Genomic DNA, 53,015 nt, shown 5'->3' with positions numbered 1-53,015 from the left:
CGCCTTGTCGTCGGGCCCGACCACGACGACCTCGTCGTTCGGCCCGTACCAGACCGGAATCCGGTGGCCCCACCACAACTGGCGCGAAATGCACCAGTCGTGAAGGTTGTCGACCCAGCCGAAGTACCGCGACTCCATCTCCTTGGGATGAATCGCGACCTTGCCCTCGCGGACCGCGTCACCCGCCGCCTTCGCCAGCGGGCCGACCTTGACCCACCACTGCATCGACAGCCGCGGCTCGATGGTGGTCTTGCAGCGCGAGCAGTGCCCGACGGAGTGCGTGTACGGACGCTTCTCGGCGACGATCCGGCCCTCGGCGCGCAGCGCACCGACGATCGCCGAACGGGCCTCGAAGCGGTCCAGCCCCTGGAACGGGCCGTGCGCCGTGATGATGCCGCGCTCGTCGAGAACGGCCAGGTTGGCCAGGCCGTGCCGACGGCCGATCTCGAAGTCGTTGGGGTCGTGCGCCGGGGTGACCTTGACCGCACCCGTACCGAACTCCGGGTCGACGTGCTCGTCCGCGACGACGGGGATACGGCGGCCGGTCAGCGGCAACTCGATCTCGGTGCCGACGAGGTGCGCGTAGCGCTCGTCCTCCGGGTGGACGGCGACGGCGGTGTCGCCGAGCATCGTCTCGGCGCGGGTCGTGGCGACCACGATCGACGAATCGCCCTCGCCGTACCGGATCGAAACGAGCTCGCCCTCGTCGTCCTGGTACTCCACCTCGATGTCCGAGATGGCGGTCAGGCAGCGCGGGCACCAGTTGATGATGCGCTCGGCGCGGTAGATCAGCTCGTCGTCGTAGAGCCGCTTGAAGATGGTCTGGACGGCCTTGGACAGCCCCTCGTCCATGGTGAACCGCTCACGCGACCAGGCGACACCGTCGCCGAGGCGCCGCATCTGGCCGGAGATCTGCCCGCCGGACTCGCCCTTCCACTGCCAGACCCGCTCGACGAACGCCTCACGCCCGAGGTCGTGCCGCGAGAGGCCCTCCTTGGCGAGCTCCCGCTCGACGACGTTCTGCGTGGCGATACCGGCGTGGTCCATGCCCGGCTGCCAGAGGGTCTCGTAGCCCTGCATCCGCTTCCGGCGCGTGAGGGCGTCGATCAGGGTGTGCTCGAAGGCGTGCCCCAGGTGCAGGCTGCCGGTCACGTTCGGCGGCGGAATGACGACCGTGTACGGCGACTTCTCGCTCTTCTCGTCCGCCTCGAAGTAGCCCCGTTCTACCCAGCGCTCGTACAGCGGCCCCTCTACATCGGCCGGCGTGTACTGAGTCGGCAGTTCGGGGGCGCTGTGGTTGCTCTGCTGAGTGTTCTCGGTCACGACGGACAGTGTACGGGCGCGTATGTCGCAGCTTCGAATCGGTTTCGCCCCCGGCGCACCGGCTGTCAGCGGCGTCGTACAGGATGTTCGCAGCGCATAAAAATCAGATGCGGGCAGCACGCGACGGTCGGCTGCCATCAGTTGTTACGAGGGGAACCGCTCCATGAGCTACAACCAGCCGCCGCCCGGTCCGTACGGTCAGCAACCGCAGCAGCCCGGCCCGTACGGCCAGCCGCAGCAGCCGCAGGCTCCGCAGCCCGGCTACGGCTACCCGCAGCAGGGCGGCCAGGTGCCCCCGCAGCAGGGCGGCTACGGCTACCCGCAGCAGCCGCAGGCCCCCCAGCCCGGCTACGGCTACCCCCAGCAGGGCGCCCAGCCCGGCTACGGCCAGCAGCAGACCCCCTACGGCGCCATCCCCCAGGGCCCGCCGGAGGGCGGCGGCAACGGCAAGAAGATCGGCATCATCGTCGGCGCGGTGGCCGTGGTGGCGGCGATCGGCGTGGGGGCCTACTTCGTGTTCGGGTCGGGTGGTGGCGGTGACGTGAAGCCGTACACCATCTCGCTGCCGGACAAGCTGCTGAACGGGGAGTACTCCAAGGAAAACACCCTCCCCAGCAAGCCCGTCGACGTCTCCGACAACAAAAAGGCCAAGGCCATGGGGCTGACCAATGGCAAGATCGTGACGGCGACGTACAAAAAGCCCGACGGTCAGACACTGCGGGTCGAGGGCGACTACGGAAAGGTCGCCGATCCGGAGGGCGCCGTCAACCAGATGTTCGCCGAGACCGAAGCGCGGATGAAGAAGAACCTGACGTCCAGCGGCACGACGTTCAAAACCGTCGACGAAGCGGAGTCGTACTCACCGGATGACTTCGACGGCGCAACGCTGCAGTGCGCGAAGTACCAGCTCTCGGGCATGGAGAAGGGTGTGCAAATGTCCCTCGACATGACCCTGTGCGCCTGGGGCGACACCAGCGCCGTCGGTACGGCCGTGTTCATGCCGGCGACCGGCCCCACCGGGGTCACCGGCAAGGCGCCCGAGGGCGAGGAAGCGGCCGAGAAGACCGCCAAGATCCGCGAGGAAGTCCGCAAGGAGTAGGCCCGCGGCGGCGCTCGGCCGCCGACGCCAAAGGCCCTCGACGATTCGTCGGGGGCCTTTCGCCTGTCCCGCACCCGAAATGAGAGATCCGGCAGACCGTTAACCGAAACCTCACGCACACGAGGAACGTGCGTTCGTGCGCTGGTAGCTTGATCGGCGACCGACTGAAAAGCTGATTCCTGCTCAGGGGGACTCTCCTGCGCAAGACCATGCGCCGTATAGCGGCAACGACCGGAGTGCTGGTGGCGGGTACCGCCCTTCCGCTGGTCGTCACCACGCCGGCCCAGGCCGACGCCACGGACTGTGCGGTCTACATGGCAAGCAAGGGCTACAAGGTGGGACCGTCGGTGAAGAAGGCCTGCTACCTCGCGGAAAACACGGTGAACGGCACAGCTTTTTGCGAGACGTCGCTGAAGGTGATGGGCGTCAGGGCGCATCACGCTGAGGAAGCCTGCCGCCGCGGAGCACGCTGACACACTCCAGTAACACCGCCAACCGCCCGGCAGCTCACCAGCTGCCGGGCGGTTGTGTATCTGCTACCAGGGCGCCTACGCGCTCTTCTCGTGCGGCTCGCCCGACTCCCCGCGACTCCGCGGCACCAGCGTCGGGTTCACGTTCGAGTGAACGACATCCGCGGTGATGACGACCCGGGCGACGTCCTTGCGGGAGGGGACCTCGTACATCGCGGAGGAGAGGACCTCTTCCATGATGGCGCGCAGGCCGCGGGCGCCGGTGCCGCGCAGGATGGCCTGGTCGGCGATGGCCTCGAGGGCGGGGCGGTCGAAGTCCAGCTCCACACCGTCGAGTTCGAAGAGGCGCTTGTACTGCTTGACCAGGGCGTTGCGCGGCTCGACCAGGATCTGCAGCAGGGCCTCGCGGTCGAGGTTGTGGACGGAGGTGAGCACCGGGAGGCGGCCGATGAACTCGGGGATCATCCCGAACTTCACCAGGTCCTCCGGCATGACCTCCTGGAGCTGGTCCTTGGACTCGATCTCGCGCTTGGAGCGGATCGTGGCACCGAAGCCGATGCCCTTGGCGCCGGACCGGGACTCGATGATCTTCTCCAGGCCGGCGAAGGCGCCGCCGACGATGAAGAGGACGTTCGTGGTGTCGATCTGGATGAATTCCTGGTGGGGGTGCTTCCGGCCGCCCTGGGGCGGGACGGAGGCCGTGGTGCCTTCCAGGATCTTGAGCAGCGCCTGCTGGACGCCCTCGCCGGAGACGTCGCGCGTGATCGAGGGGTTTTCGCTCTTGCGGGCGACCTTGTCGATCTCGTCGATGTAGATGATGCCGGTCTCGGCCTTCTTGATGTCGAAGTCCGCGGCCTGAATGAGCTTGAGGAGGATGTTCTCGACGTCCTCGCCGACATAGCCGGCCTCGGTCAGCGCCGTGGCGTCGGCGAAGGCGAAGGGGACGTTGAGCATCCGGGCGAGCGTCTGCGCGAGCAGGGTCTTGCCGGAGCCGGTGGGGCCGAGCAGCAGGATGTTGGACTTGGCGAGCTCGATGCCCTCATCGCCGCGGCCGCCGCCGTTCTCGCCCGCCTGCACCCGCTTGTAGTGGTTGTAGACGGCGACCGAGAGCGCCTTCTTCGCGGGGTCCTGGCCGACCACATAGCCATTGAGGAACTCGTAGATCTCCCGGGGCTTGGGGAGCTCCTCCCAACGCACCTCGGAGGTCTCGGCGAGCTCCTCCTCGATGATTTCGTTGCAGAGGTCGATGCACTCGTCGCAGATGTACACACCAGGTCCCGCGATGAGCTTCTTCACCTGCTTCTGGCTCTTTCCGCAGAATGAGCACTTGAGCAGGTCGCCGCCGTCACCGATGCGTGCCACGAGGTGCTTCCCCTTCGCCTGGGATCCGCATTGCTCCACGGACCCGGGTGCTTGCCTATCGACGGTACCTTGCCGGGCCCCCCGTACGGGCCCCCCTTGGACCGACTCGGTTCACTCGGTCCCGGTCCGGCCCAAGGGGGCGACTCTCCGACGCACTGCGCGAAGAGCGCTAGCCGATCGAGACGGACGACTTCCGCGTCGAGACGATCTGGTCGACCAGACCGTACGCCAGGGACTCCTCGGCGGTCAGAATCTTGTCGCGTTCGATATCGTCGCGGATCTTCTCGATGGGCGTGCTGGAGTGCTTGGCCAGCAGGTCCTCGAGCTGGGAGCGCATCCGCAGGATCTCGTTGGCGGCGATCTCCAGGTCGGAGACCTGACCGCGGCCGGTCTCGCTGTAGGGCTGGTGGATCAGCACGCGGGCGTTCGGCAGCGCCATCCGCTTGCCGGGCGTGCCGGCGGCCAGCAGGACCGCGGCGGCCGAGGCCGCCTGGCCCATGCAGACCGTCTGGATGTCCGGCTTCACGAACTGCATGGTGTCGTAGATGGCCGTGAGCGCGGTGAAGGAGCCGCCGGGCGAGTTGATGTAGATCGAGATGTCCCGGTCCGGGTCCATCGACTCCAGGCACAGCAGCTGCGCCATGACGTCATTGGCCGAGGCGTCGTCGATCTGCACGCCGAGGAAGATCACCCGCTCCTCGAAGAGCTTCGCGTACGGGTCGTACTCGCGCACGCCCTGCGAGGTGCGCTCGACGAAGCGCGGGACGATGTAGCGGGACTCGGCGCGCGGGCCGGAGAACTCGGCCTCCGCGCCCTGGTAGAGGGCGCTGCCGGGGAAGTTGTTCATCGTGGTGTTCACCATCCTGGTGGCGATCAAGTGGGCTGGGGTGGCTGTGGGGCGAGTGGTACGGGGCTCAGGCCCCGGTGCCGCCCCCGCCCGGAACGCCGGAAGCAGAGATCATCACGTCGTCGATGAGGCCGTACTCCTTGGCCTCGTCGGCGGAGAACCAGCGGTCGCGGTCCGAGTCGTGGGTGATGCGCTCGACGGTCTGACCGGTGTGGAAGGCGGTCAGCTCGGCCATCCGCTTCTTGGTGTGCAGCAGCCGCTCGGCATGGATCTTGATGTCCGAGGCGGAGCCGGCGAGGCCCGCCGAGGGCTGGTGGATGAGGATCTCGGCGTTCGGCAGCGCGAAGCGCTTGCCCGGGGTGCCGGCGCTCAGCAGGAACTGGCCCATGGAGGCGGCGAGGCCCATCGCGATCGTCACCACGTCGTTCTTGATGTACTGCATGGTGTCGTAGATCGCCAAGCCGGCCGAGATCGAGCCGCCCGGGGAGTTGATGTAGAGGAAGATGTCCTTGTCCGGGTCCGCGGCCAGGAGAAGCAGCTGCGCGGTGATCTTGTTGGCGATGTCGTCGTCGACCGGCTGGCCGAGGAAGATGATCCGCTCGCCGAGCAGCCGGTTGTAGACCTGGTCGCCGAGGCCACCGAAGGTCGGCTCAGCGGCGGCGGAAGGCATCGGGATCGTCACGTGTCCACCTGCTCGTTGTCGGACGGTTCGCGACCGTCTCAGCGTCGTCTGCCGGGGCGCGGGGATCAGCGCCGTATCGTGCACCCGGCGCGGTTTCAGGGACTCCCCTGCCCTCGTATCTACGGACCCTAACGCGCAGGTCGGACAACGCCATCCCGCATTGAGAACTGTTCGCTGTGAGCGCAGGCTCACCGGTCCGGTATGACTTCGGTAGGAGTCCGGTACGGCTACGGGCCCGAACACGCGGACGTGCGTGTTCGGGCCCGTAGTCGGAATTACCGTGCGACGGCGGAAGCTCAGGCCTCGGGCTTCTCGTCGGCGGCGGGCTCGGTGCCCTCGGCCTCGGCGACGACGGTCTCGGCGACCTCGGCCTCGTCCTCGTCCTCCAGGTCGATGACCTCGCCGTTGCTGTCCTTGACCGTGGCGGCCTCGACGACGACCGCGAGGGCCTTGCCGCGGGCGACCTCACCGACGAGCATCGGCACCTGGCCGCCCTCGACGACCGCCTGGGCGAACTGGTCGGGGGACATGCCGGAGGACTGCGCGCGGCGCATGAGGTGCTCGGTGAGCTCCTCCTGGCTGACGTTCAGCTTCTCCTTGTTGACCAGCTCGTCGAGGAGGAACTGGGTCTTGATGCCCTTCTCCGCCTGCTCCTTGGTCTCGGCGTCGAACTCTTCCTCGGTCTTGCCCTGGATCTCCAGGTACTTGGCGAGGTCGAGACCCATCTGGGCGAGCTGGTGGTTGACCAGGTTGTGCTTGCGGGTCTGGATCTCGTCCGCGAGCAGCTTCTCCGGCATCGGCACCTCGACGAGCTTGAGCAGCTCGTCCAGGACCTTCTCCTGCGCCTGGGTGGCCTGGTCGTACTTCTTCATCTGCTCGAGGCGCTTGCGGCTGTCCGCCTTGAGCTCCTCGAGGGTGTCGAACTCGCTGGCCAGCTGCGCGAACTCGTCGTCCAGCTCGGGCAGTTCGCGGGACTTGACCTCGGTGACCTCGACCTTGACCTCGGCCTCCTTGCCCTCGGCGGAGCCGCCCTTGAGCTCGGAGGTGAAGGTGGCCTCGCCACCGGCCTCCAGGCCCGTGACGGCGTCGTCGATGCCGTCGAGGAGCTCGTCGGAGCCCACGGTGTAGGTGACGCCCTGGGCGACGCCGTCCTCGAGGACCTCGCCGTCCACCTTGGCCTCGAGGTTCAGCGTCAGGACGTCGCCGTCCTGGGCGGCGCGCTCGACCGGGGAGGTCGAGGCGAAGCGCTCGCGCAGCTGCTCGACGGACTTGTCGACGTCCTCGTCGGACACCGTGACGGCGTCGACCTCGACCTCGATGCCGGAGTAGTCCGGGATCTCGAGGGCGGGGCGGATGTCGACCTCGGCGGTGAAGGCCAGCAGCTCGCCGTCCTTCAGCTCGGTGATGTCGACGTCGGGCTGGCCGAGGACGTTCAGCTCACCCTCGTTGACCGCCTCGGTGTAGAACTTCGGGAGCGCGTCGTTGACGGCCTCCTCCAGCACGGCACCGCGGCCGAACCGCTGGTCGATGACGCGGGCCGGGATCTTGCCCTGGCGGAAGCCCTTCACCGTGACCTGCTGGTTGATCTTCTTGTACGCCGCGTCGAGGCTGTCCTTGAGCTCCTCGAAGGGCACCTCGACAGTGAGCCGAACCCGGGTCGGGTTCAGGGTCTCCACGGCGCTCTTCACGGTTCGGTCTCCTTGGGGCTGACTTCTGGGGTTTTGCTTGAGATCTTCCGGGCCCGCTCATTCGGGGTCCGTCCGATCGCGCCCGGATACAAGAGACACACGGGCACGCAGCTTGCATAGTAACCGCAGGGAGGATGACGCCCACAACGCGATCTTGGACGGCTCGCCGACAGGCGGGCGCCGGCCCGCCGCCGCGGAGGCCTCAGGAGAGGTGAGTGAGGGGGCCGAAGGTTCTGACCGAAGGTTCGGCTGAATAATGCTGGTCGGGGTGGCCGGATTCGAACCGACGACCTTCCGCTCCCAAAGCGGACGCGCTACCAAGCTGCGCCACACCCCGTCGGTGCGAGACGTAGGGTACATGGCTGCAGGCCGTACGGCTGCCAGTTATTCGGGACAGCCGATCTCGTCCGCATGCGGCGGAGATGTGGTGTGCGGCGGACCGCCCTGACCCGCTACGATGCACAGCGTGCCGCGGTCCGGTGACCGGTGGCGCTTGCGGGCGTAGCTCAATGGTAGAGCCCCAGTCTTCCAAACTGGCTACGCGGGTTCGATTCCCGTCGCCCGCTCGGAAAAAGAACCCCGGGCCCGGTGGCCTGGGGTTCTTTGCATTCCGCGACCCGGGTCCGCGGCCTAAGCTGGCCGGCATGGAGATCTGGATCAATCCCGCGTGTTCCAAGTGCCGTTCCGCGGTGAGCATCCTCGACGAGGAGGGCGCGCAGTACACCGTGCGCCGCTATCTGGAGGAGCCGCCGACCGCGGACGAGCTCCGCGCCGTACTGGAGCGGCTGGGCCTGGAGCCGTGGGACATCACGCGGACCCAGGAGGCCGAGGCCAAGGAGCTGGGAATCGCGTCCTGGGAGCGTACGGAAGCCGGGCGTGGACGGTGGATCGAGGCGCTGGCCGCACATCCGCGGCTGATTCAGCGGCCGATCATCACCGCGGACGACGGATCGGCCCTGGTGGGCCGTAGCGAGGAAGCCGTACGTGACGCGCTGGCGCGGACCGAGGGCGGGCGCACCACCTAGGCGGGCCGCCTAGAAGGTGATGTGGTTGATCGTGTCCGCGAGGGAGTTGATGAACCGGTTGATCGACGGCGCCATCCCCGTGGAGGCGAGGAAGAAGCCGAAGAGTATGGCGACGATCGCCGGACCCGCCTTGATCGACTTCTGTCTGACCAGTACGACAAGGATGATTCCCAACAGCAGCACCACTGACAGTGAAAGAGCCACAACAGATCACACCCTTGGTCGGAACGCCTCACCGGCCCGGAAGCATGCCGCGCACACCCCCTGGCCCCATCGTGCCATCAACTCCTTTCCCAGCGCAGGCGGGTGACGAATCATCGGCCAATGGTTTGCCCGATTCCGTCCCCTGGCAGGGGCGGGTCTCCGCCAGGGGGCGGACAGGCGGCAGAGGAGCGGTGGCCGGATGGTGGCCGGGTGGCCGGAATTCCATGGGCCGTGGCACAGGACCGGCCACCGGTAATTCGGGCTGATCATTTTTCCGGGACCGATCGCGGCACCCGGCCGATAAGCGGTGCGGTGAATTCGCAATTCGTGGCGTCCGTCACGACGGCCCGTCAAGCGGTGCGGGCATATCACCAAGGAAGCGGACATTCCTGCCGGGCCGTCCGCTGGGTATATCAACCGTTTTGGGATGCCTAGTCGGGACAAAACCGGGCACCGCGGCGGAGGGCTGCGGGGAATCTCACGGGTGATTGCGGGGTTTATCCGGAGCGTATATGCGGCCGCACCTGGGGAAATACCGAATAATGTTGGCGCGGTTTTACGCATTCGCCGTGCGCCGCTATCGTGCCTGGGATGTTTCCCGCTGCCCCCACACCGCGACGCGAGCTCCCTCCGGCCACGGAGGCTGCCGCGGCGGAGGACAGACCGGCACAGGCGCCGCCGCCCAAGGCCACGCCCAAGGCCGGCCGGGACGCGTTCTTCGACAACGCGAAGTACCTGGCCATCGTGCTGGTGGCGATGGGGCACGCCTGGGAGCCGCTGACCGACGGCAGCCGCGCCGCCGAGGCGCTCTACATGACCGTCTACACGTTCCACATGCCGGCGTTCATCATCATCTCCGGCTACTTCTCGCGCAGCTTCGACATGCGCAAGGACCGGCTGCAGCGGCTGGTGACCGGCGTGCTGGTCCCGTACATCCTCTTCGAGACGGCGTACGCCTTCTTCAAGCGCTGGGCGGACGACGATCCCGGGCATCCGATCAGCCTGCTGGATCCGTGGTTCCTGACGTGGTTCCTGATCGCGCTGTTCATCTGGCGGCTGACCACTCCGCTGTGGAAGATCGTGCGCTGGCCGATTCCGCTCGCGGTGGCCATTGCCGTGGCCGCGTCGGTGTCGCCGGACATCGGTGACGATCTGGATCTTCAGCGGGTCCTGCAGTTCCTGCCGTTCTTCGTGCTGGGGCTGAATCTGCGTCCGGAGCACTTCAAGCTGGTGCAGCGGCGGGCGGTGCGGATCGCGTCGGTGCCGATCTTTGCGGCCGCGCTGCTGATGGCCTACTGGGCGGCGCCCCGGATGACCTCGGCCTGGTTCTACCACCGGGACAGCGCGCAGGAGCTGGGCACCACCTGGTGGATCGGCGCCGTCATGACGCTGGCCCTGTTCGGCTGCTCGCTGGTGACGACGGCCTGCTTCTACTCCTGGGTGCCCCGGCGGACCATGTGGTTCACGGTGCTGGGCGCGGGCACGCTGTACGGCTATCTGCTGCACGGCTTCCTGGCCAAGGGCTCGCGGTTCTGGGGCTGGTTCGACGACTACAAGTGGCTGCACACACCGCTCGGCGAGATCGCGGTCACCGTGGTCGCGGCGGCGGTCGTGACGGCGCTGTGCACGCCGCCGGTGCAGCGGGCGTTCCGGTGGGCGATGGAGCCGAAGATGGCCTGGGCGTTCAAGAAGGATCCCGCCGATACGGGCGCGGGGGCGGGCCGGCGCGTAGGCGCCCATCCGCCGTACGGACCGGCGCCTAGAAGCACTCCACCAGGGCCACCGTCTGCGTCCAGTCCCCCTCCCGCAGCGCCTTCGCCGGGAGGACGAAGCGGAGATAGCCGCCGTCGGCGCACATGTCGTAGTGGCCGATGGTGATCAGGTGGCGGTAGGGCTCGTCGGCCGAAAGGTCCTTGAGCGGGAAGGTGCAGCCCTCCAGGTGGGGCCAGCCGAAAGCCTGGTCGGGCGAGAAACGGACGTCCTCGTACGTGTACAGGCCCTGTTCCTTCTCGCAGTACGCCCGCCATGCCTCGCCGAAGCGGTCCGACAGCGACCAGCCGGGCGACGACCGGTAATACGTCAGCCAGTCGTCCGTCTCGGGCTCCTCGGAATAGTCCAGGGTGTCCAGGACCGGGTCGTAGTCGACCGAGAAGGGGGACGGGAGGGTCACCGCCGGCACCGCGTACAGGTCCACGCGGGGGAACAGCGAGGCCGGTGCGGGGGCTTCGACCTCCGTCGCGCGTGCGGGATCGGCCGGGACGATCCGGCAGCGGCGCGGGTCCTCGAGGGGAGTGTCCTGGGCGGCCTCGGGCATCTCCCCGCGCTGCGGGCGGTCCTCGAAGCAGAAGACGTTCAGCAGGCCGGCCCCGGTGGGCGGCCGCTCGTCGCCGAGCCAGGGGCCGAGCGCATCGACGTCCAGCACGGCGAAAAGGCTCAGCGGCGCGCCCTCGCACTCCGGCCACGGCGTACCCGGGTCCAGGAGGGCCGGGCCGCCCCAGCGGGTGTGCCCGGCGGGGGCGATGCCGTCCTTGACCGGGCGCAGCCCGAAGCCCGGTCTGGCGAGCGCCGCCATCTGGTTCCCGAGGTGCTCCCCCAGGTGCTCGACGCAGAGCGCCCGGACCTTCGCCACTTCGGCCGCGTAATCCTTGTCCCGGTAGTCAGGCGTCCCGGCAGATCAGCAGCAGGGCGCGGTCGTCGTTGACGTCCTTGGCGACGGCCTCGATCAGATGCCAGGCGGCGCCGGCGAAGCCGCTGGTGACATAGCGGTCGGCCTCGCCGGTGAGGCGGTCGATGCCCTCGGCGATATCGCGGTCGTTGGCCTCGACCAGGCCGTCGGTGAAGAGCATGAGGACGTCGCCGGGGCGCAGGGTGCCCTTGACGGGGTCGAACTGGGCACCGTCGTAGACGCCGAGCAGCGGCCCGTCGCCCGACTTCTCCTCCCAGCGGCCGGAGCCCGCGCTGAGCTGGAGGGCGGGCAGATGGCCCGCGGAGAGGAGTTCGTAGTCGCCGGACTCCAGGTCGAGGACGAGGTGGATGGAGGTGGCGAAGCCCTCGTCCCAGTCCTGGCGGAGAAGGTAGCCGTTGGCGGCGGGGAGGAAGCCGTGCGGCGGGAGCGAGCCGAGGAGGCCGCCGAAGGCGCCGGAGAGGAGGAGGGCGCGGGAGGCGGCGTCCATGCCCTTGCCGGAGACGTCGGTGAGGACGACCTCGAGGATGTCGCCGCCGTGGGTGCGGGAGGCGACGACGAAGTCACCGGAGAAGGACTGGCCGCCGGCCGGGCGGAGCGCCATCTCGTGGTGCCAGCCCGGCGGCAGTTTGGGCAGCGAGCTCTGTACGCGGATCCGCTCGCGCAGGTCGAAGAGCATGGTGCCGCCGCGCCGCCAGGGCACCCCGACCCGGTTGCGGAACTGGGCGATCAGCAGCCCGAAGAACCCGACCGAGGCGACCACCAGGACCGTGCCGGGGGTGATCCGGTCCGGCCCTTCGCCGTACGGGCCGAACAGTGCGGACTCGACGACGAGGGCGGCCGCGGAGGCGCCGTACAGGACGAGGAGGTTGGCCGGGCGCAGCAGCAGGCCGCCGGCGATGACCGGGAGGACCAGGGCGGTCGGGGCGAGCCATTCGGGGCGCCAGAGGGTGCCCGCGGCGATGGCGGGGATGGCCAGGAGCAGGACGGCCAGCGCGGGCCGGTCGGAGCCGTCGCCGCGGAAGTAGTCGACCCCGGCCTTGCGCACGCCGATGCGGGCCCGGTGCATGCTTTTGTGCATCCGGGCCGTCAGGGGTTCCGTTCCCGGGCCGCTCGTCATCGCTCTGGGACCTTATCCACCCGTTCGGCGGTGCGTCGATTCGCCGCACGTCAGCCCCGGGAATTGCCGGGAAACAGCGTTCGAAATGCGGTCGCGCGGCCGGTGAGTGTCCTGGGGGCGGGGCGGGTGCGGCGGCCGTCAGGCCCGGCTGCCGGTGCCCGTTGCCGGCTGGCAGCCGGGGCACCAGAAGAGGTTGCGGGCGGCGAGTTCTGCCGTGCGGATCTCGGTGGTGCAGATGTGGCAGCGCTGGTTCGCGCGGCGGTAGACGTAGACCTCGCCGCCGTGGTCGTCCACCCGGGGTGGACGGCCCATCGCCTCCGGCATGTGTTCCGGCCGGACGGTGTCGATGCGGTTGTTGCGTACGCCCTCGCGCATCAGGGCGACCAGGTCGTGCCAGACGGCGTCCCAGGCGGGGCGGGTGAGGTCGCGGCCCGGGAGGTACGGGTCGATGCGGTGCCGGAAGAGGACCTCGGCGCGGTAGACGTTGCCCACGCCCGCGATGATCTTCTGGTCCAGGAGCAGGGCCGCGATGGTGGTGCGGCTGCGGGTGATGCGCTTCCAGGCCCGTTCGTGGTCGTCGTCGACGCGGAGCGGGTCCGGGCCCAGGCGGTCGTGTATCGCCTGCTTCTCGGCGTCGGTGATCAGCACGCAGGTGGTGGGGCCGCGGAGGTCCGCGTACGCCGATGCGGTCGCGATGCGGAGGCGGACGGTGTCGGTGGCGGGGGGCGCCGGGGCGGTGCCGAAGCCGAGTTTGCCGAAGAGGCCGAGGTGGATGTGGACCCAGCCGGTCCCGGCGAAGCCGAGGAAAAGGTGCTTTCCGTGGGCCTCGGTTTGGGTCAGCACCTGGTTGTCGGTGAGGGCCGCGCTGTCGGAGAACTTGCCCTGGGGGCTGGTTGTTCTGACCTGGTGTCCCAGGAAGCGGTCCGCGTAGTCCTGGGCCAGGCGGTGGATGGTGTGGCCCTCTGGCACGGCCTCTCCTCCGGAGGGGATTTTCCGTACGTTGCCGGGTGCCGATCCGCTGCGCTTGGCCCAGGCCGTACGGTGCCGGGTGCGGCGCCGTGGCTTTTTTGGTTTCCGCTGCGCGGTGCTGTTCGGCTGCGGCGCCGGGCTCCGCGGCTTCGCCGCTGCGGCCCGGCGCCTCCCGTGGGTGGGTGGTGAGTTGGGGGGGGGCGGGCGTTGTTCTACTGCTGCGGGTGATGCGCCGGAATCTCGGGGAGCTCGCCGGTGGTCTCGTAGGCGGAGAGCATGTCGATGCGGCGGGTGTGGCGTTCCTCACCGGAGTACGGGGTGTTGAGGAAGACGTCGATGAAGCTCGTCGCCTCGTCCCGGGTGTGCATGCGGCCGCCGACCGAGATGACGTTGGCGTTGTTGTGCTCGCGGCCGAGCTTGGCGGTTTCCTCGCTCCAGGCCAGTGCGGCACGGACGCCCTTGACCTTGTTGGCGGCGATCTGCTCGCCGTTGCCGGAGCCGCCGATCACGATGCCGAGGCTGTCCGGGTCGGCCGCGGTCCGCTCGGCGGCGCGAAGGCAGAACGGGGGGTAGTCGTCCTGGGCGTCGTAGATGTGGGGGCCGCAGTCGACAGGGTCGTGGCCATGGGCCTTGAGCCACTCGACGAGGTGGTTCTTGAGTTCGAAGCCGGCATGGTCGGAACCGAGGTACACGCGCATGCGATGAGTGTGACACGGGCCCGCGGGGGCAGGCGCTGCCGGGTGGTCCCGCGGGTCCCCGTACGGGAGCGCGTCCTCACCTTCCGTACGCATGCGTGCCGGGCAATCGTCCGGTGTTTCACGCAACGATCCGACGCCAGGCCTTCCAATCGATGGGTGATCGACGTTCTAATGCGGGGGTTCCAATCCGTGAACCACACAAGGACGGTGCACACATGGGCGCGCACCTTCCCCCACGCTCCGACGGAGCAGGGGGCACCCCCGCCACCAAAGTGGCCCCCGTCGCCGGGAACCCCGGCAGCGGACCCACCGGGGGGCAGTCGCAGGACGGGCTGCAGGCAGGACTGAAGAATCGTCATCTGTCGATGATCGCCATTGGCGGGGTCATCGGCGCGGGGCTGTTCGTCGGCTCCGGAGCCGGGATCTCGGCCGCGGGGCCCGGCATTTTGCTTTCGTACGCGCTGACCGGGCTGCTGGTGGTGCTGGTGATGCGGATGCTCGGGGAAATGGCCGCCGCCTCCCCGACGTCCGGGTCGTTCTCCGCCTATGCCGACCGGGCGCTGGGGCACTGGGCGGGCTTCACGATCGGCTGGCTGTACTGGTTCTTCTGGTCGGTGGTGCTGGCGGTCGAAGCGACCGCGGCGGCCGCGATTCTGACCGGCTGGGTCCCGGCCGTTCCGCAGTGGGCCTGGGCCCTGCTGGTGATGATCGTGCTGACCGGGACCAATCTTGTCTCGGTCGGCTCGTTCGGTGAGTTCGAGTTCTGGTTCGCCGGGATCAAGGTCGTGGCGATCGTGGTCTTCATCGCGGTCGGCGCGCTGGCCATATTCGGGCTGCCGCCCGGTGATCATGCGGTGGGCACCGCGAATCTGACGGGGCACGGCGGGTTCCTGCCGCATGGTCCCGGCGCGATTCTGTCCGGCATGCTGCTGGTCGTCTTCTCGTTCATGGGCAGCGAGATCGTGACGCTGGCGGCGAGCGAGTCACCCAATCCGGTGCAGGCCGTACGGAAGGCCGTCAACAGCGTGATCTGGCGGATCGCGCTGTTCTACATCGGGTCGATCGGGGTGATTGTGACGCTGCTGCCGTGGAACGATCCGGCGGTGGCCAAGAGCCCGTATGTGGCGGTGCTGAAGTCGCTGGACATTCCGTATGCGGGCACCGTGATGGATGTGGTGGTGCTGACCGCGGTGCTGTCGTGTCTGAACTCCGGTCTCTACACGGCCTCGCGGATGGCGTTCTCGCTCGGTGAGCGGGGGGACGCGCCGAAGTCGTTCGCGACGGTCAACCGGGGCGGTGTCCCCGCGGTGGCCATCTACGCTTCGGTGGCCTTCGGGTTCCTTGCGACGATCTTCAGCTACACGTCGAAGGACACCATTTTCCAGTTCCTGCTGAATTCGTCGGGCGCCGTTGCCCTGTTTGTGTGGCTGGTCATCTGCTTCTCGCAGCTGCGGATGCGGCGGATCATCGAGCGGGAGGCGCCGGAGCGGCTGACGGTACGGATGTGGCTGTACCCGTGGCTGACGTACGCGACGATCGCACTGATCGTGTTCGTCATCGGCTATATGTTCTACGACCCCGACGGGCGGGAGCAGATGGTGCTGTCGGTCGTCGCGGCCGTGGTGGTGCTGGCCGTCGGGCTGGTGCTGGACCGGCGGCGGCCGCGGGACGCGGCCGAGGGTGCCGCGAAGCGGTAGGAAAGCGGGAGAAAAAAGCGGTCGGGCCCCGCCTCACCCTGTGGTGAGTGCGGGGCCCGTTTGCGTGGGCGGTGCCGGTCAGCGGCGGCCGGCGAGCTTCCAGGCGGCCGGGAGGGCGCCCATCGCCAGTGCGGCCTTGAGTGCGTCGCCGATCAGGAACGGGACGAGGCCGACGGCCACGGCCTGGCCGAAGGACATGCCGGTGCTCAGGGCGAGGTAGGGGACGCCGATGCCGTAGATCAGGGCCGTGCCGGCGGCCATGGTGGCGGCCGTACGCAGGACTCCGCGGTCGCCGCCGCGGCGGGCCAGGGAGCCCACGACGGTGGCGGCGAGCAGCATGCCCAGGATGTAGCCGAAGGTGGCGCCGCCCGCGCCCGAGGTGCCGCCCGCGAACCACGGCACGCCCGCCATGCCCACCAGGGCGTACAGCGCGAGGGACAGCAGGCCGCGGCCCGCGCCGAGCGAGGCGCCGACCAGGAGCGCGGCGAAGGTCTGGCCGGTGACCGGGACCGGGGAGCCGGGGACCGGGACGGCGATCTGCGCCGCGATGCCGGTGAGCGCCGCGCCGCCGACGACCAGCGCGGCGTCGCGGACGCGGGCGCGGGAGGCGGTGGTGGTGGCGGGCAGCAGGTCGGCGAGGACCTCCCCCAAGCGCTCGGCTCCGCTCGAGCAGGGGGTGCCCCCATCGGATCGGGGGAAGGCTGCAGTGCTCATCGTGGCTCCGCGAGGTGAAGGGGTGTGGGACAGGTCGGGACGCGTTGACGTTAGCCGAGGGGACCGGTGGAGATCATCGTGTGGCGGCGACAAAGCCGTACCGGCCCCGCTTGGAGAGTTCTGCCCAACCGCCCGGATCGCCAGACCTGTTGGAGCGGCGGGCGTCCGCGCAGGTCACGTGATGCTCATCACGGCGGTGGCCGCGGCAGGACGCCGGTTTTGTGGTAGCGCGCGGCGGCCGGGGAAACTGGCCTCGCCCCGCACCGACCTGTGGGGTTCCACCAATGCCACGCGTTGCTGTGCGCCGCCGGAGCAGCCCTTCGGCACGCCTCTTCGCCGCCGCCTTTCGTCACACCCCTTACGAAGGTACGAGCCCATGCACGACGCAACGACCCCCGCCGGGACCGCCCCACTCGGTGCGGGGGCCGGCGAACAGGAGCCGCTGAACGGCGGTCTCAAGCAGCGCCATCTGACCATGCTGGGCCTGGGCGGGGTGATCGGCGCGGGGCTGTTCGTCGGCTCCGGCGCGGGCATCGCGGTGGCCGGACCCGGGATCGTGCTGTCGTATCTGATCGCCGGTGCGCTGGCGATGCTGATCATGCGGATGCTCGGGGAGATGTCGGCGGCGATGCCGGCCTCGGGCGCGTTCTCGGTGCACGCGGAGCGGGCGCTGGGGCGCTGGGCGGGCTTCAGTGTGGGGTGGCTGTACTGGTTCCTGCTGGTGGTGGTGCTCGCGGTGGAGGCCACCGGTGCGGCGCAGATCGCCAACGGGTGGGTGCCCGGCGTTCCTCAGTGGGCCTGGGTGCTGATCTTCATGATCGTGTTCACCGCGGCCAATCTGGCGGCGGTGAAGAACTTCGGTGAGTTCGAGTTCTGGTTCGCGACGCTGAAGGTCACGGCGATCGTGCTGTTTCTGGCGCTGAGTCTGCTGGCGGTGTTCGGGGTGCTGCCGGACACGGATCCGGTCGGCATGGCGAACCTCACCGGGCAGGGCGGCTTCCTTCCGCACGGCTGGGCCGGCGTCGTCTCCGGTGTGCTGGCCGTGGTGTTCGCGTTCGGCGGGCTGGAGGTCGTCACCATCGCGGCCGCCGAGTCGGACGATCCGGCGCGCGCGGTCGGCCGGGCGGTGCGCAGTGCGGTCTGGCGGATCCTCTTCTTCTACGTGGGCTCGATGCTGGTCATCGTGACGCTGCTGCCGTGGTCGTCGATGCGGCCGGGCAAGAGTCCGTACGTCGCGGTGCTGGACTCCATCGGTGTGCCGGGCGCCGGGCAGATCATGAACATCGTGGTCTTCGTGGCGCTGCTCTCGGCGCTGAACGCCAATCTCTACGGGGCGTCGCGCATGGTGTTCTCGCTTGCGGAGCGGGGCGAGGCGCCGCGTGCGCTGTTGAAGGTGTCGGGGGGAGGGGTGCCGCGGCGGGCCGTACTGGCGTCGGTTGCCTTCGGTTTCGTCTCCGTGGTGCTGAATCTGAAGTGGCCGGATTCGGTCTTCCTCTACATGCTCAATGCCGTGGGTGCGGTGCTGCTGTTCGTGTGGGGCCTGATCGCCGTCTCCCAGCTGCGGCTGCGTCCGCGTATCGAACGCGAGGCGCCCGAGAAACTGACGCTGCGTATGTGGGCGTTCCCGTGGCTGACGTGGGTGGCGCTGCTGGCGATGGGCGGTGTGCTGGTGCTGATGCTGACCGACGACACGGCGCGTCCGCAGCTGCTGTGGTCGGCCGGGGCGACGGCGGCGGTGCTGGCCGTGGCGGGCGTTCGGGAACTGCGGACGCGCAGGGCGCAGGGCCCGCGCCGCGCGCAGGGCTGACGGATACGCCCCGGCCGGCCCGGAGGGCTGAGGCGCGCGTCACAACAGGTGGCAACTGACGATGAAACGACCACGGGTGGTCACGATCTCGTCTGAATAGCGAACATTCACTGCACAACTGTTGCCCTGAGCGGACACCGGCGCTCAAACTGAGCGCGCTTCACCGCAGGACCCCTGGAGTTGAGCCGTCGGCGGCCCCGGGAGAAGGCAGTATCGCCCCGCTTCGCTCTCACATACTGGGACAGGTACGACATGAATCGGACACCCTCGTCCGCCACGCCACTGCGCAAGCAGACCGATGCGGTCCAGGGCGCCGGCCAGGACGGCGGCCCCTCGCTGTCCAACGGCCTCAAGCAGCGCCATCTTTCGATGATCGCCCTCGGCGGCGTGATCGGCGCCGGCCTGTTCGTCGGCTCCCGCGAGAGCATCGCCGCCGCGGGCCCCTCGGTCGTGCTGGCCTATGCGGTCTCCGGGGCGCTGGTCATGCTGATCATGCGGATGCTCGGCGAGATGGCCGCGGCCAACCCGGCCTCCGGCTCCTTCTCCGTGCACGCCGAGCGCTCCATAGGCCCGTGGGCCGGCTTCACGGTGGGCTGGATGTTCTCCGCGCTGCTGTGTGTCGCGGTGGCCGCCGAGGCGCTGGGCGCCGCGGACATCATGCACCACTGGTTCCCGGCCACCGAGCCCTGGATGTGGGTACTGCTGTTCATGGTGGTCTTCACCGCCACGAACCTGGCGGCGGTCAGCAACTTCGGCGAGTTCGAGTTCTGGTTCGCCGCGCTGAAGGTCGCCGCGATCGCCCTCTTCCTGATCCTGGGCGTGCTCGCCATCTTCGGCGTCCTGCCGGGAACCGAGGCGCCGGGCGCCACGCATCTGACCGGTGACGGCGGGTTCCTGCCTCATGGCACGGACGGCCTGATGGTCGGCCTGCTCGCCTCGGTGTTCGCGTACGGCGGGCTGGAGACGGTGACCATCGCGGCAGCCGAGTCCAAGGACCCGGTGCGCGGGGTGGCGAGCGCGGTGCGCACCGCGATGTGGCGGATCGCCCTCTTCTACGTCGGCTCGATGGCCATCATCGTCACCGTCATTCCCTGGAGCGCCCCCTCGATCGCCAAGAGCGGTCCCTACGTCGCCGTCCTGGACTACCTCCAGATCCCGGCGGCCGGCCAGATCATGAACGTCGTCATCCTGGTCGCGCTGCTCTCCGCGGTGAACGCCAACCTCTACGGCGCGTCGCGGATGGCGTACTCCCTCATCTCCCGCGGCCAGGGCCCGGCCTTCCTCGGCAAGGTCAGCAGCGGCGTACCGCGCCGCGCCGTGCTGCTGTGCTCCGCCTTCGGCTTCCTCGCGGTCCTCTTCAGCTTCCTGTGGCCCGACACGCTCTTCCAGTGGCTGCTGAACATGGTCGGCGCGGCCGTCCTGGTGGTGTGGGCCTTCATCTCGGTCTCCCAGCTGCGGATGCGGCGCCGGCTGGAGCGCGAGGCGCCGGAGAAGCTCGTCGTGAAGATGTGGGCCTTCCCGGTCCTGACGATCGTGGCGCTGGTGGGCATCGTCGCCGTCCTGCTGCTGATGCTGCGGGACGAGAACCAGCGCATCCAGCTGCTGTTCACCGGCGGCTTCGGAGTGGTGCTGGCCGCGGTCGGGCTGGTGCGGCAGCGAACGGCCGCCCGGCGCGCGGAGTAACGCGCCACCGGACACCCCCTTTCAGGCGGGGCGGGACCTCCTTCCGAGGTCCCGCCCCGCCTCCGTCTTTGGGACCAGGCCGGTGCCCTTGCCCGGCCGGTGATCATTCCTGCTGATAGCGTGCTCTTGCACATTGTTTGCAACTACTGCATGTACGCAGCTTGGAGGCGGGATCGGCATGGCGACCTACACACTTCCGGAACTCCCCTACGACTACGCGGCGCTGGCCCCGGTCATCAGCCCCGAAATCATCGAGCTGCACCACGACAAGCACCACGCGGCCTATGTGAAGGGCGCCAACGACACGCTGGAGCAGCTGGCCGAGGCGCGCGACAAGGAGTCCTGGGGCGCCATCAACGGCCTCGAGAAGAACCTCGCGTTCCACCTCTCCGGGCACATCCTGCACAGCATCTACTGGCACAACATGACCGGCGACGGCGGCGGCGAGCCGCACGAGAAGGACGGCGTGGGCGAGCTGGCCGACGCCATCGCGGAGAGCTTCGGGTCGTACGCCGGGTTCAAGGCCCAGCTGACCAAGGCCTCGGCCACCACCCAGGGGTCCGGCTGGGGAGTGCTCGCCCACGAGCCGGTCAGCGGGCGGCTGATCGTGGAGCAGATCTACGACCACCAGGGGAATGTCGGCCAGGGCTCGGTGCCGATCCTGGTCTTCGACGCCTGGGAGCACGCCTTCTACCTGCAGTACAAGAACCAGAAGGTGGACTTCATCGAGGCGATGTGGCAGGTCGTCAACTGGCAGGACGTGGCCAAGCGGTACGCGGCCGCCAAGGAGCGCGCGAACACCTTGCTGCTGGCGCCGTGAGGCGGTAGCGGTACCGGTCGTCCTGCCTCGTGATCGTCTTCTCACCCTTCACCTGGCGGGCGGAATGACGGAGCGCCCCCGTACGTCGAATACGTACGGGGGCGCTCCCATTCCAGCTACCGGACATCGCCGCGACCGGTATCAGTCAAAAATGGGGCCCTGCGTACGCGTCCGCTTGATCTCGTAGAAGCCCGGAATGGACGCCACCATCAGCGTGCCGTCCCAGAGCTTGGCCGCTTCTTCGCCCTTGGGGGCCGGGGTGACGACCGGGCCGAAGAAGGCGATCTGGTCGCCGTCGGAGCCGGGGACGGCGATGACCGGGGTGCCGACCTCCTGGCCGACGAGGTCGATGCCGGCCTTGTGGGAGGCGCGCAGCTCCTTGTCGTAGGTGTCCTTGTCGGCGTACTCGATCAGGTCGGCGGGCAGGCCGGCGTCCTCGAGGGCGGCCGCGATGGACTCGCGGCTCACCCCCTCGCCCGCGTTGTGGAAGCGGGTGCCGAGCGCGGTGTAGAGCTTGCCGACGACCTCGTCGCCGTGGAGCTGCTGCGCGGCGATCACCACGCGGACCGGGCCCCAGGCCTTGCCGCCGGGGCGCATGTTCTCGGCGTATTCCTCGGGCAGCTGGTCGAGCTTGTCCTCATTGAGCACCGCCAGGCTCATCACATGCCAGCGCACCTCGACCGGGCGCACCTTTTCCACCTCCAGCATCCAGCGGGAGGTCATCCAGGCCCAGGGGCACAGCGGGTCGAACCAGAAGTCGGCGGGGGTCTTCGCGGTCTCGGACACAGGGTCTCCTCTTGCGGACGGTGCGGTGATGTTCCGGTCACGGTTCGCACGCTTCAACAACAGGACACCGTGCCATGATTCCCAGTGTTCGATATTCGAGACAAGGACAAGGGAGTCACGTCGTGCCAGGTGAGAATCTGTCCCGGGACGAGGCCCGGACGCGGGGCCGGCTGCTGAGCGTTGACGGGTACGACGTGGCGCTGGATGTCCGCTCAGCGGTGCAGCGCGGCGAGGCCGCCGCCACCTTCCGCTCCCGGACCACCGTCCGGTTCCGCTGCGCCGAGCCGGGCGCGGCGACCTTCGCCGATCTGCTCGCTCCGTCCGTCACCTCCGTCACCCTCAACGGCCGCGAGCTGGACCCGGCCGCGGTCTTCGACGGCACCCGGATCGCGCTCGACGATCTCGCCGCCGAGAACACCCTGGTCGTCGATGCGCAGTGCGCCTACAGCCGCACCGGCGAGGGCCTGCACCGGTTCATCGACCCCGAGGACGGCGAGGTCTACCTCTATACGCAGTACGAGCCGGCCGACGCGCGCCGGGTCTTCGCGAATTTCGAACAGCCGGACCTGAAGGCCCCGTTCAGCTTTGAGGTGACCGCTCCGGAGGGGTGGGTCGTGCTCAGCAACGGCGCGGAGGAGGGGGAAGTCGAAGGGGCGCGCGAAGCGCTTCCACTGAAGGGTGGTGGTGGGCGACGGGCGGGAGGCAGGCACCGGTTCGCGACGACGCGGCCGATCTCGACGTACATCACGGCCGTGGTCGCCGGCCCGTACCACTACGTCTCCGACAGCTACCGCCGCACCTTCGAGGACGGCAGCACGCTGGAGATCCCGCTGGGCGCGCTGTGCCGCAAGGGACTGGCGCGGCATTTCGACGCGGACGACATCTTCACCGTCACCAAGCAGGGCCTGGACTTCTTCCACGACCACTTCGACTATCCGTACCCCTTCGGGAAGTACGACCAGGCCTTTGTGCCGGAATACAACCTGGGTGCCATGGAGAACCCCGGGTGTGTGACCTTCCGCGAGGAGTTCATTTTCCGCGGGAAGGTGACCGAGGCGTCGTACGAGGGCCGGGCCAATGTCATCCTGCACGAGATGGCGCATATGTGGTTCGGCGACCTGGTGACCATGCAGTGGTGGGACGACCTGTGGCTCAAGGAGTCGTTCGCGGACTTCATGGGGGCGTTCGCGCTGGTGGGGGCGACGCGGTTCACGGACGGCTGGATCACCTTCGCCAATCGCCGTAAGTCCTGGGCCTACCGCGCCGATCAGCTGCCGTCCACCCATCCGGTCACCGCCGATATCCGTGACCTGGAGGACGCCAAGCTGAATTTCGACGGCATTACGTATGCCAAGGGCGCCTCGGTACTCAAACAGCTGGTGGCCTACGCCGGGCAGGATGCCTTTCTCGAGGGCGCGCGGCGGTATTTCCAGCGGCATGCGTACGGGAACACCCGGCTCGCGGATCTGCTGTCGGTCCTGGAGGAGACCTCGGGGCGGGACATGGCCGCCTGGTCGCGGGCCTGGCTGGAGACGGCGGGCGTCAACTCCCTCACTCCGCAGGCGACCTATGACGCGCAGGACCGGATCACCGAGCTGAGCATCTTCCAGGAGGCGGCCCCTTCGCATCCCGAACTGCGGCCGCACCGGGTCGCGGTGGGCCTGTACCGGCGGCGGGACGAGGACGGCGCGCTGGTGCGCCACGCCCGCGCGGAGGTGGATGTCTCCGGGCCCCGTACGGTCGTCGAGGAGCTGGCGGGTGCCGAGCGGCCCGAGCTGATCCTGGTCAACGACGACGATCTGACGTACTGCAAGATCCGCTTCGACGCGGACTCGCTGGCCGCCTTGCGGGCCCGCCTCGGCGACCTCGCCGACCCCCTGGCGCGGGCGCTGTGCTGGGCCGCGCTGTGGGGCCTGACCCGCGACGGGCTGATGCCGGCCCGCGACTATCTGGACCTGGTGCTGCGCTTCGCCGGCCGGGAGACCGACATCGGCGTACTCCAGTCGCTGCACACCCAGGCCCGTACGGCCCTCGAGCACTACTCCGCGCCCGGCCGCCGCGAGACCGCCGCCCGCGACCTGGCCGAAGGCGCGCTGCGTGAGCTGCGGCTGGCCGAGCCGGGCAGCGGGCACCAGCTCGCCTGGGCGCGGCACTTCGCCACGATCGCCTCCAGCGAGGCCGATCTGCAGCTGCTGCGCGGCCTGCTGGACGGCAGCGCGAAGATCGACGGACTGGAGGTGGACCAGGAGCTGCGCTGGGCGTTCCTGGAGCCGCTGGCCTCGCACGGCGCCGCGGACGAGGCCGTCATCGCCGCCGAACTGGCCCGCGACGACACCGCCTCGGGCAAGCGCCACGAGGTCCGCTGCCTGGCCGCCCGGCCGTCCGCCGACGTCAAGGCGCAGGCGTGGACCGATGTCGTGGCGTCCGATGTGCTGTCGAACGCGCTGGTGGAGGCCACGATCAGCGGTTTCGTCCAGCTCGGTCAGCGCGAGCTGCTGGCGCCGTATGCGCCGCGCTACTTCGCGGTGATCGAGCGGGTGTGGCAGGAGCGGTCGATCGAGATCGCGATGTCGGTGGTGCGCGGGCTGTTCCCGGCCTGGCTGGTGGACCGGGCCACGCTGGGCGCGGCGGACTCGTGGCTGGCGGAGCATGCCGAGGCGGCGCCCGCGCTGCGCCGGATGGTCGCGGAGGAGCGGGACGATCTTGCCCGGGCGCTGCGCGCACAGGCTTGTGACGAGGCGGCCGCCGTCAAGCCGTAACCCCCGTCCCGACCAGCCTTTCTCGGCAGTCGAACGCCCGTACTTTAGGGCGGCGTTGTCCGCCTTTGGGTACGGGCGTGTAACAGCGGTTAGCGGGTGGCGCGGGCGCGGGAATGGCCGGGTCATGAACCACGACACCCCGCTCTCCCCGCTCCCCCTCCGCCAGCTCTCCGGCATCCAGTACCGGGTGTTGACCACTCGTCAGCTGCGCGAGCACGGTGTGCTGCCCGCGGAGATCACCGAACGGTGCCGGCCCGGCGGCCCCTGGCAGCCGGTCCTGCCCGGTGTGTATCTGCTGCACCCGGGGCCGCCCACCAGCGAGGAGCGGCTGCATGCGGTGCTGCTGTACGCCCTCCACCGGGGGCCGACCGTCCCCCGCCAGGGCGGCGGGCAGCCCGGCGCGCCGGCGGCGATGATCACCGGCCTGGCGGCGCTCGCCCTGCACGGCTTCACCACCGCTCCCCCGCTGCTCGCCCTCGACCGCATCGACGTCCTGGTCGCCCGCACCCGGCGGCTGCGCCCGTCCGGCTTCGCGGGGATCATCCGGTCCCACGAGCTGCCGGTGCCCCAGGAGATCACCGGGGTGCCCACCGCGCCCGTCCCGCGCGCGCTCGCGGACGCGGTCGCCGGGCTCTGTGACGCGTCGTCGGTGCGCCGGCTGCTGACCGAGGCGGTACGCGGCGGGCACTGCGAAGCGGCCGCGCTGGTACAGGAGCTCGGCCGGGCCCGCCTGCTGACCCGGCCGCATGTGGTGGACGCGGTGGACACCCTGATGGCCGAGGGCCGGGCGCTGGCCGAGCAGCGGCTGTACGCCATGGTGCACCACCACGGCCTGCCCGACCCCCTCTGGAACGTCGATCTGCGGCTGCCGGGCGGGCCGCACCTGGGCGGCGTGGACGCGTACTGGCCGGAGCACTCGGTGGCGGTGGAGATCGACACCAGGGCCCCGCGCCACGAGGAGGACCCCGGCCACCCCTACGACCACAAGCGTGAGCACCTGGAGCGGCTGGGCATCACGGTCGTCCGCTGCCTGCCGCGCGCCCTGCGCGATGCCCCCGGCCAGCAGGCCACGGTGGTCCGTACGGCCCTGATGGCGTCCACCGACCGGGAGCCGAGCGCGTATGTGGTGGTTCTGCCCCGTTAGCGGGCCCGAACACCCCGGCTTCCCGGCCAACCTCCCACCGCAACCCACAACGGCTCCTGCCTCGGTCCACCACGCCGTACGGTGCTAGAAGCGCTTCAGCAGCAGCTCGACGTTCCGGTCCCGGGACGTGCCCGCCAGGTCCGTACGGGCCTGGGGCGCATTGCAGGACAGCTCCCGGTAGAGGGCCGCCAGGCCGGTCTGGGAGAGGTCGCTGAAGTCCGTACGGTGCGGGGCCGCCGACTCGACCAGGGTCGTGAACAGCGACAGGGTGCCGTCGTGGTTGTCCACCAGCTCGATCACCCGCGCCAGCTGCGGGAAGTCGATGTGCGAGGCGGTGGAGACCTCCCAGAAGCTGCCGTGCGGGGTGATGTCGTTCTTGTGGCTGTGGCCGTTGATCCAGCCGACGACGCCGGGGTGGGCGGCCAGCAGCTCCACCAGCTCCGCACCGCCGTGCCGCTTCTCGTCCGGCCGGGCCGGGTCGGGGCGGGTGTTGTTCATGGTCTTGCTGGTGTGATGGCTGAAGACCAGCACATGGCGGCCCGCGGCCTTCTCCTCGTCCTTCAGCACCCGCTTGAGCCAGCGGAGTTGGCCGTCCCCGATCGATCCGGTGTAGTGCCCGCCGGGGTCGGTGGTGTCCAGGCTGATGCCGAGGACGTCGTCGGAGACCGGGAAGGTGTAGTAGAGCCGGTCCTCGGCCAGATGGGCGGCGGTGTAGCCGTGGCCGTGCGGGCCGGGGCCGGTGCGGGCCGGGTCGAGATGGGCCTTGAGGTACTCGGCGCGGGTAAAGGGGGCGCGCCGCTCGTCGGGGGTGACCGGGCGGGCCTGCTTCGCATGCGCCTTCAGCAGCCGCTTGAAATCCTCACCCTTGGGGTCGAGGCCGTTCTTGACGGCCTTCCAGACCTTCGCGGCCTCGGCGGCGGGCAGCGTCTCCAGCTTGCGGCCGCCGGTGGCCATGTCGGCGAAGAAGGGGTCGCCGGGCGCGTAGCAGCCGCCGGGCAGCGAGTCGTGGTTGCCGACGGTGGAGTACCAGGGCAGCCGCAGCCCCGGGCTGTGGACGGTACGGATCGCGGCGTCGAGGAACCCGTCCAGCTGCGGGAACCCCAGCTTCTTGTCGGCGTCGCGCAGGGCGCTGTCCGGCTGCCAGTACAGCGTCAGCCCGCTGTCCTGAACGCCCTCGTAGCGCCGCGGGTTCCCGGAGTTCGGGGTGATCCGGCCGCCGCTCATCGCCGTCAGGAACCAGTCCAGCTCCAGCTTGGAGTTGTTGTCCGTGTTGTCCCCGGTGGTCATCACGAACGACAGCGGGGCGCCGGTGGCCGGCCCGCCCGGCAGCGCGTTGACCCGCTCGATCAGCGAGATGACCCCCGCGACGGAGAGCGCCTCCTGCGGCCGCCAGGCGCTCGCGGTCTCGGCCCGCAGGTACTCGTAGCGCAGCGGGCTCTGCACATCGACCAGGTGGAGGTCGGTGAACTGGACGAAGGACGCCAGCGCGGTACGGCGCCGGTCGCGCCCGCCGTGGGCGGCGGCCAGCTCGGCGCGGACGACCCGGTCCCAGGCGGGACCGTCGGCGAGCCGGCGGTAGCCGGTGGCGCCGCGCGGGGTGGCGACGCCGGCAAGGGTGGTGCCCTTGGTGTACGGGACGCGGGGGACGGCGGGGGCGTTCACCGGGACGGGCGCGGCGGGGGCCGGCCCCGGAGTGACGGTGGCGGCCGCGGCGGGCCGGTCGCCACCGAGGCCGAGGGTGAACCCGAGCCCGGTGGCGGCACCGACGGCACCGGTGGCGGTGAGGAAGGTACGACGGTCGAGAGCGGCGGCGGACCGTATACGGGACATGCGCGGACTCCCCGAGTGCGAGCGCGAAGGCGGCCGGGCAGCACAACTGCCCTGTCACCTTGGATCGTTGGCATCGGGGATGACCTGCGAGTGAACGGCACCGCAACGCCGTTTGCCCATCACCGGACAGGGATCACGGCGCAATCGGCCGGTCATCGTCCTCTGTTCCCGGGGGCGGACGACGGTCACCGGCTGTTCATCTGACGGGGTAGGGCCCCCGGCCCCGCCCCTACGCCTTGTCGTCCTCGCGGCCCCGCGGCCACACCGCGAAGGCGACCAGCACGGCCGCCCAGACCCCCAGCGGCAGCAGCGGCCAGAAGCGCGTCACCTCACCCTTGCGGAAGCAGTTCACGCCCCAGATCGCGGAGAGGATCACGGCTCCGCCGAGCCAGTAGCGCCATTCCTCGATCCACTCCCGCAGGTCCCGCGCGCCGGCATCGCGCCGTTCGGTCATCGGTGGCCCCCTTCGGCACACTCGGCAACGTTGAGAATACGACCGTATCCTAAAAAAGATACGAGCGTATCCTCACAGCCTGAAGCAGTGGCCGGACACAGCCGGACGGCGAGAAGGAGGAGCGGCGCACCGTGCCCAGGACCGTGGACCGCGCAGAGCAGCGCCGGCAGATCGGCGCCGCCGTGCTGCGCCTGGCGTCCGAGCAGGGCCTGGACGAGGTCAGCGTGCGCACCGTCGCCGCGGCCAGCGGACGCTCCCCGGGGGCCGTCCAGAAGTACTTCCGCACCAAGGACGAAATGCTGTCCTTCGCCGCCGAGCTGGCGGGCGAGCGCTTCGAGGAGCGGATGGCCGCCGTGGACACCGCTCGCCCGCCGCGCGAGGCGCTGCGCGCGCTCGTCCTAGCGACCCTCCCGGTGGACGCGGAGCGACGGGCCGAGGCCGCGGCCCAGCTGGCCTTCGCCCTCCGCGCGGCCCACCACACAGAGCTCGGCGCCATCCGCCGGCGGGTCGACCAGGAGGTCCGCGAGGCCCTCGGCGCCTGGCTGGCGTCGGCCGGAATCGGCCGCGGCGCGGACCCGGCCGCCGACCGCCTGGCCCTCGCCGACGCGGTGATCGCCCTGTCCGACGGGCTGGCACTACGGCTGCTCTACGCGCCGGACGACCGGGAGGCGCTGCTGTGTGCACTCGACCGCGCCCTGGACGCCCTGATTCCGCCGCCGGTGCCGCATTCTTGAGTCACACGGGAATCACGCGGGAATCACCCAGAGAAACCCCACTGCCCACATTCGTCGTGTATACCCCCAATGCCCCGCTTGATCCCGCCGACAGTGCTCCACGAAATGAAACGGATTGGACAAGGCGACGGGGGTCACACACATGATGGGAGCACTACTGAGCAGGTGTTCCCAGCAGACACCTCCATCAGGTTCGGAAAGAAGGAGTCCCATGAGGATCGGAATCGTCGGAGCCACCGGACAGGTCGGCGGCGTGATGCGGGGCATTCTCGCCGAACGCAACTTCCCGGTCGAGCAGCTGCGACTGTTCGCTTCGGCCCGGTCCGCCGGACGTACGCTGCCCTGGCAGGACACCGAGATCACGGTCGAGGACGCGGCCACCGCCGACTACTCGGCGCTGGACATCGTGCTCTTCTCGGCCGGTGGCGCCACCTCCAAGGCGCTGGCGGAGAAGGTCGCCAACGCCGGCCCCGTCGTGATCGACAACTCCTCGGCCTGGCGCCGTGACCCCGAGGTCCCCCTCGTCGTCTCCGAGGTGAACCCGCAGGCGATCACGGACCGCCCCAAGGGCATCATCGCCAACCCGAACTGCACGACGATGGCCGCGATGCCGGTGCTGCGTCCGCTGCACGACGAGGCCGGTCTGGTCTCGCTGGTCGTCGCCACCTACCAGGCGGTGTCCGGCAGCGGGCTGGCCGGTGTGGCGGAGCTGGAGGGGCAGGCCCGTAAGGTCATCGAGCAGGACGCCGGCAAGCTGGTGCACGACGGCGCCGCGGTGGAGTTCCCCAAGCCCGAGACCTATGTCGCGCCGATCGCCTTCAATGTGCTGCCGATGGCCGGCTCCCTCGTCGACGACGGTCTGAACGAGACCGACGAGGAGCAGAAGCTCCGCAACGAGAGCCGCAAGATCCTGGAGATCCCGGACCTGAAGGTGTCCGGCACCTGCGTGCGGGTCCCCGTCTTCACCGGCCACTCCCTCCAGGTCAACGCCCGCTTCGCGCGTCCGCTGAGCCCCGCCCGCGCCCAGGAGCTGCTGGCCGGCGCCCCCGGCGTCACCCTCTCCGACGTGCCCACCCCGCTCGAGGCGGCGGGCCAGGACGCATCCTTCGTGGGCCGCATCCGCGCGGACGAGACCGCCGAGAACGGCCTGTCGCTGTTCGTCTCCAACGACAACCTCCGCAAGGGCGCGGCGCTGAACGCCGTCCAGATCGCGGAGCTGGTCGCGGCGGAGCTGCGCGGCTGAGTGCCGTCCGCTTTCGGGTGCCCGTACGGAGTGGTCTCCGTACGGGCACCCGCCGTTTCCGGCCACCACCGGGCCCGCCTCAGGGGCGGCGCACCTCGAACTGGAAGCACCCGTACTCCACGGCCCGTACGTGCACCAGCGCAACCTCCGGGTCGGCGAAGGCCTCGTCGAAGACGGCGTCGAAGGCGCTCTCCGCCGCCTGCGGGATCTCGAAGAACCGCCCGTCGGCGATCTGCCCCTTGGCGTTGTAGCTGCGGACCGTGCGCAGCGCGCCCGCCGCGGTGAACGGATACCCGCTCGCGGCGGTGTCCGGCCCGGCGCACTCCTCGGCGTGCAGGAACACCGGCCCCAGCTCCTCGTACGCCCCGGGGTCGGCCCCGGTGGCCGCCGCCCAGCGCCGCAGCGGGGCGTACGAGACCAGCGCGACCCGCTCGCCGGGCTCGATGCTCCGCAGACAGCAGCGCAGCGGACTGCCGACGCAGTCCACGGGGACGCCGTCCGCACGGGCGGTGAAGGCCGCCAGCGGACGGCCGGCGTCATCGACGAGCTGGAGTTCTTCGAGGGCGGCCGGCGGGATCGGCCGAGGGGTGTAGCGGGTGCTGTGCTTGATCATGCGTCCAGCCTGAGGCTTCGGCCCGGCCGGCGCTGGCGGGATCCGGACATCGCGTCGGGATCCGGACATCGCGTCGGGATCCGGGCGCGGCTGCCGATCGTCGGCTGCCCATGATCAGGTGACCCGCGCCGTGGAAGGATGGCCGAAGAGTCCGATGCGATGACGAATGCGAAGGAGATGGCCGGGTGCCTGGCACGAATCTGACCCGCGACGAGGCACAGCAGCGGGCGCGGCTGCTGAGCGTGGACGCGTACGAGATCGATCTCGACCTCTCCGGTGCGCAGGAGGGAGGGACCTACCGGTCCGCGACGACGGTGCGGTTCGACGCGGCCGAGGCCGGCGCGGAGACGTTCATCGATCTGGTCGCGCCGGCCGTGCACGAGGTCGTGCTCAACGGCGAGGCGCTGGACGCGGCCGAGGTGTTCAAGGATTCGCGGATCGCGCTGGCGGGGCTGCGGGCCGGCCGCAACGAGCTGACGGTCGTGGCGGACTGCGCCTACACCAACACCGGTGAGGGGCTGCACCGTTTCGTCGACCCGGTGGACCAGCAGGCCTACCTCTACACACAGTTCGAGGTGCCGGACGCGCGCCGGGTCTTCGCCTCCTTCGAGCAGCCGGACCTGAAGGCGACGTTCCAGTTCACCGTCACGGCGCCCGCCGGCTGGACGGTGATCTCCAACTCGCCGACGCCGGAGCCGGGCGGCGCCGACGGCACCGTATGGCGCTTCGAGCCGACGCCGCGGATCTCGACGTACATCACCGCGCTGATCGTCGGCCCGTACCACAGCGTGCACAGCGCGTACGAGGAGGACGGGCGGTCGGTGCCGCTGGGCATCTACTGCCGGCCGTCGCTGGCCGCGCACCTGGACGCGGAGGCGATCTTCGAGGTCACCCGGCAGGGCTTCGCGTGGTTCCAGGAGAAGTTCGACTACCCCTACCCGTTCGCGAAGTACGACCAGCTCTTCGTGCCGGAGTTCAACGCGGGCGCGATGGAGAACGCGGGCGCGGTGACCATCCGCGACCAGTACGTGTTCCGGTCGAAGGTGACGGACGCGGCCTACGAGGTGCGCGCCGAGACGATCCTGCACGAGCTGGCGCACATGTGGTTCGGCGACCTGGTCACCATGGAGTGGTGGAACGACCTGTGGCTGAACGAGTCGTTCGCCACGTACACCTCGATCGCCTGCCAGGCCTACGCGCCGGGCTCGAAGTGGCCGCACTCGTGGACGACGTTCGCCAACTCCATGAAGACCTGGGCGTACCGGCAGGACCAGCTGCCGTCCACCCACCCGATCATGGCTGAAATTCGCGACCTCGATGACGTTCTCGTGAACTTCGACGGCATCACCTACGCCAAGGGCGCGTCCGTTCTCAAGCAGCTCGTCGCATACGTCGGCATGGACGAGTTCTTCAAGGGCGTGCAGGCCTACTTCAAGGCGCATGCGTACGGGAACACCCGGCTGAGCGATCTGCTGGGTGCGCTGGAGGAGACCTCCGGCCGTGACCTGAAGACCTGGTCGAAGAAGTGGCTGGAGACGGCGGGGATCAACATCCTGCGGCCCGAGATCGAGGTCGATGCGAGCGGCGCCATCACCTCCTTCGCGGTCCGGCAGGAGGCTCCGGCGCTGCCGGCGGGTGCGACGGGCGAGCCCGTACTGCGGCCGCACCGGATCGCGATCGGCGCGTACGAGCTGCAGGACGGCAAGCTGGTCCGGACGCAGCGGATCGAGCTGGACGTGGACGGCGAACTGACCGCCGTACCGCAGCTGGTGGGCGCGCAGCGGCCCGCCGTCGTCCTCCTCAACGACGACGACCTGTCGTATGCGAAGGTCCGGCTGGACGAGGAGTCGCTGAAGGCCGTCACCGAGCACCTGGGCGACTTCACCGAGTCGCTGCCTCGGGCGCTGTCGTGGGCGTCGGCGTGGGACATGACCCGGGATGCCGAACTGGCCACCCGCGACTACCTCTCCCTGGTCCTGTCGGGCATCGGCAAGGAGTCCGACATCGGCGTCGTCCAGTCGCTGCACCGTCAGGTGAAGCTGGCGCTGGACCTGTACGCGGCTCCCGACCGGCGCGAGAGCGGCCTGGCCACCTGGACCGAGGCGGCGCTGGAGCACCTGCGGGCGGCCGAGCCGGGCAGCGACCACCAGCTGGCGTGGGCCCGCGCCTTCGCCGCCTCGGCCCGTACGGGCGACCAACTCGACCTGCTGCAGGGCCTGTTGGACGGTACGGAGACGGTCGAGGGACTGGCGGTGGACACCGAGCTGCGGTGGTCGCTGCTGGAGCGGCTGGCGGCCACCGGGCGCGCGGACGAGAAGGCCGTCGCGGCGGAGCTGGAGCGGGACAAGACCTCGGCGGGCGAGCGGCACGCGGCGACGGCGCGCGCGGCGCGGCCGACGGCGGAGGCCAAGGCCGAGGCCTGGGCCTCGGTGGTGGAGTCCACTGCGTCTGACGCAGAAGCGGGGCTTCCCAACGCCGTGCAGGAGGCCGTCATCGGCGGCTTCGTCCAGACGGATCAGCGGGAGCTGCTGGCGCCGTACGCCGCGAAGTACTTCGACGCGGTCAAGAGCGTGTGGGACGCGCGCAGCCATGAGATGGCCCAGCAGATCGCGGTCGGCCTCTACCCGGCGCTGCAGATCTCCCAGGAGACCCTGGACGCCACGGACGCCTGGCTGGCCTCGGCCGGGCCGAGCGCGGCCCTGCGGCGCCTGGTGACGGAGTCCCGGGCGGGGGTCGAGCGGGCACTGAAGGCGCAGGCCGCGGACGCTGCGGCCGCCTGAACCCTCGGCTGAATTCCGGCACCGGGGCGGTGGTCCGCCCCGGTGCCGGGGCATTTCCGGAAGCTCTTCCGCGGTCCGTGAAGAGTGTGTTGCGGTCCGTGCGGAAGTCCACCGGCTGTCCCTACAGAACGCTGTGGAGGTCCACCGGCGGTCCATACAGAACGCGCCAACACTCAGGCTCGCCGTCAACTCCGCTCACTCGAACGCGTTACGCTACGAAACCGTAAGGTGATCGTCGGCCGTGTACGGGAGTTGAAGTGCAGAGGGTGAGTGCGGGGACGGCCCCAGGAAATCCCAAGTCTCCCTTCCCCTATTGGCTGCTGCCGCCTGCCGCCCTCGCGGTGGCCACCGCTGCGGCCGCGGCGCTGGGCCCGGACTCCGCGTCCACGACCGTCGCCGTCCTCGGTGTGGTGGCCGTCGTCCTCACCGGCGGCGCCTGCGCCGAGGCGCACCGCAGGGGCCGCCGCATGGCCGAGCTGGAGGCCTCGGACGCCGCCCATCAGGAGGCGCTCGCCCACCAGGAGGCCGAAACCGTGCGGCTCGCCGAGCAGTTGCTGCCCGACGTGGTCGGCCGGCTGCGGGGCGGAGAGTTTCCCGAGGAGGTGCTGACCGGGCTCGACGTCCCGGCCGCCCACCTCGCGGTGCTGCGCTCGGTGCTCGACGCGGTGGCCGCCGAGGAGGACCTGCGCGACTCCGCGCAGCGCGCCTTCGTGAACATCGCCCGCCGGGTGCAGGCCATCGTCCACCAGCAGGCACAGGAACTGCGGGAGATGGAGGACCGGCACGGACAGCGCCCGGACGTCTTCGGCGATCTGCTCCGGCTCGACCACGGCACCGCGCTGATCGGCCGGCTCGCCGACTCCATCGCCGTCCTGGGCGGCGCCCGTCCGGGCCGCCAGTGGTCGAAGGCGGTGCCCCTCTACTCCGTGCTCCGTGGCGCCATGTCCCGGATCATCGACTACCAGCGCGTCGAGCTGCATTCGGTCTCCGAGATCGCCGTCGTCGGCACCGCCGTCGAACCGCTGATCCACGCCCTCGCCGAGCTGCTCGACAACGCCACCCGCTACTCGCCGCCCAACACCCGCGTCCACCTCACCGCCGTCGACGTCCAGTCGGGCATCGCCATCGAGATCGAGGACGGCGGTGTCTCGATGAGCGAGGAGGCCCGCGCCCGCGCCGAGCGGATGCTGCTCCAGGCCCAGCAGGGCATCGACGTCAACGACCTCGGCGAGACCCCGCGCCTCGGCCTCGCCGTGGTCGGGCGGCTGGCCCAGGTGTACGGCTTCCAGGTGTCGCTGCGGCCGTCGGCGTACGGCGGTGTGCGGGCCGTGCTGATCGTCCCGCAGGAGCTCCTGACCACGGCGGCCGGCGCCACGGGACGCGCGCACGGCATCGGCACGTCGTCGGTACCGCGGCTCGCCGCGAACGCCCCGTCGCCGCAGGTACCGGTGGAGCGTGCCGCCACCGGCCCGACCCTGGACACGGAGCCGCCCGTGGTCACCGAACGTACGGCGAACGGCCTGCCGCAGCGCCGCCGCAAGAACCCGATCGCCCCGGCCGAAGCGGCGCCGGCCCCGACCGGGCCGGCGCCCGCGGCCGACTCCGCAAGCGCCGTCCAGCCCGGTCTGTGGCTGGCCGCGTTCCAGAGCGGCGTGTCGGGCGAGACCACGCAGAACGGCGGGACCACGCCGGATCAGGATCACGATCGCGACGTCGCCGCCTCGGCGCCCGCGTCGGCAAGCAAGGGGAACGAGCAGTGATGCAGCAGCAGGGCCACCTGAGTTACACCGGCAGCACCGGTCGGGCCGGCAACATGGACTGGATGCTCAAGGACCTGGCCGAGAGCGTTCCGCAGACCCGCCAGGTGGTGGTGCTCTCCGCGGACGGCCTGCGCATGGCCCAGCACGGCGGGGACACCGACACCGCGGACCGCCTGGCCGCGGCCTGTGCGGGACTGCAGAGCCTCGCGAGCGCGGTTGCGTCCGAACTCCCGCACAGCGAGGGGCAGATCCGGCTCGTCGTCATCGAGATGGACGGCGGCTTCTTCTATCTGATGGCGGCGGGCGCAGGCGCGTTTCTCGCGGTGCTCGCCGACGACGGCGTGGACGCGGGCCTGATGGGGCAGCGGATGCGCGACCTCGTACTGCGGATCGGAGAGCACCTCAGCAGCCCGCCGCGACAGGACGGGCAGGCCGCCAGGTGACCCAACCCTCCGGCCAGGAATGGGACGAGGGCGGGCCCGAGCGGCTCTATGTGATCACCGGTGGGCGCAGCGGTTCGTCCGCGCCCACCGAGCTCGATCTGGTCACTCTGATCGTGGCCAAGTCGGGCCCGCGGCCGGGTATGCAGCCGGAGCAGGCGGCGATCGTCCGCATCTGCCACCGGCCGCTGTCCGTCGCGGAGATCTCCGCGCATCTGGGCCTGCCGGTCAGTGTGGTGACCGTGCTGCTCAGCGATCTGCTTGCCGAACAGCGGGTCGTCGCCCGGCCCCCGGTGCCCCCCGCACAACTTCCCGACATCGCGTTGATTGAGGCAGTGATCGATGGACTTCAGAAGCTCTGAGCAGGCCACCGGGCAGCAGCTTGCCGGGCCGCGGAGCGAGGACGCGCTGCCCGAGACCGCGGCGGCCGCGGTCAAGGTGGTGATCGTCGGCGGTTTCGGGGTCGGCAAGACGACCCTGGTCGGCTCGGTCAGCGAGATCCGGCCGCTGACCACCGAGGAGACAATGACCCAGGCCGGGGTCGGCGTCGACGACACAGCCGGGATCGCGGGCAAGTCCACGACCACCGTGGCGATGGATTTCGGCCGCATCAGCATCAACGAGCAGCTGGTGCTCTATCTGTTCGGCACCCCGGGGCAGGAACGTTTCTGGTTCCTGTGGCGCGGCCTGTTCGAGGGCGCGCTCGGCGCGGTGGTGCTGGTCGACACCCGCCGCCTCGAGGTGAGCTTCGATGTGATCGGGCGCCTGGAGGAGCGGAGAGTGCCGTTCGTGGTGGCCGTCAACACCTTCCCCGATACGCCGGGTTACCCCCTCGAGGAGCTGCGTGGCGCCCTCGACCTGCCCGCGTCCGTCCCGATCGTCGAGTGCGACGCACGTCTGCGCACGTCGAGCCGTGACGTCCTGATGACCCTGATGCGCTATCTGCAATCGCTGGCCGTGCCCACGGAGGCCTCGTGAACGCCCTCGTCAGATGAGCGCCAGCTTCGCGCCCAGCGCGGCGAACGCCACCGCGAAGGTCCGGCGCATCCACGTCAGGACCTCAGGGCGCGAGATGACCCGGCTGCGCATGGCCGCGGCAAAGCGTCCGTACGCCGCGAAGACCACGAGGGTCATCAGCATGAAGACGGCGCTCAGCACGATCATGCGCGGGTACGCCGCCCGGCCGGCGGGGCCGCCGGCGCCCGGGGCGTCGACGAACTGCGGCAGGAACGCGAAGAAGAACAGCGTCAGCTTCGGGTTGAGGATGTTGATGAGCACGGCGGAGACGATGACCTGGCGGGCGGAGGGCGGGGGGCTGTCCTGCTCCAGGGTCAGGGAGCCCTTGTCGCGCAGGGTGGCCACCGCCATGTACAGGAGGTAGGCGACGCCCGCGTACTTGAGGATCTGGAAGGCCGGCGCGCTGGTGTGCATGAGGGCCGCGAGGCCGGTGATCGCGGCGATCATGTGCGGCACGATGCCGAGGGTGCAGCCGACGGCCGCCACCAGGCCGGCGCGGGTGCCGCGGGAGAGGCCGGCGGCAATCGTGTAGAGGGCGCCGGTGCCGGGGGTGATGACCATGATGAGGGAGGTCAGCAGGAATTCGGGGCTCAGAGTGAACATGCCTCGACCCTGCCGCCGTGATGGCCCCGTGGACAGGTCCAAAGAAGAGCCGGTCAACAGGTCCATAGCTGCGGGCGGGGTGCGGGGCGTGGTCACCGGGGCGGTCACTTGGTGACGCCCGGCGGACGGGCGCTCGGTGCGTTGCCGTCCGCCGGGCGGCTCGGGTCCCCCGGCTCTTCACGAGCTCAGTGGGGGTCCCCCTGCTCCTCAAGAGCTTGGGGGAATGTCCGTCGGGCCCCGCCCCCCTCCTGCGGGGCCCGCCGGAAGCAGGGGTGCGGGTCAGCCGCTGAGCTCGTCGAAGCGGCGCACGAGCTCGGCGCGGCCGGCCTCGGTGAGGGCGCCGTGGACGCGCATACGGGCGAGGCCGCCGTCGGGGAAGACGTCGAGGCGTACGTGCGTGGCGGTGACCCGGCGCGGCAGCGTGAAGCGGTGCGGGGTGTCGGGCTGCAGCTTCGTGCGCGGCACGATCTCGAACCACGAGGACTCGTCGTCCGGCGTCCCGTCGCAGCCGTACAGGGCCGCCCAGCCCGCGGAGTTGCCCTTGAGGTACGCGGTGTCGATCTCGATGGCGCGGATCTCGCCCTGTGCGGCGAGGCGGAAGCGCACCCAGTCGTTGGTGCCCTTGACCCGGCGGCGGCGGTTCTCCCAGCCGTCGTCCATCTTGCGGGACAGGTCGGGCTGGATGATCTGGGTGGGCGAGGAGTAGAAGCGGTCGGAGGCGTCCTCGACGGTGCCACCGTGCATGACGGAGGCCAGGTCGAGGGTGCCGAGGACGTCCAGCCACTCCGGGTCCGGGACGACCTCGCCGTAGACCCGGAGCCTGGCTATGCCGCCGTCGGGGTGCTGCTTGAGGCGCAGGTGCGTGAAGCGGCGCTCGACGGTGACCTCGAAGCCGTTGGCGGCGTGGCCGCGGACGGGCGTGCGCGGGACCAGCTCCTCCCACTTCACGTCGTCGGCGAGCAGGTCCTCGGGGCTGGGGCTGCCGGGCAGCGAGGTCGCTTCGAGGGTGACCTGCTGCGGGTAGTTGCCGCGGAAGTGGGCGGTGTCGACGATGACGCCGCGGATCACACCGGGGGCGGCGAGGCGGATCAGCGCCCAGTCGTGCTCGTCGTCCGTCGGGAAGGGGTGGTCGCCGTCGGCGCCGCGGCGGCGCCGGGTCTCCCAGCCGTCCATGATCTTGCCCTTGTGGCCGAAGTGCTCGGGGTCGAAGACCGCCGGAGTCGGCTTCAGCAGGTTCTCACGCTCGGCGAAGAACTCGTCGTTCGCGGCGATGACCCCGGCGCCGAAGCGGCGGTCGGCGAGGTCGACGAGCGAGGTGAAGGGGAAGTCCCCGCCGCGGTAGTCGGCGTAGGGGTCTCCGCCGCCGTACGGGTTGGCGTCGTTGGCGTGCGGATCGGTGGAGTCGGCGGCCGGGTTGGCGGTCATCGTTGCCCTTCGGTGCGGAGGGTGGTGCGGACCCGTCCACGGTCGCAGGCTCCCACCCCACAGGTCCATCGAAAGTTCTTGACGGTTATGTTCAGCAAGATTGAACGGTCGCGCCGATTAAACCGTCAGCGGATGTGAGCTTCGCCCTGCGTCTGGGCGGCCGCCGCCAGGCGCAGCGCCGCCAGCACCCTGGCCAGGCCCGGCGCCCCCTCGGAGCCGCGCCGGGCGGCCGCCACCACATGGCGGCGCGGCTGGTCGGCGTGCAGCACCCGCAGGGCGACCCCGGCGCCGCCCCGTTCACCGCGCGTACCGCCGCCGCCCGCCATCGCCATCCGCGGCACCAGCGCCACCCCCATCCCCGCCGCGACCATCGCCAGAATCGCGCCCCAGTCCGCGGCCGCATGCGCCTGCTCCGGGACGAACCCCGCGCTCTCGCACGCCGTGGTGGTGATCTGCGACCAGGGCCCGCTGCTGCCGAAGATCCAGGGCTCGTTCGCCAGGTCGGCCAGCCGCAGCCCCGGTTCGGCGGCCAGCGGATGGCCGGCCGGCAGCGCCACGTCCAGCGGGTCGGCGAGCAGCGAGACCCGGCTGAATTTCGGGTCGCGGGGCGTCGGGGCGTGCGCGGCCAGCGACAGTGCAAGATCGACGCTGCCCTGGGCGAGCAGCTCGTACGCGGCCTCCGCCTCCGCCTCCCGTACGGCCACGGCCAGGCCCGGATGCGTACGACGCAGCTCCTGTACGGCGGGCACCACCAGCGCGGGGATGGCCGTGGAGAACGCGCCGACCCGCACCTGCCCGGCCTCCCCCTGGAGGTAGCCGAGGAGTTCCGCGTCCGCCCGCTCGAGCTGCGCGAAAACGGCCTCGGCGTGCCGCAGCACCAGCTGTGCGGCGTCGGTCAGCCGCACCCGCCGCCCGTGCGCCTCCAGGAGCGTGACCCCGAGCTGTTTGGCGAGCCCGGTCAACTGCTGCGAGACCGCCGAGGGCGTCATGTGCAACGCCTCGGCGGTCGCGGTGACCGTGCCCAGCTCTTGGAGGGTGCGCAGGATGCGCAGCTTCTTGATGTCCCAGTCGGCCATGCGGGCAGCGTATGCGGCGGGCCGCACGGTCAGCGTCTGCGGCCGGCGCCGAGCGCGACGCCCGCGATGATCAGGATCATGCAGACCACCTGGGTGCCGCCCACCGCCTCGTCGAGCGCCGCGAAGGAGAGGAGGGCGACACAGACCGGCTGGAGGTAGTAGACGACCCCGGCGCGGGTGGCGCCCACCAGGGCGATGGCCTTGTTCCAGGTGAAGTACGCGACGGCGGAGGAGCAGATCCCGATGTAGAGGAGCGGGCCGACGGTGCCGGCAACCGGCTCGAAGCCGCCCTGGAGAACGAGGCTGACGGCGTACGCGGGGACCAGCATCGCCGCGCCCAGCGCAAAGGTCATGAAGAGGAACGGCAGACCGCCGATCCCCTCGGGGCGGCGGCGCAGCAGCGCGCTGTATCCGGCGAAGGCGGCGGTGGCGGCCACCATCCACAGGTCACCGGGGGCGAGGTCCAGCCGCAGGACGGCGGTCGGTGAGCCCTTGCCGACCAGGGTCACCACCCCCGCCAGCGCGATCACCATCCCGGCGGTTCCCCGTGCGCCGAGCTTCTCGCCGCCGCGCGCGAACAGCGCGATCATGGCGGGTGCGGCGGCCGCGATCATGGCCATGTTGGTGGCTGAAGTGCTGCGCCCCGCTTGGTAGATGAGGGTGTTGAAGAGGGTGACGCCGAGCAGTGCGGCCAGGGCCAGGAAGCCGAGGTGCCGGCGGATGGCCGGCCACTGGCGGCGGACCTGCGGGAGGGCGAGCGGGGCGACCGCGAGCAGCGCGATGATCCAGCGCCAGAAGGCGGTCTGGACGGGCGGGACGGTGTCGTGCAGGGCGCGGGCGATGACGAAGTTGCCGGACCAGATGACGGTGGCCGTAAGGGCCAGCATCAGTCCGATGCCCTGCGCGGACGAACCCCGTCCGGCCGGTGTGTGGTGGGTGCGGGCCCTCTCCAGGACTGCCACGGTTTCCTCTCCCTCGGCGGTGTGTACGGATCCACCGTGGCAGCCCAACAAGCATCAGGTCCATCGAATAGTTCAGCCAGATCCGTTTAGCTGAACTGAAAGGTATTACGGAGGCGCGAGGCTCAGGACGCCGCCTTGGCGGCGCGCCGGGCCTGGATGGCCGCCTGGCGCTCGTCGAACTTCCGCGCCTGCCCGTCCAAGCCGTTCATGTACAGCCCCAGCTCCTCCTGGGCGCGCAGCCCGGCGGGGCCGAGGCCGCCGATCTCCAGCACCTTGAGGAAGCGCAGTACGGGCTGCAGCACATCGTCGTGGTGGATGCGCAGGTTGTAGATCCCGCCGATGGCCATCCGGGCGGCGGCCCGCTCGAAGCCGGGCATGCCGTGGCCGGGCATCCGGAAGCCGGTGACGACGTCGCGTACGGCGCACATGGTCTGGTCGGGGGCCATCTCGAAGGCCGCGCCGAGCAGGTTGCGGTAGAAGACCATGTGCAGGTTCTCGTCGGTGGCGATCCGGGCGAGCATCCGGTCGCAGACGGGGTCGCCGGAGTGGTGGCCGGTGTTGCGGTGCGAGATCCGGGTGGCCAGCTCCTGGAAGGCGACATACGCCACGGAGTGCAGCATGCTGTGCGAGTTGTCGGACTCGAAGCCCTCCGACATGTGCGCCATACGGAACCGCTCCAGCTCGACCGGGTCCACGGCGCGGCTGGTGAGCAGGTAGTCGCGCATCACGATGCCGTGCCGGCCCTCCTCCGCGGTCCAGCGGTGCACCCAGGTGCCCCAGGCGCCGTCGCGGCCGAAGAGGGTGGCGATCTCGTGGTGGTAGCTGGGGAGGTTGTCCTCGGTGAGGAGGTTGACCACCAGGGCGATCCGGCCGATGTCGGTGACCTTGGACTGCTCGGGCGCCCAGGCCTCGCCGCCCATCACCCCGTCGAAGTTGCGCCCGTCACTCCAGGGCACGTACTCGTGCGGCATCCATTCCTTGGCGACCGTCAGATGCCGGTTGAGTTCCTTCTCCACGACCTCTTCGAGGGCATAGAGAAGCTGGGCGTCGGTCCAGGCGGCCTGGCCGCGCTCTCCGTTGTGGCGGGCGGGGGCGATGGTCACGGGGGAACTCCGGGGGACGACGAAACCTACGGGACCGTAGGCGGGGACCTACGGGGCCGTAGGTTACGTCATCGTAGGTTGGGTCCAGTTAAACGCCTCCCCCTCCGCAAACCGGTGGAAAACCACCCGATACCCACCCCGCAATCCCTTTTTCACCTGCGGAAACGCCCTCCGTTGTCACGGGGCATACAAAAGGGCGCCCACCGGTTCGTATGAACCGGTGGGCGCCCTCACGGCGTTACTGGGGCGACCGCGCGCCTGGCGTCAGCTCTTGGAGCCGGACTGCTTGTGGGGCTTGTCGCCGGCCATGACCAGCCCGGCGATGACCAGGAAGAGCACGATGGGGGCAACGACATAGAGGCCGAGCGTCTCGATCACGTTCAGGCCCGGACCCGGGTCGTCACCGTCGTCGGCGATGGCCACCGCAAACGCGGGGGACGACATCATCAGCATCAGCGCAGTGCCGGCCGTGATGGTTCCGGCGCGCAGGGCATTCTTCTTGACCTTGTGGCTCACGAGGTCAACGTATAGGACGCCCCGCCGCCCCGCGCGCCCGGGGTGGCGTGCAGGGTCACCGGCCTCAGGTACGTCCGCCCTCGCGCCTCCTGGACGGTGACCCGCACGGCGTCCGCGGTCACCGGCCACGGCAGGGCGAGGATCCGCCGGTGCCCGATGGTGGTCCCCCGCGCGAGAGTCACCCAGGTCCCGCCGGTCCGCGCCCGTACGGTGAACCGCTCCACCCGCTGCCCGTGCCGGATGTCCTCGGCGAGGCCGATGCGGTCGAAGGTCCAGGGGCCGGGTCCGGCGGCGCGCAGATCCCGGCCGTAGGTCCTGCGTACGGCGGTCCCGAAGGCGGTGAGCGAGGCGACGTCCTCCGGGGCGATCCGGCCGTCCTTGGCGGGCGGGACGTTCAGCAGGAGGGAGGCATTGCGGCCGACGCTCTTCTCGTAGAGGTCCATGAGCCGGCCGGGGCTCTTGGGGCGCTCGCCCGGGTGATGGAACCAGCCGGGGCGCAGCGAGACGTCGGCCTCGGCCGGATACCACTGGAGGAATGCGGTGGTGGGCGCGAGGAGCCTGGCGCGGGAGCCGATGTCGGGGTCGGTGGAGTCGTTGGGCAGTCCGCCGGCCATGACGGTCCAGGGGTCCTGGGCGGACGGGGTCACGCTCCACTCCGTCTCCCGCGCGATGCCGTTCTCGTTGCCGACCCAGCGGGCGCCCTGCGGACCGGCGAAGACGACGGTGTCGGGGGAGAGCTGGTGGATCATCCTGAACCACTGGGCGACGTCGTATTTCTGGGTGATGCCGGAGTCCGTCCAGGGGTTGGCGCCGTCCAGCCAGAGCTCGTCGACGGGGCCGTACTGAGTGAACAGCTCGTAGACCTGGTTGAAGTAGTAGGCCTCGTAGTCGTCCGCCCGGATGCGGAAGACCGGCAGGGTGCCGTTGCGGACGGCGGCGGCGCGGTCGTCGCCGGGGACGAGGGTGGGGATGGTGCGTGGGGTGGCCTTACTGCCGTTGCCGAACCGGCCCAGGCCGCGCGGTGCGTGGTCGCCGTCCTCCAGGGCGACCCGTTCGGGGAGGGTGAGCGGCTTGCCCTCCTGCTGTTTCCGGCGGATCTCCTCGACCCATCGCGCATGCCAGGCGTGCGGGAGTTCGGCGCCGTCGGAGGGCGAGAGATACAGGCCGACCTTCAGCCCGGCCTTCCGGGCGGCCTTGACGTAGGCGCCGACGACATCGGGGCTGCCGGGGCTGGCCGCAACAGTGTGCGGGCTGTAGCGGCTGGGGTAAAGGACGAAGCCGTCGTGGTGCTTGACGGTGAGCATCACCTGCTCGGCGCCGGCCGCCTTGTACGCCCGCATCCACTGGTCCACATCGATCCGGGCGGGCCCGGAGACGTCGAAGAGTTTTTCGTCCTCGGCGCCGGAGCCCCATTCGCGGCCCGTGAAGGTGTTCATACCGAAGTGCGTGAAGGCCGTCACCTCCCTTTGCTGCCAGGCGAGTTGCCCCTTGGTGGGGACGGTGTCGGCGGCCTTCTCGATGATGCGGCCGGGGGTGTCGCACGGCTCGACCGTCATCTGGGAGGCGGGACGGACGGGACGGTCGCAGGGGCCCGGCGGCTGTCCGGCGGCTGGGGAGGGCGTGGTGGCCGGCAGGGCCGTCGCGGCCAGTACAAGGGCGGCGAGCGCGTGCGGGCGTCGTGCCATGGTTCCCTCCAACTCCCCGGCCATGCGCGGTGGGTGGCGAATGGTCGGATGTCTGGGTGGCGTCCAGGGCATGGTGCCGGAGGGCGGGGCGTACCGGAAGGGTGTACGCAGGACCTGGTGCGAGCGTGGCGTCAGCGATGCCCGTTGGACAATTCCCGCATCAGCGCGTGCAGCCGGGGCGAGGCGGCCAGCTCTTCGAGGGTCTGGGGGCGGCCGTCGGGGCCGGCGATCGGCAGGCGCCAGTTCGGGTATTCATCCCATGTTCCGGGGAGGTTCTGCGGGCGGCGGTCGCCCACCGCGTCCGGCAGCCAGACCCCGACCAGCCGCGCGGGCGTGCGCAGCAGAAAGCGGTGTACGGCCTTGATCGCGGCCTCCTCGTCGGCCGGACCCTCGGGCAGCAGGCCGCGGCGGGCCAACTCGGCCAGCCATTCGGCGAGTTCGTACCTGGCGCGGGAGCGTTCGCGCTCGGGCGGGCCTGCGAGCAGGCCGAGGCGTTCGCGCAGCGCGATGTCCTCGCCGGTCAGCCGGGCGGCGGTGGTCGGCAGGTCGTGGGTGGTGACGGTGGCCAGACAGCCGTCGCGCCACTCCTCGGGGGCGAGGATGCGGGCCTCGGGCGCGGCGTCCTCGGCGGCCCCGTAATCCCGCTCGAACCACAGCACCGACGTGCCCAGCACCCCCCGCCCGGCGAGCGTCTCGCGGACACCCGGCTCGACCGTGCCCAGGTCCTCGCCGATCACCGCGGCGCCCGCCCGGTGCGCCTCCAGGGCCAGCAGCGAGAGCATCGCCTCGCCGTCGTAGCGGACGTAGGCGCCCTCCGTCGGCGGCCGGCCCTCGGGGACCCACCACAGGCGGAACAGGCCCATGACGTGGTCGATGCGCAGCGCGCCGGCGTGCCGCAGCAGGCCGCGCAGCAGATCGCGGTACGGGGCGTAGCCGGTGGCGGCGAGCGCGTCGGGGCGCCAGGGCGGCAGGCCCCAGTCCTGGCCGCGGGCGTTGAAGGCGTCGGGGGGTGCGCCGATGGACATGCCGGCGGCGAAGGTGCCCTGCTGCGCCCAGGTGTCGGCGCCGGTGGGGTGGACACCGACGGCGAGGTCATGGACCAGGCCGATGCCCATCCCCGCGTCCCGTGCGGCGCGCTGCGCGGCCGCCAGCTGCTGGTCGGTGAGCCAGGCGAGGCGGCAGTGGAAGTCGATGCGGTCGAGAAGTTCGGCGCGGAGCCGGGCCGTACCCGGTGAGCGGGGATCGCGGAGCTCGGCGGGCCAGGCACGCCAGTCGGGTCCGTACCGCTCGGCGAGGGCGCACCAGGTGGCGTGGTCCTCCAGTGGCGTGCCCTGTTCGGCCAGGAAATCGCAGTACGTGGCGCGCCGGCCGGGCGAGAGCGGGACCACGCACAGCAGCTCCAGGGCCTCCCGCTTCAGCTCCCAGACCGCGTCCCGGTCGATCAGCGCACCGCGTTCGAGGACGTCGGCGCGGAGCGTACGGGCGCGCGCGGCGAGCTCGTCGGCCCGTAGGCGGGCGGGGCCGGTCAGGTGGGCGTACTCCGGGATCTGCTCGATCCGCAGATGGACCGGGTCGGGGAAGCGGCGCGAGGAGGGGCGGTAGGGGGACGGGTCGGTGGGCGGGCCGGGGACGGCGGCGTGCAGCGGGTTGAGCTGGACGAAACCGGTGCCCAGGGCGCGGCCGGACCAGGCGGCGAGGTCGGCGAGGTCGCCGAGGTCGCCCATGCCCCAGGAGCGGCGGGAGAGGAGCGAGTAGAGCTGGACCAGGAAGCCGTGCGCGCGGCCGGGCGGGGCCGGTAACCGGTCGGGGGCGACGATCAGGCGGGCCCGGGCGGTGCGGCCGTCGGGCGCGTGCGCATGGAGGGTGTGGACCCCCAGGGGGAGGTCCGGAGGGAGGGCCGGTTCCCGTGAGCGGTCCGGGGGCCGGCCCGCCGTGGGGTCGCCGGGCGCGGCCTGCGCGTCCCCGCCGTCCTCGGTCTCGACCCGCAGGGCCGTGCCCTCGGGCAGGCGGCCCAGGTCGGGCGGGCGGCCGGGGCGGCTGACGACGGTGCCGGGGAGCAGGCTGCGGCCCGCTCCGTCCTCGTACGCGGCCAGGGCGGCGCGTACGGCGTCGGGCGTCGAGGCATCGACCCCTAAGGCGGCGAGCACGTCGACAACGGTGTCGTCGCCGATGTGGAGGGTGGTGCCCGGCGAAGGTTCGTAGCACGTGGCGATGCCGTGCAGCCGGGCGAGCCGCGCGCGGCCCATGGGTCCTCAGACCTCCATGGACTCCGTGCCCAGACCCGTGGCCGTCGGCTCGCTGGTCAGCGGCAGCTCGGCGGAGATGGGGACCTCACTGGTCAGTGGCGCGGCGTCGGCGAGCGGCGGCTCGCTGGTGAGCGGCGGCTCGGCGAAGGCGAAGGATCCGGAGCCGTCCAGCCCCGAGTCGGGGCCGGAGATCCCGTCGAAGACGTCGGGCTCCATCGGCGCGTCGCCCGGTTTGGAGGACAGCGCATCAAGCAGCAGCTGAGCGGATGCGGCCACGAGGGCCTCCCGTTCATCGGTAATGGGACAGGTCTGCCCTACCCACCCGACACGATCGCAGACACTTTTACCCATTAAACGTGACTCAGCTCACAGCGCATCCGCAGGCGATTTCACTGTTCGGGCGTTCGGGTGACGCAGAGAGTCCTGACAAACACGGCATGGTGACGGAAGTTCTTCGGGCGCTCCGCGGAAGGGCGGGCCGCGCCGGACGCCGCGGACCGCCGTCCACGGCACGGGGGACCCCCGACGCCCGGTTGACACCCTTACCGCCACAATGGTGGGCTCACGCCGAAGGTCTGTCCGAACGGGCACCTGCGGCACACAGGGGGGCCGGTGCGAACCGGCGCGCAGATGACGGGGACGAGGAGAGCGGCCGTGCGGGTCCGGGGCGTATGGGGCGTCGGGGGTATCGGGAGAACCGGTCGAACCGGCAGGGACAACAGGAGCGTCGCGGGCGCCCGCGCGCGTGTGGCAGGGACCACCGCGCTGGCCGCCGCGGTCATCTCGGGACTGCTCGGCGGCGTGCCCAGCGCCCAGGCGGCGCCCGCGGATCCCTCCGTCGGAACCCCCGACCGGCCGGACCGGCCCGCCGACGCGGCCGCACCGCCCGCCGTCTGGCCGCGCCCCCAGTCGCTGCGGGAGCTCTCCGCCGCCGTACCGCTCGGCGGGGAGGCGACGCTGGTGGCGGCGCCGGACACCGATCCCTACGCCCTGGACGTGCTGCGCGGGCTGCTGCGGGACGCGGGCGTCCGCAAGGTCCACGAGGTGGCGCCGGGCGGGCGGCTGCCTGCCGCCGGTCCCGTGCTGTACGTGGGCGGGGCGCCGGCCACGGACGCGCTGCGGGCGCTGAAGGTGCCCGCCCGCGGGGATCTGCCCGCCGGCGGCTACCGCCTCGCCGTCGGCCAGGTCGCCGGCCGTGACACGGTCGCGCTGGACGGCGTCGGCCCGGACGGCCTCTTCCACGCCGCGCAGACGCTGCGGCAGCTGGTCACCGAGGGGTCTGACGGCAGGCGGCAGCTGGCCTCGGTCGTCGTACGGGACTGGCCCGGCACGGCGGTACGGGGCACCACCGAGGGGTTCTTCGGCCGCCCCTGGAGCCGGGCGCAGCGGCTCGCCCAGCTCGACTTCATGGGCCGTACCAAGCAGAACCGCTACCTCTACGCGCCGGGCGACGACCCCTACCGCCAGGCCCGGTGGCGCGAGGCCTACCCGGCCGCGCAGCGGGCCGACTTCCGGGCGCTGGCCGAGCGGGCCCGCGCCAACCACGTCACGCTGGGCTGGGCCGTCGCGCCCGGCCAGGCGATGTGCATGTCCTCCGAGGAGGACATGCGGGCGCTGCGCCGCAAGGTGGATGCGATGTGGGCGCTGGGGGTGCGCTCCTTCCAGCTGCAGTTCCAGGACGTCAGCTACAGCGAATGGCACTGCGACGCCGACGAGGAGACCTTCGGCAAGGGGCCCCGGGCGGCCGCCAGGGCGCAGGCCAGGGTGGCGGGGGCGCTCGCCGGCCATCTCAAGGAGCGGTATCCGCACGCCGCGCCGCTGTCGGTGATGCCGACGGAGTACTACCAGAACGGCTCGACGGCGTACCGCGAGGCGCTGGCCGAGGCGCTCGGCGACCGGGTCGAGGTGGCCTGGACGGGCGTCGGCGTGGTGCCGCGCACCATCACCGGCGGTGAACTGTCCACCGCCCGCCAGGTGTTCGGCCACCCCCTCCTCACCATGGACAACTACCCGGTCAACGACTACGCCCAGGACCGGATCTTCCTCGGCCCCTACACCGGCCGCGACCCGGCCGTCGCCACCGGCTCCGGCGCGCTGCTCGCCAACGCCATGGAACAGCCGGTGGCCTCCCGTATCCCGCTGTTCACGGCCGCCGACTACGCCTGGAACCCGCGGGCCTACCGCCCGGCGCAGTCCTGGGACGCGGCCATCGACGACCTGGCGGGCGGCGACCGGCGGGCCCGTGCCGCGCTCCGCGCCCTGGCGGGGAATGCCGCCTCCTCCGTGCTGACCAAGGACGAGTCGGCGTACCTGCGGCCCCTCATGGACCGCTTCTGGAAGGCCCGCAAGGCCGCCGTCGACCACGGCCGCCCCGGCAAGGACGCGGACCTCGCCAAGGCGGCCAAGGCGCTGCGGGCCGCATTCCACACCATGAGTACCGCGCCCGGTCACCTCACCGCCGACCTGGCGGCCGAAGTGCGGCCCTGGGCCGAGCAGTTGGGCCGCTACGGGCGGGCCGGCGAGGCGGCCGTCGACACGCTGATGGCGCAGGCGCGGGGTGACGGCGATGCGGCCTGGGCCGCGCAGCGCACCGCGCAGCGGCTGCGCAAGGAGACCGGGCGGAGCCCGGCGACGGTCGGCAAGGGGGTGCTCGGGCCGTTCCTGGAGCGGTCGATGACCGAGGCCGACGCCTGGACCGGGGTACGCACCGACGCCCCGCGGCCCACGGAGGGCGCCGACCCCACCTCGCTGACCGTCCCCTTCGATCGGGCCCGCCCGCTCACCGCGGTCACCGCGCAGACCGAGCCGGGTCCGTCGGCGGGCGCCGTCTCCCTGGAGGTCCATGTCCCCGGCGAGGGCTGGCGCCGCCTGGGCCGGCTCTCCGCCACCGGCTGGACCGAGTCCCGTACGGACGGCCTGCGTGCCGACGCGGTACGGCTGTCCTGGCCGGGGAGCGCCGACGCGCCCTCCGTCCACGCCCTGACGCCGTGGTTCGACGACACCCCGGCGGCCGGTCTGGAGCTCTCGCGCAAGGAGTCGGACGCGCAGACCGGCGGCACCGCGACGGTGGACGCCCTGATCTTCTCCCGGCGCCCCGGCGACGTACGGGAAAAGCTGACGGTCAAGGCGCCCAAGGGCTTCACCGTGCATGCCCCGCAGCAGGTCACCGCCCCGCGCGGCGGGACGGCCACCGTCCGTATCGCGGTCGACATCCCGGAGAACGCCCGCTCCGGCGCGTACGAGATCCCCGTCACCTATGCCGGCCGGCACCAGAAGCTGACCGTACGGGCCTATCCGCGCACCGGAGGCCGGGACCTGGCACGCGGCGCCGAGGCCACCTCCTCCGGCGACGAGACCGCCGACTTCCCCGCCTCGGCCGCCACCGACGGCGACCCGAAGACCCGCTGGTCCTCCCCCGCCGAGGACCAGGCCTGGCTCCAGTTCCCGCTCCCCCGCCCCACCCGCCTGGGCCAGGTCGTCCTGAACTGGCAGGACGCCTACGCCGCCCGCTACCGCGTCCAGGTCTCCCCTGACGGCCACACCTGGCGCACCGCGGCCGTCGTCCGCGACGGCAAGGGCGGCCGCGAGTCCGTACGGATGGACGCCGAGGACACCCGCTATGTCCGCGTCCAGGGGGACGAGCGGGGGACCCGGTTCGGGTATTCGCTGTGGTCGGTGGAGGCGTATGCGGTCGAGGGCCGCAAGTAGGGCGTACGCGGCGGCGCACGGCGAGGGCCCGGCGGCATTGCCACCGGGCCCGGCCCGTACCTATGCAAAAACCCGGACCTACGCCGATACGGCGTCAATCCGGGCCAGCGCATCATCCGCGCCATACGGCTGCAAATACGGCAGCCAGCGCGGATCGCGATGACCGGTGCCGATGATCCGCCACGCCAGTCCTGACGGCGGCGCGGGCTGATGGCGCAGCCGCCAGCCGATCTCGGCGACATGGCGGTCTGCCTTGACGTGGTTGCAGCGGCGGCACGCGGCAACGACGTTTTCCCAGGTGTGCTGACCTCCCCGGCTGCGCGGGATGACGTGGTCGACGCTGGTTGCGACGCCACCGCAGTACATACAGCGCCCGCCGTCGCGGGCGAAGAGCGCCCGGCGGGTCAGGGGCACGGGGCCTCGAAAGGGCACCCGCACAAACCGCTTCAAGCGGACCACACTCGGAGCGGGTATCACGCGGGTTGCGCTGTGCATCAGGGCGCCGGACTCCTCAAGACTCACAGCTTTCTCATTGAGTACGAGGATGAGCGCGCGGCGGAGCGGTACGACGCCGAGCGGCTCGTACGACGCGTTGAGGACCAGGACATGCGGCACGGGTGCCTCCTTGTACGCCGGCGGCGCGTGGCTCGCGCCGGGACGATCTCCCCCAGTGTCCCCCGGTGCCTGGTCGGAGCGCCACCATGACCGAGTAACGGGCCGGAGGTGTTTTCCACCACACCGCCGCACTTCCCTCCAGACAGGGCTCTTTCCGGCCGTCCCGGGACCCTCCCGACTCGAACAGGGGCACGGACCGCACCCGTTGCCCCGTTAGTGTGGTTGGTCTGCCCGGTCCACGGGGCCGTCCCCAGGCCCGGGTCTGCTGTCCCACATGGAAGGTTCTGCTGTGTACTGGTCCGCTTCGACGGCCGCCCTCGCGCCCTTGGGCGCCGCCACACCCGGCTCAACCGGCTCCGCCTCCCTGGACGAGGCCACCCAGAAGGCCACCAACGCGGCCGGCTGGGTAGAGGAGAACTGGGGGACGTGGGTCGCGTCCGGCCTGCAGATCTTGCTGATCATCGTGATCGCGGTGGTACTGCGGCATGTGATACGCCGCACCATCACCAAGTTCATCGAGCGGATGAACCGCTCCGCGTCCGCCGCCCAGGGCACGGCGCTCGCCGGTCTGCTGGTCAACGCCGAGCGCCGCCGCCAGCGCTCCGAGGCCATCGGCTCGGTGCTGCGCAGCGTGGCCTCCTTTGTGATCATGGGCACGGCGGCCCTGACGGTGCTCTCCGTCCTGAACATCAACCTGGCGCCGCTGCTGGCGAGCGCCGGTGTGGCCGGTGTCGCCATCGGCTTCGGCGCCCGGAACCTCGTCACCGACTTCCTCTCCGGCGTCTTCATGATCCTGGAGGACCAGTACGGCGTCGGCGACGAGATCGACGCGGGCGTGGCCACCGGTACGGTCATCGAGGTCGGCCTGCGCGTCACCAAGCTGCGCGGCCCCAACGGCGCCATCTGGTACATCCGCAACGGCGAGGTCAAGCGGATCGGCAACCTCAGCCAGGGCTGGTCCACGGCCGGTGTGGACGTGGTGATCGCCGCCGACCAGGACCTCGGGCGCGCCCGGGACATCATCACCGCCGCCGCCGAGGAAATGGCCAAGGCCGAGCCCTGGCACGAACTGCTGTGGGAGCCGGTGCAGGTCCTGGGCCTGAGCGAGGTCCACCTCGACACCGTCACCCTCAGCGTCGCGGCGAAGACGATGCCCGGCAAGGCCCTCGGCGTCGAACGCGAACTGCGCTGGCGCATCAAGCACGCCCTCGACGACGCGGGCATCCACCTCGCCCCCCGCCCGGCCCCCGAGGAGGAAGAGGAGGCGCCGGCCGACCCGACCGCCGGCATGGCGGCCCCCTCCGCGCTCAACAACCCCCTCTCGCCGCAGTCGGTGGCCGCCGAGCCGATCGCGGGACCGAAGATGGGGAAGTAACCCGGCCGGGCCGCGTATGCCGCTAGGCCCCCGGTACCGCGATCTCCCGCGGTGCCGGGGGCCTTTGCCGTGTCAGGGCCGCTCCGCCACGCGCCGTCCGGGGACGTCGCCGGCGGCCGCGGTGCACCGCGGACCGAACTCACCCCGCCGAAGCCATTGACGGGCCCCTGACATGCGGCCTACCTTCCTCAGCACCGATTGGAAACTTTCCTAACAGAGCGCGACACAACGGGGTGACCGGTCATGGCCGCAGCAGGACACGGACCACACGGGACGCCCGGTACGCCGCGCGTACTGCGGGCGATGAACGACCGGGCCGCGCTCGATCTGCTCGTGTCGCAGGGGCCGCTGACGCGTACCCAGATCGGCGAGCTGACCGGGCTGTCGAAGCCGACCGCCTCGCAGCTGCTGGCGCGGCTGGAGGCGGCCGGGCTGGTGCGGACCACCGGGAATGTGACCGGGCGGCCGGGGCCGAATGCACAGCTGTACGAGGTCAATCCGGTGGCGGCACATGTGGCCGCGCTGGCCGTGGACCAGCTGGGGATCACCGCGGCGGTCGCCGACGTCACCGGGCAGGTGCTCGGGGAGGAGCGTGTGGGGACCGATGCGGTCGACGAGGGGGTGCCGAACCGCACGGCACGGCTGGTGGCGACGGCCGTGGACGGCGCGCTGGCCAAGGCCGGGCTCGGACGGGAGCAGCTGCACGGGGCGGTGATCGGCACGCCGGGCGCGCTGGACCCGGAGACCGGCGAGCTGCGGTATGCGCCGCATCTGCCGGGGTGGCACTCGCGGGCCCTGAAGGAAGAGCTGAGCGAGGTGCTGGGGACGCCGATCGTCATCGAGAACGATGTGAATCTGGCGGCCGTCGCCGAGCAGCACGACGGCGCCGCCCAGGACTTCGACGACTTCGTGCTGGTGTGGGCCGACGAGGGGGTCGGCGCCGCGATCGTGCTGGGCGGGCAGCTGCTGCGGGGTGCCACCGGGGGCGCGGGCGAGATCGGGTACATGCCGCTGCCCGGCGCGCCGCTCTCGCGGGGCGGCGACCGCAGCGCGGCGCGGCCGGATGCCGGGGGCGGGTTCCAGCGGCTGGTCGGGGCGCCGAGTGTCGTGGCGCTGGCGCAGGAGTACGGCGCGCCGGAGATCCGTACGGTCGAGCCCCGCGTCAACGCCCACACCCGAGCGCCCACACCCACATCACCCAACGCCTGCACCGCCACAGCAGTGCCCACCACATCCAACGCCAACAGCAC

At 70.8% G+C, this 53,015-nt stretch carries 45 protein-coding genes and 2 tRNA genes; 21 read left to right on the top strand and 26 right to left on the bottom strand.

Annotated features, from left to right (window positions below; translation table 11 throughout):
* Positions 1-1,323, bottom strand: a 1,323-nt coding sequence (valS, locus tag AB0D04_RS25330; protein WP_362707397.1) for a valine--tRNA ligase, incomplete at its 3' end; no start/stop codon positions are given.
* A 163-nt stretch (positions 1,324-1,486) separates the two neighbouring features.
* Here valS and AB0D04_RS25325 point away from each other — a divergent pair.
* Both AB0D04_RS25325 and AB0D04_RS25320 read left to right on the top strand, forming a co-directional pair.
* Complete coding sequence (locus AB0D04_RS25325; protein WP_362707395.1) at positions 1,487-2,422, top strand: hypothetical protein; 936 nt, start codon at positions 1,487-1,489, stop codon at positions 2,420-2,422.
* 242 nt (positions 2,423-2,664) lie between these two features.
* Positions 2,665-2,895, top strand: a complete 231-nt coding sequence (locus tag AB0D04_RS25320) for a hypothetical protein (RefSeq protein ID WP_362707393.1) — start codon at positions 2,665-2,667, stop codon at positions 2,893-2,895.
* A 75-nt stretch (positions 2,896-2,970) separates the two neighbouring features.
* Here AB0D04_RS25320 and clpX read toward each other — a convergent pair whose 3' ends face one another.
* The 5 genes from clpX to AB0D04_RS25295 form a co-directional block, all read right to left on the bottom strand.
* A complete protein-coding gene (gene clpX / locus AB0D04_RS25315; protein ID WP_362707390.1) occupies positions 2,971-4,254 on the bottom strand; it encodes an ATP-dependent Clp protease ATP-binding subunit ClpX in 1,284 nt (427 codons plus the stop codon).
* A 169-nt stretch (positions 4,255-4,423) separates the two neighbouring features.
* On the bottom strand, positions 4,424-5,101 hold the full coding sequence (locus AB0D04_RS25310; RefSeq protein WP_362707410.1) for an ATP-dependent Clp protease proteolytic subunit: 678 nt from the start codon (positions 5,099-5,101) through the stop codon (positions 4,424-4,426).
* A gap of 67 nt (positions 5,102-5,168) precedes the next feature.
* On the bottom strand, positions 5,169-5,771 hold the full coding sequence (locus tag AB0D04_RS25305) for an ATP-dependent Clp protease proteolytic subunit (RefSeq protein ID WP_362707408.1): 603 nt from the start codon (positions 5,769-5,771) through the stop codon (positions 5,169-5,171).
* Between the two features lie 308 nt (positions 5,772-6,079).
* Entirely contained in the window at positions 6,080-7,471 is a 1,392-nt protein-coding gene (gene tig, locus AB0D04_RS25300; RefSeq protein WP_362707387.1) for a trigger factor, read from the bottom strand.
* Positions 7,472-7,731: 260 nt separating this feature from the next.
* Positions 7,732-7,808, bottom strand: a tRNA-Pro gene (locus AB0D04_RS25295).
* 158 nt (positions 7,809-7,966) lie between these two features.
* On the opposite strand from AB0D04_RS25295, the gene AB0D04_RS25290 reads away from it, so the two are divergent.
* Positions 7,967-8,037, top strand: a tRNA-Gly gene (locus AB0D04_RS25290).
* Positions 8,038-8,115: 78 nt separating this feature from the next.
* Positions 8,116-8,496: an arsenate reductase family protein gene (locus AB0D04_RS25285; protein WP_362707385.1), complete on the top strand. Its 381-nt coding sequence runs from the start codon at positions 8,116-8,118 to the stop codon at positions 8,494-8,496.
* 9 nt (positions 8,497-8,505) lie between these two features.
* Here the strand turns inward: AB0D04_RS25285 and AB0D04_RS25280 are convergent, their stop codons facing one another.
* Complete coding sequence (locus AB0D04_RS25280; protein WP_362707383.1) at positions 8,506-8,700, bottom strand: hypothetical protein; 195 nt, start codon at positions 8,698-8,700, stop codon at positions 8,506-8,508.
* 591 nt (positions 8,701-9,291) lie between these two features.
* Here AB0D04_RS25280 and AB0D04_RS25275 point away from each other — a divergent pair.
* Positions 9,292-10,578: an acyltransferase family protein gene (locus tag AB0D04_RS25275; RefSeq protein ID WP_362707380.1), complete on the top strand. Its 1,287-nt coding sequence runs from the start codon at positions 9,292-9,294 to the stop codon at positions 10,576-10,578.
* Here the strand turns inward: AB0D04_RS25275 and AB0D04_RS25270 are convergent.
* From AB0D04_RS25270 to AB0D04_RS25255, 4 genes are all read right to left on the bottom strand, one after another.
* Positions 10,460-11,329: a DUF1963 domain-containing protein gene (locus AB0D04_RS25270; protein WP_362707377.1), complete on the bottom strand. Its 870-nt coding sequence runs from the start codon at positions 11,327-11,329 to the stop codon at positions 10,460-10,462. The two genes, AB0D04_RS25275 and AB0D04_RS25270, sit on opposite strands and share 119 nt — an antisense overlap.
* A 28-nt stretch (positions 11,330-11,357) precedes the next feature.
* Positions 11,358-12,503, bottom strand: coding sequence for a SpoIIE family protein phosphatase (locus AB0D04_RS25265; protein WP_362707375.1), 1,146 nt, complete (start codon positions 12,501-12,503; stop codon positions 11,358-11,360).
* Positions 12,504-12,641: 138 nt separating this feature from the next.
* The gene (locus tag AB0D04_RS25260) at positions 12,642-13,472 is read right to left on the bottom strand and encodes a DNA-formamidopyrimidine glycosylase family protein (protein WP_362707372.1); all 831 of its coding nucleotides are present in this window, start codon (positions 13,470-13,472) and stop codon (positions 12,642-12,644) included.
* Positions 13,473-13,684: 212 nt separating this feature from the next.
* Positions 13,685-14,170, bottom strand: coding sequence for a ribose-5-phosphate isomerase (locus tag AB0D04_RS25255; RefSeq protein WP_362707370.1), 486 nt, complete (start codon positions 14,168-14,170; stop codon positions 13,685-13,687).
* 215 nt (positions 14,171-14,385) lie between these two features.
* On the opposite strand from AB0D04_RS25255, the gene AB0D04_RS25250 reads away from it, so the two are divergent.
* Positions 14,386-15,867: an amino acid permease gene (locus AB0D04_RS25250; protein WP_362707368.1), complete on the top strand. Its 1,482-nt coding sequence runs from the start codon at positions 14,386-14,388 to the stop codon at positions 15,865-15,867.
* Between the two features lie 78 nt (positions 15,868-15,945).
* Here AB0D04_RS25250 and AB0D04_RS25245 read toward each other — a convergent pair whose 3' ends face one another.
* Positions 15,946-16,581, bottom strand: a complete 636-nt coding sequence (locus AB0D04_RS25245) for a biotin transporter BioY (RefSeq protein ID WP_362707365.1) — start codon at positions 16,579-16,581, stop codon at positions 15,946-15,948.
* A gap of 376 nt (positions 16,582-16,957) precedes the next feature.
* Here AB0D04_RS25245 and AB0D04_RS25240 point away from each other — a divergent pair, with 376 nt between their 5' ends.
* The 3 genes from AB0D04_RS25240 (at position 16,958) to AB0D04_RS25230 (ending at position 20,891) form a co-directional block, all read left to right on the top strand.
* Entirely contained in the window at positions 16,958-18,388 is a 1,431-nt protein-coding gene (locus AB0D04_RS25240; RefSeq protein WP_362707363.1) for an amino acid permease, read from the top strand.
* Positions 18,389-18,640: 252 nt separating this feature from the next.
* A complete protein-coding gene (locus AB0D04_RS25235; protein ID WP_362707360.1) occupies positions 18,641-20,071 on the top strand; it encodes an amino acid permease in 1,431 nt (476 codons plus the stop codon).
* Between the two features lie 178 nt (positions 20,072-20,249).
* Complete coding sequence (locus tag AB0D04_RS25230; RefSeq protein WP_362707357.1) at positions 20,250-20,891, top strand: superoxide dismutase; 642 nt, start codon at positions 20,250-20,252, stop codon at positions 20,889-20,891.
* A gap of 141 nt (positions 20,892-21,032) precedes the next feature.
* On the opposite strand, the gene AB0D04_RS25225 is transcribed toward AB0D04_RS25230, so the two are convergent.
* Positions 21,033-21,677 carry a DsbA family protein gene (locus AB0D04_RS25225; RefSeq protein WP_362707354.1) on the bottom strand — a complete coding sequence of 215 codons (645 nt, stop codon included), beginning with the start codon at positions 21,675-21,677 and terminating at the stop codon, positions 21,033-21,035.
* 122 nt (positions 21,678-21,799) lie between these two features.
* Here AB0D04_RS25225 and pepN (AB0D04_RS25220) point away from each other — a divergent pair, with 122 nt between their 5' ends.
* Positions 21,800-24,436: an aminopeptidase N gene (gene pepN / locus AB0D04_RS25220; protein WP_362707351.1), complete on the top strand. Its 2,637-nt coding sequence runs from the start codon at positions 21,800-21,802 to the stop codon at positions 24,434-24,436.
* 124 nt (positions 24,437-24,560) lie between these two features.
* Complete coding sequence (locus tag AB0D04_RS25215; RefSeq protein WP_362707348.1) at positions 24,561-25,580, top strand: hypothetical protein; 1,020 nt, start codon at positions 24,561-24,563, stop codon at positions 25,578-25,580.
* Positions 25,581-25,664: 84 nt separating this feature from the next.
* On the opposite strand, the gene AB0D04_RS25210 is transcribed toward AB0D04_RS25215, so the two are convergent.
* Positions 25,665-27,410, bottom strand: a complete 1,746-nt coding sequence (locus tag AB0D04_RS25210) for a TIGR03767 family metallophosphoesterase (protein WP_362707346.1) — start codon at positions 27,408-27,410, stop codon at positions 25,665-25,667.
* A gap of 229 nt (positions 27,411-27,639) precedes the next feature.
* Positions 27,640-27,864, bottom strand: a complete 225-nt coding sequence (locus AB0D04_RS25205) for a hypothetical protein (protein ID WP_362707344.1) — start codon at positions 27,862-27,864, stop codon at positions 27,640-27,642.
* Positions 27,865-27,995: 131 nt separating this feature from the next.
* On the opposite strand from AB0D04_RS25205, the gene AB0D04_RS25200 reads away from it, so the two are divergent.
* Together AB0D04_RS25200 and AB0D04_RS25195 are read left to right on the top strand one after the other, a co-directional pair.
* The gene (locus tag AB0D04_RS25200; protein ID WP_362707342.1) at positions 27,996-28,598 is read left to right on the top strand and encodes a TetR/AcrR family transcriptional regulator; all 603 of its coding nucleotides are present in this window, start codon (positions 27,996-27,998) and stop codon (positions 28,596-28,598) included.
* A gap of 211 nt (positions 28,599-28,809) precedes the next feature.
* A complete protein-coding gene (locus tag AB0D04_RS25195) occupies positions 28,810-29,841 on the top strand; it encodes an aspartate-semialdehyde dehydrogenase (protein ID WP_362707340.1) in 1,032 nt (343 codons plus the stop codon).
* Between the two features lie 79 nt (positions 29,842-29,920).
* Here AB0D04_RS25195 and AB0D04_RS25190 read toward each other — a convergent pair whose 3' ends face one another.
* A complete protein-coding gene (locus AB0D04_RS25190; protein WP_362707337.1) occupies positions 29,921-30,454 on the bottom strand; it encodes a DUF1203 domain-containing protein in 534 nt (177 codons plus the stop codon).
* A gap of 185 nt (positions 30,455-30,639) precedes the next feature.
* On the opposite strand from AB0D04_RS25190, the gene pepN (AB0D04_RS25185) reads away from it, so the two are divergent.
* From pepN (AB0D04_RS25185) to AB0D04_RS25165, 5 genes are all read left to right on the top strand, one after another.
* Complete coding sequence (gene pepN / locus AB0D04_RS25185; RefSeq protein WP_362707334.1) at positions 30,640-33,234, top strand: aminopeptidase N; 2,595 nt, start codon at positions 30,640-30,642, stop codon at positions 33,232-33,234.
* Positions 33,235-33,500: 266 nt separating this feature from the next.
* Positions 33,501-34,994: an ATP-binding protein gene (locus AB0D04_RS25180; RefSeq protein WP_362707332.1), complete on the top strand. Its 1,494-nt coding sequence runs from the start codon at positions 33,501-33,503 to the stop codon at positions 34,992-34,994.
* Entirely contained in the window at positions 34,994-35,437 is a 444-nt protein-coding gene (locus AB0D04_RS25175; RefSeq protein WP_362707406.1) for a roadblock/LC7 domain-containing protein, read from the top strand. Before AB0D04_RS25180 ends, AB0D04_RS25175 begins: the two co-directional genes overlap by 1 nt.
* Positions 35,434-35,796 (top strand): DUF742 domain-containing protein, encoded by a 363-nt coding sequence (locus AB0D04_RS25170; protein WP_362707330.1) that lies wholly within the window; start codon positions 35,434-35,436, stop codon positions 35,794-35,796. The genes AB0D04_RS25175 and AB0D04_RS25170 overlap by 4 nt, the downstream gene beginning before the upstream one ends.
* Positions 35,777-36,412: an ATP/GTP-binding protein gene (locus AB0D04_RS25165; protein ID WP_362707327.1), complete on the top strand. Its 636-nt coding sequence runs from the start codon at positions 35,777-35,779 to the stop codon at positions 36,410-36,412. Before AB0D04_RS25170 ends, AB0D04_RS25165 begins: the two co-directional genes overlap by 20 nt.
* Positions 36,413-36,421: 9 nt before the next feature.
* On the opposite strand, the gene AB0D04_RS25160 is transcribed toward AB0D04_RS25165, so the two are convergent.
* The 9 genes from AB0D04_RS25160 to AB0D04_RS25120 form a co-directional block, all read right to left on the bottom strand.
* A complete protein-coding gene (locus tag AB0D04_RS25160; protein WP_362707404.1) occupies positions 36,422-37,045 on the bottom strand; it encodes a LysE family translocator in 624 nt (207 codons plus the stop codon).
* Positions 37,046-37,333: 288 nt separating this feature from the next.
* Positions 37,334-38,479 carry an allantoicase gene (gene alc / locus AB0D04_RS25155; RefSeq protein ID WP_362707325.1) on the bottom strand — a complete coding sequence of 382 codons (1,146 nt, stop codon included), beginning with the start codon at positions 38,477-38,479 and terminating at the stop codon, positions 37,334-37,336.
* A gap of 125 nt (positions 38,480-38,604) precedes the next feature.
* Positions 38,605-39,555, bottom strand: coding sequence for a LysR family transcriptional regulator (locus AB0D04_RS25150; protein ID WP_362707322.1), 951 nt, complete (start codon positions 39,553-39,555; stop codon positions 38,605-38,607).
* A 29-nt stretch (positions 39,556-39,584) separates the two neighbouring features.
* Complete coding sequence (locus tag AB0D04_RS25145) at positions 39,585-40,517, bottom strand: DMT family transporter (RefSeq protein ID WP_362707320.1); 933 nt, start codon at positions 40,515-40,517, stop codon at positions 39,585-39,587.
* 122 nt (positions 40,518-40,639) lie between these two features.
* Positions 40,640-41,620, bottom strand: a complete 981-nt coding sequence (locus AB0D04_RS25140) for an acyl-ACP desaturase (protein WP_362707317.1) — start codon at positions 41,618-41,620, stop codon at positions 40,640-40,642.
* Between the two features lie 264 nt (positions 41,621-41,884).
* Positions 41,885-42,136 (bottom strand): hypothetical protein, encoded by a 252-nt coding sequence (locus tag AB0D04_RS25135; RefSeq protein WP_362707315.1) that lies wholly within the window; start codon positions 42,134-42,136, stop codon positions 41,885-41,887.
* The gene (locus tag AB0D04_RS25130) at positions 42,133-43,821 is read right to left on the bottom strand and encodes an alpha-L-fucosidase (protein WP_362707312.1); all 1,689 of its coding nucleotides are present in this window, start codon (positions 43,819-43,821) and stop codon (positions 42,133-42,135) included. Before AB0D04_RS25130 ends, AB0D04_RS25135 begins: the two co-directional genes overlap by 4 nt.
* 131 nt (positions 43,822-43,952) lie before the next feature.
* Positions 43,953-46,067: a 4-alpha-glucanotransferase gene (malQ, locus tag AB0D04_RS25125; protein ID WP_362707309.1), complete on the bottom strand. Its 2,115-nt coding sequence runs from the start codon at positions 46,065-46,067 to the stop codon at positions 43,953-43,955.
* A 6-nt stretch (positions 46,068-46,073) separates the two neighbouring features.
* On the bottom strand, positions 46,074-46,343 hold the full coding sequence (locus AB0D04_RS25120; RefSeq protein ID WP_362707307.1) for a hypothetical protein: 270 nt from the start codon (positions 46,341-46,343) through the stop codon (positions 46,074-46,076).
* A 471-nt stretch (positions 46,344-46,814) separates the two neighbouring features.
* Here AB0D04_RS25120 and AB0D04_RS25115 point away from each other — a divergent pair, with 471 nt between their 5' ends.
* Positions 46,815-49,775 carry a beta-N-acetylglucosaminidase domain-containing protein gene (locus tag AB0D04_RS25115; protein WP_362707304.1) on the top strand — a complete coding sequence of 987 codons (2,961 nt, stop codon included), beginning with the start codon at positions 46,815-46,817 and terminating at the stop codon, positions 49,773-49,775.
* 78 nt (positions 49,776-49,853) lie between these two features.
* On the opposite strand, the gene AB0D04_RS25110 is transcribed toward AB0D04_RS25115, so the two are convergent.
* Positions 49,854-50,390, bottom strand: a complete 537-nt coding sequence (locus tag AB0D04_RS25110) for an HNH endonuclease (protein ID WP_018088296.1) — start codon at positions 50,388-50,390, stop codon at positions 49,854-49,856.
* 289 nt (positions 50,391-50,679) lie between these two features.
* Here AB0D04_RS25110 and AB0D04_RS25105 point away from each other — a divergent pair, with 289 nt between their 5' ends.
* Positions 50,680-51,765 carry a mechanosensitive ion channel family protein gene (locus AB0D04_RS25105; RefSeq protein ID WP_362707401.1) on the top strand — a complete coding sequence of 362 codons (1,086 nt, stop codon included), beginning with the start codon at positions 50,680-50,682 and terminating at the stop codon, positions 51,763-51,765.
* A gap of 303 nt (positions 51,766-52,068) precedes the next feature.
* A partial coding sequence (locus AB0D04_RS25100; protein WP_362707399.1) for an ROK family transcriptional regulator occupies positions 52,069-53,015 on the top strand: 947 nt, incomplete at its 3' end.

Source organism: Streptomyces sp. NPDC048483, assembly GCF_040651455.1.
Taxonomy (GTDB): domain Bacteria; phylum Actinomycetota; class Actinomycetes; order Streptomycetales; family Streptomycetaceae; genus Streptomyces.
The sequence above is the reverse complement of the archived record's forward strand: the minus strand, read 5'-3'. Positions and strand labels throughout refer to the sequence as shown.

Bases quoted from the DNA above. Each gene is read 5' to 3' on its own strand.
- AB0D04_RS25215 (WP_362707348.1), top strand. From the start codon at position 24,561: ATGAACCACGACACCCCGCTCTCCCCGCTCCCCCTCCGCCAGCTCTCC.
- AB0D04_RS25230 (WP_362707357.1), top strand. From the start codon at position 20,250: ATGGCGACCTACACACTTCCGGAACTCCCCTACGACTACGCGGCGCTG.
- AB0D04_RS25255 (WP_362707370.1), bottom strand. From the start codon at position 14,170: ATGCGCGTGTACCTCGGTTCCGACCATGCCGGCTTCGAACTCAAGAAC.
- AB0D04_RS25245 (WP_362707365.1), bottom strand. From the start codon at position 16,581: ATGAGCACTGCAGCCTTCCCCCGATCCGATGGGGGCACCCCCTGCTCG.
- AB0D04_RS25190 (WP_362707337.1), bottom strand. From the start codon at position 30,454: ATGATCAAGCACAGCACCCGCTACACCCCTCGGCCGATCCCGCCGGCC.
- AB0D04_RS25240 (WP_362707363.1), top strand. From the start codon at position 16,958: ATGCACGACGCAACGACCCCCGCCGGGACCGCCCCACTCGGTGCGGGG.
- AB0D04_RS25310 (WP_362707410.1), bottom strand. From the start codon at position 5,101: ATGAACAACTTCCCCGGCAGCGCCCTCTACCAGGGCGCGGAGGCCGAG.
- AB0D04_RS25165 (WP_362707327.1), top strand. From the start codon at position 35,777: ATGGACTTCAGAAGCTCTGAGCAGGCCACCGGGCAGCAGCTTGCCGGG.
- AB0D04_RS25210 (WP_362707346.1), bottom strand. From the start codon at position 27,410: ATGTCCCGTATACGGTCCGCCGCCGCTCTCGACCGTCGTACCTTCCTC.
- AB0D04_RS25205 (WP_362707344.1), bottom strand. From the start codon at position 27,864: ATGACCGAACGGCGCGATGCCGGCGCGCGGGACCTGCGGGAGTGGATC.
- AB0D04_RS25250 (WP_362707368.1), top strand. From the start codon at position 14,386: ATGGGCGCGCACCTTCCCCCACGCTCCGACGGAGCAGGGGGCACCCCC.
- AB0D04_RS25275 (WP_362707380.1), top strand. From the start codon at position 9,292: ATGTTTCCCGCTGCCCCCACACCGCGACGCGAGCTCCCTCCGGCCACG.
- AB0D04_RS25235 (WP_362707360.1), top strand. From the start codon at position 18,641: ATGAATCGGACACCCTCGTCCGCCACGCCACTGCGCAAGCAGACCGAT.
- AB0D04_RS25325 (WP_362707395.1), top strand. From the start codon at position 1,487: ATGAGCTACAACCAGCCGCCGCCCGGTCCGTACGGTCAGCAACCGCAG.
- AB0D04_RS25130 (WP_362707312.1), bottom strand. From the start codon at position 43,821: ATGGCACGACGCCCGCACGCGCTCGCCGCCCTTGTACTGGCCGCGACG.
- alc (WP_362707325.1), bottom strand. From the start codon at position 38,479: ATGACCGCCAACCCGGCCGCCGACTCCACCGATCCGCACGCCAACGAC.
- AB0D04_RS25265 (WP_362707375.1), bottom strand. From the start codon at position 12,503: ATGACGAGCGGCCCGGGAACGGAACCCCTGACGGCCCGGATGCACAAA.
- AB0D04_RS25285 (WP_362707385.1), top strand. From the start codon at position 8,116: ATGGAGATCTGGATCAATCCCGCGTGTTCCAAGTGCCGTTCCGCGGTG.
- AB0D04_RS25175 (WP_362707406.1), top strand. From the start codon at position 34,994: ATGCAGCAGCAGGGCCACCTGAGTTACACCGGCAGCACCGGTCGGGCC.
- AB0D04_RS25305 (WP_362707408.1), bottom strand. From the start codon at position 5,771: ATGCCTTCCGCCGCCGCTGAGCCGACCTTCGGTGGCCTCGGCGACCAG.
- AB0D04_RS25150 (WP_362707322.1), bottom strand. From the start codon at position 39,555: ATGGCCGACTGGGACATCAAGAAGCTGCGCATCCTGCGCACCCTCCAA.
- malQ (WP_362707309.1), bottom strand. From the start codon at position 46,067: ATGGGCCGCGCGCGGCTCGCCCGGCTGCACGGCATCGCCACGTGCTAC.
- AB0D04_RS25195 (WP_362707340.1), top strand. From the start codon at position 28,810: ATGAGGATCGGAATCGTCGGAGCCACCGGACAGGTCGGCGGCGTGATG.